This window comes from Promicromonospora soli, assembly GCF_014653785.1.
In the GTDB taxonomy this organism is placed as follows: domain Bacteria; phylum Actinomycetota; class Actinomycetes; order Actinomycetales; family Cellulomonadaceae; genus Promicromonospora; species Promicromonospora soli.
The window spans coordinates 400,797-446,041 of sequence record NZ_BNAS01000006.1 but is presented as its reverse complement, the minus strand read 5'-3'; the positions used below and the strand labels follow the sequence as shown (position 1 = coordinate 446,041).

The window sequence follows — 45,245 nt, the reverse complement described above, 5'->3', positions numbered from 1 at the left end:
GCAGTTCCGCGTCGTGGATACCGACGGCGGGTACGTGAAGCTCATCAACCGCAGCAGCGGCAAGGCTCTGGACCTGTGGGGCTGGTCGACCGCCGACGGCGCTCGTATCTCCCAGTACACCGACAGCGGCGGTGCCAACCAGCAGTGGCAGCTGACCAAGGTCGCCGGAGCCACCGCCGACGTACTGTCCCAGGTACACACCGCTGGCCGGGTCAAGGCCAGTGGCGACTCCGTCCAGTACAGCTGGCCCGGCATCCACTTCGAGGGCCGGTTCCGGGGCACCGGGGTGGGGATCGTGCTCAACGACTCGGCCGCCGACTACGACGTCCAGGTCGACGGCGCGACCGTCGCCACCCTCGTGACGCCGGGCCAGACCACCCGGTGGGTAAACGGCCTGAGCGACGCCGAGCACACCGTACGCCTCGTGAAGCGCAACGAGAGCCCGGGGAGCACCAGCGCGTTCGGCGGGTTCGTCGCAGCCCCGGGCGGTGCAATCCTGACGAAGCCGACGGCCCGCAGCCGGCAGATCGAGTTCATCGGCGACTCGCTGACCGTCGGCTACGGCAACACCTCCACCTCCCGGGAGTGCACCTGGGACCAGGTCAACCGGACCACCAACACCGACCTCAGCTACGGCGCGCTCACCGCCCGCGGCCTGTCCGCCGACTACCAGGTCAACGCGTACTCCGGCAGGGGGATGGTGCGCAACTACAACGGCAGCGACCCGGGCACCAGCTACCGCACCTACTACGACCGGGCGCTGCTGAACGTGGCCGGGGACGTATGGGACCCCGGCACCTGGCGGCCGCAGCTCGTCGTGGTCTACCTCGGCACCAATGACTTCTCGACAGCCCTCAACCCGGGCGAGCCGTGGACGACCCCGGACAGCCTCGCCGCCGCCTACCGCACCGCCTACAGCGAGTTCGTGCAGAAGCTGCGGACCCGCTACGGCACCGGCACGACCATCGTGGCAGTGGGCGCCGGCGAGTTCGCGGACGACGTGCAGCAGGTGGTGCAGGAGCGCACCGGCGCTGGCGACAGCCGGGTCCGCTACTGGTCCGTCGACAGCGCGGGCCTGGACTTCCTCGGCTGCGACTGGCACTACTCGACCCGCGACCACCAGGTCATCGCGGGCCGGTTCCGCACGTTCGTCGACAGCCTGGCGCTGGGCTGGTAGGCGGCGGACCGCGAGCGGCTCCCATCCTCCACGGCTGGGAGCCGCTCGTCCTGTTCAGCCCTAAGTGGGCGCGTCTTACTGCCGTCCTGACCGTTGGGAAGGCGCCCTCTGTGGGCTGAGCCGAGACGCTGGTGCCTCGAACGCATGTTCGACTAGTCTGTTGTTATGTCAGTGCCCGGCGCCACGATCCTGCACGCCGACCTCGACGCGTTCTACGCGTCGGTCGAGCAGCTGCTGGATCCCGCCTTGCGCGGGCGGCCGATCGCCGTAGGCGGCGGGCCCAACGGGGGCGTCGTGCTTGCGGCCTCCTACGAGGCCAAGGTCCACGGGGTGCAGGGCGGGATGCCCGGCTGGCGGGCATCCCGGCTCTGCCCTGAGCTCGTTTTCGTCCGAGGTCACTTCCGGGAGTACCAACGGCTGGGCGATGCCGTGATGGCCGTGCTGGCGGACATCACGCCGACGGTCGAGCGGATCTCGATCGACGAGGCGTTCCTCGACGTGTCCGGCGCGACGCACCTGTTCGGCCCGCCCGCGGCGATCGGTGCGCGGATCCGCGAGCGCGTCCGTGCCGAGGTGGGGCTCCCGATCTCGGTCGGCGCCGCGCGGACCAAGCACCTCGCGAAGATCGCCTCCCAGGTGGCGAAGCCGGACGGCCTGGTCGTCGTCGCCCCCGGCGCCGAGCGGGCCTTCCTCGACCCGCTGCCCGTCGGCCTGATCTGGGGCGTGGGCCCGGTGAACGAGCAGCGCCTCGCGGACCTCGGCATCCGGACGATCGGTGAGCTGGCACGGACCCCGTCGTCGGCGGTCGAGCACATCCTCGGGCACGCCGTCGGTCACAAGCTGAAGTCGATGGCGCAGGACGAGGACCCCCGCCGGGTGGTCACCACCCGCCGTGCACGCTCCGTCGGAGCACAGTCGGCCCTGAGCCGGCGCCGCCCCGAGCCCGACGACGTCCGGGCGGTCCTGGCGCACCTGTCCGACAGGGTGTCGCGGCGGCTGCGCGCCAAGGGGCGCGCGGGCCGCACCGTGACGGTCGCGGTGCGTTTCGCGGGCATGCGGCGGGCGACGCGGTCCCTCACGCTGCCGGTGCCCGTAGCGGCCACGCTCACGCTCACCGAGGTCGCCGAGCGGCTGGCCTGGTCCGCGATCGAGGACGCCGCACCGTGCGAGATCACGCTGCTCGGCGTCTCCGTCTCGAACCTCGCGGACCAACGCGCGATCCAGCTCGAGCTCGACCTCGAGCCGCCGGACCCGTGGCGTCCCGGCTCCGCGCAGGGGGCGGCACGGCGCGCCGTCGACGAGTCGATGGACGCGATCCGGACGCGGTTCGGTGGGGACGCCGTCGGCTACCTCCCTGTCGTGCTGCGACGTGGCGGCGCCGTGCCCGACGAGTTCCGCGAGCTCGCCGAGCACGATCTGTGAGCCCGGGTCTCAGCCGGGACCGAAGTCCCGCAGGGCGGGCAGCGCCCGCTCGAGCATGGCGGTCGTGGCGGTCAGGCTGATCCGGAAGTGGCCGGGGCTGTCGAACACCGTCCCGGGCAGCACGAACACGCCACGCTCGGCGAGCGCGGCGACGAAGGTGACGGCGTCGCCGCCCGGCGCGGCGCCCCACAGGTAGAACGTGCCCTCGGGAACGATGAGCGCGTACCCCGCCTCGCCGAGCGCCTGCACCATGCGGTCCCGGCGCTTCCCGAGCTCGACCAGGTCGATCGAGACCGACTCGAGGGCCGGTACCGCGTACTGCATGAGGGCATCGGGGAAGCCCCAGCCCAGCCCCATCTGCAGCGGGAGCAGGGCGGCGCGCAGGTCCGCGCGCTCCGCCTGGGGGATCAGGGGCGAGAGCGCGAGATAGCCGAGGCGCTGTCCGGGAGCGAGCAGGATCTTCCCGTAGCTGTAGTCGATCAGGGTCCACGGGTAGCAGGCGGCAGGGCTCGTGAAGGCGATGCCGTCGAAGCGGATGCGCCGGTACGGCTCGTCGGACAGCAGCCAGATCCGCCGGCCGCCCTGCTCCGACGCCGCCTCGAGCGCCGTCGCGAGGTCGACGAGCCGGTCCCTGGTGTAGACGCGGCCGGTGGGGTTCGCGGGGGAGTTCACGACGACGATGCGGGTACGTGGCGTGATCGCCCGGACGATGGCCTCGACGTCCAGGTCGAAGGTGTCCGCGGCGAGCGGCGCCCGGACCGGGACCAGGTTGGCCGCGCGCAGCATCGGGGCGTAGAACCAGCCCGGCTCGGGGATCACCACCTCGTCGCCGGCGTCGGCGACCAGCCGGAACGCGAGCGCTATGGCACCGAACGCACCCTGGGTCATGGCGACGTCGTCCGGCTCGACGGGCAGGCCGAGCTCGACCTGCAGGCCGGCGGCGATCGTCTCCCGGGCCGGGGCAAGGCTGGTCTTGTAGGCGAACCAGTCCTCGGCGCGGGGTTCGAGGTTCGCGCGCAGGGCATCTACGAGCCCGGGCAGCGGCATCTCGTGCGGGTCGCCGAACGTCAGGTCGACGACGTCGGGCTGCCCGTCCATCGCGCGCAACGAGAGGAAGAAGGACGTGACGGGCTCGATCGCTTCGCGTGCCGCTCGTGCTCGCTCCGACAGCTCCATGCCGCAGCTCCTCTCGCGAGATACCGGCCGCCCCCGGGACGCTCTCCATGATGCTCCCGAACCGGGAGACGCAACACTGCGCCCCGACAACGCGATCTCCTCACCGCTCAGGCGGTTACTCGAGTCGCGGTCGTCGGCCGGCCTGCTGGCCAGAGCCTGTCGGTTCGGCGACGCCGTCGGCGGCGGGGTTGCCGTAGGTGACCACCCTGCCGCGGCCCGCGTTCTTGGCCTGGTACACGGCGACGTCGGCTTCGTGCAGGACGGCGTCGGCATCGGTGGAGGAGTCCAGGTTGAAGGTGATTCCGACGCTGGCCCCGACGCGAGCCACCTCGCTGTCCGAAACCGGGATGGGGTGCGCGATGGCGCGAATGATCCGCCGGGCAGCCGCCACGCCCGAGGCCTCGCTGTCGACGGTCTCCAGGACGACGACGAACTCGTCCCCGCCGAGCCGGGCGGCGGTGTCTCCGGCTCGGATCTCGGCTCGAAGCAGTTCCGCCACCGACCGCAGGACCGTGTCGCCGGCCCGATGGCCGTGGGTGTCGTTGACGGCCTTGAAGCCGTCGAGGTCGATGAACATCACCGCGAGCAGGTCACCGGTGCGCCGCGTCCGGTGGAGGGCGCCGTGCAGAAGCTCCATCACCTGCGCCCGGTTCGGCAGGCCGGTCAGCGGATCACGCGTGGCCTGGAACGCCAGCTGCTCCTGGGCTTCCGTGAGGGCGCGCACCTGGGCCGAGATCAGCAGCCCGATTCCTACCGCGGTCGGCAGCAGGATCGCAGTGGTGCTGAGCAGCCGCGCATCTGCTCCCGAAGCCACTAGGGGGGCAGCGTAGGCGGCGGCCGCCAACGGTGTGCACCAGGCGATGACCCTCGGTCCATGATGTAGCCCCAGCCAGGCGAAGAACAGCACGAAGAAAGGTCCCGTACCTGCGGCGAATCCGCCGAACGCCCACGTGGACAAACCCATGAACGTGAAGGCCGGCAAGGCCAGTACCGCCGTCCGACGCGTTTCCCACGACGCCCAGGGCAAGGCGAGAACCACGCTCGCGGTGAAGAGATCCGCGACTGCCAAGAAGATCAGCAGCGCCGCTCGACCCGGGCTGGTCGGAACTGCCGCCAGCGCGAGCACGCCCGACAGCGCGAACAGTCCCGCCGCTTGAGCCGCCGCATAACCACATCGACGCAGAACGCGCGCCCGAAGTCCGCCCCCCATCGTGTCAGGGTAAGTGGAAATCGCGATCGGCACAGATCAAGCGGAGTGCAATAGCCCGATGTAGGGCTGCAGGGTCTATTCGACGCACAGTGGAGGGTCCGCTATGTCGCTAATACCGGCTCTGAGCATGCTGTTAGTGCACGGCTCAACTAACTTTGGTCACAACCGCAAACAGGGGGCACTCATGCGTAGATTCAGTCGGAAGACAGTTGTCATTGCAGCGGGGATCTTCGTACTCATCGTGGGGGCCGGGGTTGCCTACGCCTACTGGACCAACACGGGGTCCGGCACGGGCGAGGCGACGACCGGTACGAACGACAGCGTGGTCATCAACCAGACGAGCACTGTCACCGGGCTCGCACCAGGTGTGCCCGCTCAGGTGCTCAGCGGCAACTTCGACAATCCCAATGACAGCCCGGTCTTCGTCACCGAGGTCACGGCCACTGTTACCGGAACCGACCAGGACGGCTGCGACGCGACTGACTACACGATCGGTGGCTCCGCCCCGGTCAACGCGCAGGTGCCGGCCGGTGGCGGTGTCGGCTCATGGTCTGGATTGACGATCCAGTTCAACAACAAGGCGGGCGCGAACCAGGACGCCTGCAAGAACGCGGTCGTGGCCATCGCCTACGCTGCTAACTGACCGGAGCAGCAAGCTGCCCCGGGAGCCAAGATGAGTGACGTTGTGCGCGCACGCCTCGTGCTGGCGTGCGTCCTGCTCTTGGTCGGCGTGGCCGTGGTCGTCGTGGTGCGCCTGGTTGCCGGCGACGGCGAGGACCTCGGTGGTGCGACGACCGGGGCGGGGGCCGGTGGTGCGGAGCTGGCAGACCCGTCCGGGTCGTTCACCATCGCCGGAAACGCCACCGAGCCGATCTCGCCCGGGGTCATGGTCCCCTTCGATCTGGAGCTCACCAACCCGCACGGAGCCACCCTTTCCGTTACTGACCTCTCCGTGAGCGTTCGTGAAGTCAGCGCCCCGAATGCGGACGCCGTCCATCCCTGCGAAGTCGGCGACTTCGCGGTGACCCAGTCCGCGGGCGACATCGAAGTCACGGTCGAGGCAGGTGCCACGCGCGCTTTGAGCAGCACCGGCTTGGCCCGGACCGAGTGGCCGCAGGTGGGCATGGTCGACCGGCCGACCAATCAGGACGGCTGCAAGGGCGCGACCCTGGTGCTGGCCTACACCGCATCCGGAACCCTGGACCGCTGATGGCTGTGCACCGGCGCGCACCCGGGCGAGCACTCCGGATCGGCTCCCTGCTCGTGGCCCTCGCCGTCGCTGTCGCCATCGGTGGGGTGGCCAGCGCGTTCTGGAGCTTCGGCAGCGGCACCGGCGCCGGGACCACGGGGAGCACGACGCCCGTGACGCTGAGTCCGGGGATGCCGGCCGCTGCCCTGTACCCGGACGGGCAGACCGACGTGGTGCTGACCGTGGCCAACCCGAACCCGTCCGACGTGGTCATCAGTTCCCTCGGGCTGGACGAGGGTCAGGGCGAGGCTGGGTTTGCCGTCGACGTCGGCCACTCCGGATGTGCGGTCTCGGCGCTGAGCTACACGCCGCAGACCAATGGCGGTTCCGGCTGGACGGTTCCCGCCAGGGTCGGGGCTGTGGACGGCGCACTGTCGATCACCCTGCCGGCCGCGCTGGCGATGAGCCCGGACGCTGCGGACGCGTGCCAGGGCGCGAACATCACGGTCTACCTGGAGGCCGGGCCATGATCCCCGCCCGGCGGACCGCACTGGAGATCCTGATCGGGACCGCCCTGGTCTTCAGCCTCCTGGTCGGGGTGGCCTGGGCGTTCTGGACCACCGGTTCGGCCCCGGGGGGCAATGGCGCCGCCGGCGCAGTAACAGTCAGCCAGGGCTCGACCCCTTCGGCGAGTGCCACCGGGCGGACGATCACCGTCGACTGGGCGGCAACCACCCTGTCGAACGGCGAACCGGTGAACGGCTACGTCCTCACCCGCTACGACGCGGACACCCTGACCCCGCAGACCATCGGGTCCGGCTGCGAGGGGACGGTCACCACCACGACCTGTGTCGAGAACGGCGTTCCCGCGGGGCAGTGGCGCTACTCCGTGACCCCGGTGATCGGCACCAGCTGGCGCGGCGAGGAGAGCGTCAGAAGCAGCCCGGTCGCGGTGGCCGCGCCGGCGCTGACGCTGTCGTCGACCACGGTCAGGCCCGGCACGTCGGTCACCGGCACGGCGGCCGGGTTCCTCACCGGCGAGACTCTCGGCTACCGCCTGGACAGCCCGACCGGGGCCGAGCTGACGGGCAGCCTCGCCGGAAACCCCACCCCGGCGCAGGTCCCGGCCAGCGGTGGCGGGTCGGTCGCGGTCACGGTGCCGGCGGACACCGGCGACGGCACCCACACCATCCACGCCGTGGCCTCTCCCAGCGGTGACGCGGCGGAAACTCAGATCGTCGTCGACGGCACCGCACCCCCGGCACCTGTGCTGACCCAGGCGCCACCTGCGGTCAGCGGGGACGCCGTGTCCTTCGCCTTCACCGAGGCCGAGGCCGAGGCGACGGTCGAGTGCCGCCTCGACGCGGCAGCGTTCGAGCCGTGCGCGAGCTTCGCGGACTACGCCGGGCTCTCCGCCGGCTCGCACACCTTCCAGGCCCGCGCGACCGACACGGTCGGCAACACCAGTACAACCACCTCCCACACGTGGACCGTCAACCTCAATGTGCCCACCGTTACCACCGGCTTCCCGACGATGTCCGCTTACTACAACGACGCCGGCTTCACAGCCGGCTGCGGCACAGCCGCGTCCGGTGACGTGTGCGGCACCGCGGAGGACGACGTCGCCGTCACAGCGGTCACCGTGAGCCTGCGCCAGCTGGGCACCGGTCAGTACTGGACCGGTCTCGGCTTCACCACAGGCACCGAGACCTGGCTGTCCGCCACCGGGACCGAGTCGTGGACCTACGCCATCGCGGCGGCCTCGCTGCCGGAAGGCGACTACACCCTGCGCGCACGCGCGAGCGATGGCACCAACCTGGGCTACGACGCGCGTACGTTCACCATCGACCGGACGGAGCCGGAGGCGCCCACCCTGACCGGTGAGCCCCCGAATACCAGCGGGCCGTCGGCCACCATCGAGTTCACAGACGCCGCCGCATTCACCGCCACCGCCGCGTCCACCGCCGCCGCCGTACCGACGGCCCGCTTCGAGTGCCGGCTGGACGCCGGCGCGTGGACCACCTGCTCGAGCCCGCTGACGTACGACAACCTCTCGCACGGCGCCCACACCGTGGACGTGCGCGCCGTCGACAGGGCGGGCAACACGAGCGACGTCGCCTCGACGACGTGGACTGTCGACGCGACGGCGCCGACCGCAGCCATGACCTTCCCGACCGCCACCCGCCTGAACCACGCGGGCTGGGCGGCCGGCTGCGGGACTCCGGACGGAGACATCTGCGGTACCGCGAGCGACGTCGGCAGCGGGCTTGCCGGGGTCGCCGTCAGCATCCGACGGGCCAGCACCAACAGCTACTGGGACGGCACCGCGTTCGCGGCCCCGACCGAGACCTGGCAGACCACCACCGGGACCGGGTCCTGGACTTATCCGTTCGCCGGCACAGATTTCCCCGCTGACGGCACCTACACCGTGCGCTGGCGTGCCACAGACGCCGTCGGCAACGTCACCACCGGTGGGGTCGACGTGACCCTGGACGCCGTCGCGCCGCCTGCGCCAGAGATCGTGCAAGCCCCGCCTGACCCGGCAGGCTCCTCGGCGAGGTTCGACTTCACCGTGGCCGAGGCGGGGACCCTCGACGAGTGCCGGCTGGACGCCGGTCCTTGGGCCGCCTGCACCGGCCCGGTCGACTACAGCGGCCTGGCAGGCGGTTTGCACACCTTCGCGGTCCGGGCCACCGACATCGCGGGCAACGTCAGTACGGCTGCCTCCTACACGTGGACCGTCGAAGCCGGCCGGCCGAGCATCAACTTCGGGTTCCCGAGCGGCGGCCGGGCCTACAACGACACCACGTACGACGCCGGCTGCGACACCCCGGCCGGCGACGTGTGTGGAACCGCCTCGGACGACGAAGGCGCCGTGGTCGGCGTGGACGTGAGCATCCGGCGGGTCGGCACGTCGACGTATTGGAACGGCACCGACTTCGCCAGCGGCACCGAGGTGTTCCTCCCGGCCACCGGCACCTCCTCCTGGTCCTACGCGATGTCCGGCGAGTCGTTCCCCGACGACGGCACCTACAGGCTGCGCGCACGTGTGACCGACGACGTCGGGCTCACCGCGTTCGACACGGTGACCATCACGATCGACCGCAAACCGCCCGCAGCACCTGCCATCACCTCCGGGCCGACCGGGACGAGCGGAACCAACGCGGAGTTCTCCTTCACCGGCGAGGACGACGTCGACTTCGAGTGCCGCCTCGACGCGGGCTCCTGGGCGTCCTGCAACAGCCCGACGTCCCACGCGTCACTCGCCGACGGCTCGCACACCTTCGAGGTGCGTGCGGTCGACGACGCAGGCAACGCCGGCCCGCCGGCCACACGGACCTGGACGGTCGACGCGACGGCTCCCGCCATCGACACGACGTTCCCCACCGCCGGCGGCACGTACAACAACGCCACCTACGCCGCGGGCTGTGCGGTCGGAGCCGGCGACCTCTGCGGCACCGCCTCGGACCTTGCCGGCGACGTCGCCTCGGTCGAGGTCAGCCTCCAGCGCGACAGCACCGGCCTCTACCTGAGCGGCGGCGACTTCGGCTCGACCAGCCAGGAATGGATCACCGCGACCGGCACCACGTCCTGGGACCATGCCCTCACCGCGACCACCTTCCCTGCCGACGACACCTACACCCTGACCGTCCGAGCGACCGACACCTTCGGCAACAACACCACCACCACCACGACCTTCACCATCGACCGCACAAAGCCCACCGCGACCGGCGTCACCACCACCAATGCGGGCACGGCCGGCAGGCTCGACCAGGGCGACACCTTCACGCTCACCTACTCCGAATCTGTCGACTCCGGCTCGATCATTCCCGGCTGGAACGGCACCACCACCCAGAACGTCGTGGTCCGGGCAACCGGAACGGGCGGCGCAAAGGACAAGCTGGCCATCTACAACGCCACCAACACCACCGCCCTGCCCCTCGGCAACCTGAACCTCAAGAGGAGCGACTACGTCAGCGCTGCGACCACGTTCGGTCTCACCGGAACCCCCACGACGCTCACCGTGAGCGGAACCAGCCTCACCATCACCCTCGGCACACCCAGCCGCACCACCACCATCGCGGCCGCCCCAGCCGACATCACCTGGACACCCGGCACCGGCGCCACCGACCTCGCCGGCAACTCCGCCGCGACGACCAGCTACACCGAGACCGACGGCGACAGCGACTTCTGATGCACAGCGCAGCGCCCGTGGGTCGAGGCCTGTCGGTCGAGCAGGGTTTTCGCAGGAGAGCCCCTAGTCTGTGACGGATGAGTCCGGACATGGTCGATTACGCCCCATTGCGGGCGACCCCCACCGCCACCGATTCGGCCGCGGTGCTCGAAGCGGCTCGCCGCGGTGACTTCGGCCCGGAGACCGCGCGGCACGTCGGCGGCGCCGGGCGGGCAAGCACCGCGATTGGCTGGCTCGTGGGCGGGTTCCTGACCCTCCTCGTGCTGATCGCCATCGTTGTGCAGCTCGTGGAGGGCGACCCCGACGCGCTGGTTGTGGGCGGGTTCTTCATCGCAGGGACGGTGCTCCTGGGGGTTTTGGTCAAGGTGCTCGTGGCCCTGAGCGAGCGCCGCAGCGTTGGGCGGCTGGTCCGCTTGGTCACGTTCGCCCGGGCCAACGACCTACCGGTCGAACCGGAGGCGCAGGTGCGGCTGCTGCCGGGCTCGATCTTCGTCTCCTTGCCTCACGCCCGCACGATGCACCGGGTGCAATGGCCGGCCGGTGGCCTGTCCTTCGAACTGGCCACCCACACGCGCTGGCAGGGTCAGGGGACGATCCAGGTGCGTTTTCTTGCCGCCCAGCTGGACGTGGAGCCTCCGCGGCTCACCTTCCACCACGGCCGGACGGGTGGGGTACGGCCCGCCGACATCCTTGGCACCGACGCCTTCAAGGACGAGAAGTACGCGCTGGTCGCGCGAACCCACGACCACGCAGGTGCCCGAGCGTTCATGACCGACGAGCTGGTCGCGCTGCTGACCGATCGTGGTCGGCCGGTAAGCGTCGAGGTCGCCGACGGCTGGTTCCTCGCCTACTTCAAGCACTACGACGAGCTCGACGAGCGAGCGTGGCAGCAGGCGTTCTCGGTGGCGGAGGCGGTAGTGCGTGCCCGCGATGCGTACAGGGCGTGGGAGGAGTCGCGCCCATCCGGCAAGTGAGAGGCGACCGGTCGGTCAGGCCGGTGCGTCGGGTAGCGCTGCGCCGTAGAGCCGGCTCCCGGCCGCACCCTTGACTACCTACGCAGCGGGTGACAAACTCCGCAAATGGTGACGCAAACATCGGTGTGAGCGTCCGAGCATCAGCACGCATGACGCTTCTCCACCTGCTTGATCTGAGTCCGCAACGATGCGTGAGGAACAGATACCCATGAGCATTCGACGTGCCGGTCGACGGTCGGCGACGGTCGCCCCGATCTTTCTGTCCGTCGCCCTCGCGGCAGGTGTGGTCCCGCCCGCCGCCGCTGACGTGCCGACCATCCCCGATCCGATCGACTACGAGGCCTATCCGGCCGTGTCCGACCCGGGTTCCTCGTCGGGCAGCTACTTCCAGCCCCACTGGTACGACACCGAGGGGCGGCACATCCAGGCGCACGGCGGTCAGGTCGTCACCAGCACCTCAGAGGAGCTCGGCGTCGAAGCGGGCGACACCACCGCCGTCGACCAGAACGGCACGACCGTCTACTACTGGTACGGCGAAGACCGGTCCAACGGCTACTACGAGAGCCCTGGCGTCTCGCTGTACTCCTCGACCGACACCTACAACTGGACGAACGAGGGCGTGGTGATGCGGTCGGTCACATCGCGCGAGGAGCTGGAGTCGGAGTACTTCGACGCGCTCTACGACACAGTGGCCGACGACGGCACGCCGCGCACCGAGCGCATCGACGAGCTCTTCTACTACCTCAACGTCCGGGCTACGACCGACTCGGGCGAGGCACAGCTCAACTCGATCTTCGAGCGGCCGAAGGTGCTCTACAACGAGGACACCGAGAAATGGGTGATGTGGTGGCACTCCGACGGGAGCATCACACCCGGGGGCAGCAACTACGCCCGGTCGCTGGCGGCGGTCGCCGTCGCCGACTCGCCGACCGGGCCCTTCGAGCTCCGGGGCGCATACCGCCTCTACAACGAGCCGACTTACCAGACCGCGTGCAACATGCCCAGCGCCACGCCGGGCCAGGCCCGCGACATGACGGTCTTCCAGGACACCGACGGCACCGCGTACGTCGTGTACTCCTCGGAGGAGAACCGCAGCCTCTACATCGCGCGGCTCAACGACCAGTACACGAACGTCGAGAAGACGACCACCCAGGACGAGGTCGGCATCCAGTACTCGGCCGACGGGCGGTATCCGCGCATCTGGGCCGACGGCACCAAGCGCGCTCCCGTCGCGGGTGAGGACTACAGCATCGTGCGCCGGTGCGGTGTCCTTGAGGCGCCGGCGGTCTTCGTGCACGACGGCAAGTACTACACGGTCGCGTCCGGCGCGACGGGCTGGTCGCCCAACCCGGAGACCTACTACACCGCCGACTCGATGCTCGGCACCTGGATCCGCGGGGTCGACCCGGACGACGAGTACGAGAACGTCGCCTACAACAGGATTCCGGAGGGCGGCGACGGCCTGCTGTCGGTCGGCGACTCGCGCAAGACGAGCTTTGGGTCGCAGTCCACGAACGTCCTCCCGCTCGACCCGGGCAGCGGCAAGTTCGTCTACATGGGCGACCGCTGGAACGCCGGCGCCGCGGACTCGACGTACGTCTGGCTGCCGATCACGATCGGCGAGGGCGGGCGCCTCGAGATGCGCAACCCCGCCGCCGAAGACGCTCGCTGGGCGGACGGCTGGACCGACGAGTACTGGGACGACAAGGGCGCGGGCCAGTACATCTGGGAAGTCACCGATGACCGGCTCCCCGCGACAGTACGCACCAACGACGACCTGTCGGAGGTGCTGCCCGACACCGTCGAGGTCACGGCGAACGACGTCGCCACGGACGTCCCCGTGACGTGGAGCCCGACCGTGATCCGGTCGGCGGGTCCGCAGACGATCACGGGCACGCTCGCCGCCGACGACGACTTCACCGCCGGCCGGACGTTCCAGCGCACCGTCGACGTCGTCGCGCACGGCGTGCACAACCTCGCACCCGATGCCACCGTCACGGCGTCGTTCCGGCAGGAGCTCGCCGCGAGCACCGTCGACGGAAGCCTCGGTAAGGGCTGGGACGACTGGGCCGCCGGGGGCAACTACCCGCGTAACAGCACGCTCGAATACGCGTGGTCCGAGCTGCGCGCGCCGCAGGAGGTCGTTGTCCACCTGTACAAGGACGGCACGACCGCGACGTGGCCGTCGCGGATCGCTGTCGAGTACCAGGACACCAACGGCGACTGGCAGACGACAGACGTCGCGGCTGACGTCGCGCAGGACGCCTCAGGACCCGCGCCCGTTGTCCGTCTGGACACGTCGTCCGTCCCGCCTACTACCGCCGTCCGCCTGCGGCTGACCACCGAGACCGTCACGTGGCAGGCGGTCGCAGAGGTCGAGATCCTCGGGCTCGCGCCGACGTCGGCCACCGACCTTGCGACCCTGACCGTTGACGGCGAGCCCGTCGACGGCTTCGACCCGGCGGACTGGGACCACACGGTCGTCACGACCGGCACCGAGCCCGTCGTCACGGGAACCGCGAGCGACCCGGCCGCGACGGTCTCGGTCGACCCTGCCACCGCCGAGCGCCCGTGGGCGTACGTCACCGTGACCGCGAACGAGGGCGGCGACGCGGTCGCCGAGCGGGTCTACCTCGTGCGCGTCCTGCATCCCGGCAGCGACGCGCGGCTGACGGGCGTCACCGTCGACGGCGTCGCCGTCCCCGGCTTCGACCCCGACACCTTCGGGTACCAGGTCACCTCCGGACCGTGGGGCCTTGTCCCGCAGGTGACCGCCGACCCGGTCCAGGACGACGCCACCGTCGCGGTCGCCGCCGACCAGGCGTCCGCGCGCGTGACCGTCACCGCGCCGGACGGGCGCACGACACGGACGTACACACTCCGGTTCACCGCCACCGGGTGCGCCGACGACGCGGTGAGCGTGCCGTGGCACTCGGCGGCGCTGGGGACCCGGCCGGCGTCCTTCTGCGAGGGGGAAGGGGCCTCGTTCCGCATCAGCGACTCGGACGCGGGCCTGTGGACCAGCAATGACAACCTCAGCGTCGTCTACCAGCCCGACCGGCTCCCGGTCGGCGGGTCGATCCAGACCTATGTTGCGGACCTGGACAGCGGGGGCAGCTCGGACCCGCGCGCCGGACTCGTCGTCCGTAACGACCTGTCGGTCTCCGGCAAGGGCAGCGCTGACGGGTACGTCGACCTCGTGACGAGCCCTTCGGGCGCGTACCTGCAGTGGGACGCGAACGGCAACGGCTGGCTCGACAGCGAGGGCAGCAAGGCCGCGCTCGCGACGGCGCCCGTCTACCTCCGCCTCGAACGCACCTCCGAGACCACGATGACGGGCTACTACCGCACGTCGCCGGAGCACCCGTGGACGCAGGTCGGGACAGCGCCGCTGACCACCCCGGACGCTCGGCTGGACGCCGGCGTCACCGCGACCGCGAACAACTCCTCGGCGACGTCGACGGGGACCTTCCTCCGCACGCGGTTCTGGGACGAGCCCGACGCGGCGAGCTGATCCTCGAGACAGCGGTCCGCGCTTCGGGCGCCGCGTAACCCGGCGTGGGGCGGGTGTGGTGGCCAGGTCCGCCGCACCCGCCCGAGCTCACGCGGAGGTCGATGTCACCGGGCGAGGCGAAGGGCAAGGTCCTCGAGACAGGAGCGGATGGCGTCGACACTGTCAGGCGGGTCGGCGGCGAGGCACTGGATCGCGCCAAGTCCGTGAAGGGGAAGCTCTCCAGCAGTGCGCTCGCCAGCAGGCTCTCCAGCACCATCGCCGAACGTGCCCCGCACAGGCGGGGTGACTGACGATCGCGGCCCCTGAGGCCGGTGCGTCGGGTAGCGCCGCGCCGTAGAGCCGGTTCATGCGCTCGGTGTGGGGGAGGCAGACCAGGGTCGTGAGGTCGGCAAGCTCGGGGTCGACACCCTGTAGCCGGTCCGTGCCGGTGGTCAGGTACCAGGCCGACATGATCTCCGCGACCGTCGGCTGCGTTCCGAACTGCAGGATGTCGATGGGTCTTCGTCGTTGATCAGGTCGTCGATCCACCCGCGGCTGACGGTCACAAGGTGGCGGTTCGCCGTGTCGTCGTCGGGCCAGGACGCCAAGGCCGCGGCGAGATCACCGGTCACGGCCGCGAACGTCGCGAACGCCAGGGCGATGTCGTGGTGCGGTTCACGGGTCGTGACGAGGTCCTCCCACCACGCCTCGATGAGCTCGCGGATGGCGTCGGCCTGCGACGTCGGCCATTCGCGCCAGTTACTGCGCGCCAGGCAGTGCTGCTCGGGCCAGTACGTGTGGAGTGTGCCGTCGGCCAGCCTTCGAGCCATCTGGGGCAGGATCCTGCGCACCATGGCCGCGTGGTCGGTGAACAGGCTCGGTGTCCGGTACGCCAGCGAGTCCAGCAGGTCCGGGGCAAGAAGCGTTCCCGGGATGGTGAGCTCGGGGAGCCCTTCGTCGCGATCGCCGTAGCAGTGCGTGCACGGGTTGTCCGCAGCGCAGGTGAAGCCGTCGAACGTGTGGTCGACGGCGTCCAGCGCAGCCTGCAGACGGGGTGTCACACCGCGCATCCTGCCAGCCCCGCGATGCCGACGAGGCCACGGTGCGGACAACACAGAAGGCCCACGACGTGGAGGTCGGGGGCTTTCTGTGTCGCTGTCTCAACGAGTGTCCGGAGCGGGACCTGCCAGACCGGGAGCGGAACCGGGCGGCGAACTCGATTGCGCGCCGCCAGTCGTCGCCGCTCACGAGCGCCTCGACGGCGCCGGTCAGCTTCTCGTGCAGGGCGTCTCGGGGAGTTCCTGCTTGACCCATTGCTCATACGAACCTCCGAAGTTTGTGTGCTGGTGCCACACAACCTCGGTTCGGAAGGGATCATCGCGCTTTTGTCACATGACTGCGTCAAGCGCGACCTCGGTCACTGCGGCGCTTCTACCACGTCCCGCAGCTGGGCTCGTCGACCCCGGCTCACCGCTGCCCGGAGGCCGCTCGGAGTAGCCGCTGTCGTGGATCGACGGGACCTTCATCGTCGGCGGAGGGACCTTCGCCCCTGCTTCACGCATGCCGTTCGGAGGGATGTTGGAACCGGCGCCGCTCACCGCGGATGTCGGCCTCGCACCACCTTTCGAACGGAGCTGTCATGAAAGCCGCAGTCGTCACCGACTTCACCTCCCCGCTGCAGGTCATGGACGTGCCTGTCCCCGAGCCAGGGCCTGGCGAGGTGCTGGTCCGGATCGAGACCAGCGGCCTGTGCCACACCGACATCCACGCCGCCCGCGGTGACTGGCGGGTCAAGCCGACCCCGCCGTTCATTCCTAGTCGCGCGTAGCCGCACGTGGTGCGTACCGGCGAGGTGTGTGCTGCGGCATCAAGCAGTACCCCAGCCGCATGAGCATCTGCGGTGAGGATAGTGGTTTCAGCGACTGCTAAAGTCATGGAGTGGATACGCAGCCCCTGTACGCGATCAAGGCAGAGCTGTTCAAGGCCCTGGCCCATCCGGTCCGCATCCGGGTGCTGGAAGTGATCGCGGCCGACCCGCGCCTGGCCGCGCCGGTCTCTCGCCTGCTGGATGTCACGGGTGCTGAACCCTCCGCGCTGTCCCAGCACCTGGCGGTTCTTAAGCGCGCGGGTGTCGTTGACTCGACGCGCTCGGGCAACGCCGTGGTGTACCGGCTGACCGAGCCCTTGGTCGCCGACCTGCTCGTCGTCGCGCGTGCCTTCCTGCTGCGGCGCCTGGCCGGCAAGGACGCCGATGACGGCTTGCTCGCCATCGCGCACCATTTGCCGGCCCTGCCCGGGGCCAGCGCTCGGGGCGTGCTCAAAGCAGCCCTGGCTGAGAGGGCCCCGATCGAGAAGGCGGTGAAGCAGTGACTGTCCGGGAGGCGCTGGTCAGGCTGGACGTGCGCGATCTGCTGCCCAGGCCCGACGACTACGAGCTGCGCCCCCGGACGTTCGGTGCGGACCTGCTCGCCGGGTTGACTGTCGGCGTGGTCGCCCTGCCGCTGGCACTTGCGTTCGGCGTCAGCTCGGGCGTCGGCGCGGCTGCGGGCCTGGTGACCGCCGTTATCGCGGGACTGCTCGCGGCGGTGTTCGGCGGTTCACGGTTCCAGGTCTCCGGCCCGACTGGTGCCATGGCGGTCGTCCTGGCGCCCATCGTCGCCGCGTACGGGCTGCCGTCGGTCGCCCTGGTTACCGTGCTCGGCGGGCTGATCGTCCTGGCAGCCGGGCTGCTGCGGCTCGGGCGGGTGGTCACGTTCATCCCTTGGCCGGTCGTGGAGGGCTTCACGCTCGGGATCGCCGCAATCATCTTCCTGCAACAGGTCCCGGCCGCACTTGGGAAGGACGCGGCCGTCGGTGGCAACACCCTGGTCACCGCGGTACACGCGGTCGCCGACGCGGCCGGTGCCCTGGACGCCCTGGCCCTGGACGCGACCACGCTGTGGTCGCTGGCGGTCGTGGCGCTGGTCGCCGCCCTCATGCTCGTCCTGCCCCGTCTGCACACCGCGATCCCCGCCTCGCTCGTCGCCGTCGTGCTCGCTACCGTGCTCGCCGAGACTACGGGGGCGCCAATTGCCCGGATCGGGGCACTGCCCGACACCCTGCCCGTACCGGTGCTGCCCGGCCTCAGCGCCACCGCGCTCGGGGACCTGCTGGGCGCGGCCGTCGCGATCGCGGCACTGGCCGCCATCGAGTCCTTGCTGTCCGCGCGGGTGGCCGCATCGATGGCACCCGGTGGGTCCGTCTACCACCCCGACCGCGAGCTCGTCGGCCAAGGTCTGGCATCGGTCGCCTCCGGCCTGTTCGGTGGCATGCCCGCTACCGGCGCGATCGCGCGCACCGCGGTCAACGTGCGCTCGGGCGCCCGCACCCGCCTGGCCGCCGTCATCCACGCGCTGGTCATCCTCGCCGTGATCTACCTTGCCACCGGCCCGGTGGGGCGCATCCCGCTTGCCGCACTGGCCGGCGTGCTCATGGTGACCGCGTTCCGGATGATCGGCGCCGGCACGATCCGCGCGGTGCTGCGCTCGACCCGGTCCGATGCCGTCACGTTCGTCGTCACGGCCGTGATCACCGTGGCGTTCGACCTCATCGAGGCGGTACAGATCGGGCTGGTTGTCGCGGCGTTCTTCGCGCTACGGCGCCTGGCCCGCGCCTCGTCCGTGCACCGCGAGCCGCTACCCGGCGTCGCGTACGAGGGCGACGAGAACATCGCGCTGTTCCGGCTGGACGGCGCCATGTTCTTCGGGGCGTCAGACCGGATCCTGACCGAGGTGACCGACGCCTCGGTCCGCGAGGACGTCCTGGTCGTCATACTGCGCCTGTCCCAATTGGGCATGGTCGACGCCACTGGAGCACGAGCCCTGGCCGAGCTGGTCACGTCGCTCGAGCAGCGTGGCATCACGGTCCTGGTCAAGGGTGTGCAACCGCGGCACCGCAAGCTGATGACCACCGTCGGTGTGCTGGACGAGCTCCGCCACGAGAGCCACCTGTTCACAGCACTGGACGACGCCGTCGCCCACGCCCGCTCCCACACGCAACGCGCGGAAGAAGGCACCGACGTCCCACAGTCCGACGGACGACGCTGACCAGCAGGCGCCCACTCGTCTGTGTCAGAAGGCTGCACTGCTACTCCAGCGGTAGGTCGCGATCTGAAGCGTGCAGTTGACGGCAGCCGTCCGCCGGAGGGTGGTGGTTAACGGCAGCTGCGGCGCATGCGGATGCCGGAATGTGCGTTCCCACCCTGAGGGCAAGACTGAACGCGTGGACCACGGGAGGTGGCACGACCATGGAATCCCAGAGTTACTGGACGACCGCGCGTCGGATGTGGCTGTGGCCGGTGGCGATCCTGGTCGGCTTCCCGATCGGGGGGTATATCGCCGACCTGGTCGTGGACGGAGTCGATTCCGTGGGAGCGGCACTCGCCGAGGGGCTCATCGCGGGCGCGATCATCGGAGCGGCCCAGTGGTTCGTCTTGCGGAGATGGATCTCGTGGCTCTGGATCCCTGCGACGTGTGCGGGATTGGCCCTGGGTCTGACCGCGGGTGCAGCTCTTGTCGACTACGGGATCGATCGGGGCGACATCGTGCTCATGGCAGCCGTGACCGGCGTTGGTGTGGGGGTGCTACAGGCGCTGGTCCTCGCGCGAGACGCGATTCCCGGCGCGCCGTGGTGGGCGGTCGCGAACCCGCCTGCCTGGGCGCTTGGCTGGTTCACCACCTCGTACGTGATCACGAGAAACATCGATGAGCGGTTCCCGGTCTTCGGCGCGGGCGGAGCAGTCGTCTTCGGCCTGCTGACCTGGCTGCTCCTTGCGGCCTTGTTTCATGGGGCGTTCGAAGCTGGGGGAGCGACGGGTCAGGCCGCCCAGTGAGTACAGCACGCGTTGCCGGCGCTCTTCTCATAGGCCTGCCCCTAGCGTTCAATCTTTGCTTCTTCTTGCTCGCGCGAAGCTTCGACTACCCGGACATTCTGCGACGCCCTACTTCGGAGGTGCTCGCCCGTTTCCGCGCAGGTGGTGCCCATCTCCTGCTGCTGTGGTGGGCCTTCTCGCTGACCGCAGTGCTGCTCGTGCCCTTGGCTGTCCTGCTTGCGGCCGCTCTGGTCGACGCCAACCGCGCCGTGGTGGTGGTCGCTGCGACGACCGGCGTGTTGGCAGGGGTCGTCCAGTTCCTAGGACTGATCCGCTGGCCCTTTCTGGTGCCCTGTCTCGCACGCGCCGATGCTGATGCAAGCCCGGCTCGTCGCGAAGCCATCGACATCGTGTTCCAGTCGTTCAACCGCTATCTCGGAGTCGCCGTCGGCGAGCACCTCGGCTACCTCTTTACGGGCGGCTGGAGCGTCTTGTCCGGAGTCGCTCTGATTCAAGCCACGAACACGCCGGGGTGGCTCGGCGTTGCCGGGATCGTCGTAGGCGGCCTATTGATGATGTGTTCTTTTGAGTTCGTCGGCGCCTTCGAGCAGGAGGGCTGGAAGCTGGCCGCGACGTTGACCCCCATCGCATATGTCGCTTGGTCCATCTGGCTAGTCGCCGTCGGAGTTGCACTGATCTCGTAGTAGTCGCCAACTGGCTCAATGGGCCCACTGCGCAAATCCGCTAACCGGGGGATCATGTTGACCCGACCCCGGTGGCGGTTCCGTTGTGGGCAGCTTCGTGTCGGGAAGGATCGGTTCCTGGCAGAGCAGCGTCGACTCGGGTACGAGTCGAAGAGGGCCGCGGCTGTTTGGCCGTGGCCCTCTTCGTATGCCCAGAAGTCCCGGATTCCTACAGGCCGGCCGGGCAGTCGCCGTGGTCTTGTTGCGCGCCGTAGGACGCCAGGTCGCCGAACCTGTGGAAGCCGTACTCCTCGAGCACCTCCGGACTCGTTGCAAGAAACGCGACGACGTCGTGTCCCCAGGCGGTCCCGGCAGAGTCGTGCTCGCTCGCGATGGACTGCGCGACGCAGCTTGGTGCTGCCACTGCGGGGGCTGCAGTGGCCAGGACTCCCACCAGCGCCACGGCACCGGACAGCAGGACGAGTCGAGTCGTGGAACGGATCAGCATGGTGTCTCTCCTCCTCTTTCACGCGGGCGCTGCGGTGGGGAGCGCGCCGATCTGGGACATGATCGTGAAGAGGTCGCAGTACTGCGTGATCTCGACGATCTTGCCGTCGCGGACCCGCATCAGGTCCCATTCGGCGAACTTGACGCGGCGGCCGCTGGCGGGGACGCCGGCGAAGTCGGCCTGATGTGTGGCGGTGTAGGTCAGCCATACGCTGACCAGGTCGTCCTCCTGCACCAGGTAGCGCAGCTCGGGCGTGAGGTCAGGGAATGGAACCAGGAAGCTGGCGAGCGAGGCCTTCAGCTCCGCCAGGTCTGATCCAGCGCCCGCGTGGCCCTTGAGGTCGGGTGCGACCACCTCGTCGAGGTCCTCGGGTCTTCCAGCGATCTCGTAGAAGCGTCGTACGACGGCCTTCTCGGCGGTTTCCATGTCTCCTCCTCGGTCTTCCGGCTGGTTTGAGTCCAGCGTGCGCCCCGGAAGTACGCCGAGCATCGGGAGGATTCCCTATCCGCTTACCCATCGAGCGGGGTCCGCCGGTCTTTGGCGAGGTCAGGATGACGTGCGTCCGCCGGCGGCGGGCAGGTTGAGCAGGGCGAACGCCACCGCTTCGGTGCGGCTGCGGACCCCCAGCTTGGTGAGGATGCTGCTCACGTGGTGGCCTGCCGTCTTGGTGCTGATGAACAGTCGCTGGCCGATCTCGGCGTTGGACATCCCCTCGGCCACCAACCCGAGCACTTCCATCTCCCGGTTGCTGAGCAGCCCGGCGGTGCGGGGACCGGTTCTGCCCTTCGCGCCGAGCTCGCGGAGGAATGCCGCGGCCCGGTCGGCCTCGGCCGTCGCCCCCATCCGGTCCAAGGCGTGCAGGGCGCTGCGTGCTTCGGTGATCGCGAGGCCGCGGTCGCGCCCCGCGAGCGAACGAGCCAGGTCCAGCCGTGCCCGACAGGCCGGCAGCGGCGCCCCGGCCTTCGCGAACCCCTGTGCCGCCGAGCGGAGCAGGCTCGTCGCATCGGCACGGCCGGTGGCGAGAGCGACTTTTCCGGCGGCGTGGTCGCGCTGTGCCCGGTGCAGAGCGGTGCCCGTCACATCGGCCAGCTCCGCGACGCTGCGTGCGGACGCCTCGGCAAATGGCAGGTCGCCTGCGGACAGCGCCGCGTCGACGAGCTTGGCGTGGAGCCGGAGCGTGAGGACCGGCGTGTTCGTCAGCGCGTGGATCGCGCCGGCGAGCCGTTCGGCGGCGCGCTGCGGACGGTCGAGAGCAAGGTCCAGGTCCGCCGCTGAGGCTGCGCACTCGATGTCGTCCTCGAAGTCGGCAAGCAGCACTTCCGCTTCCTGGAGTCGCCCTTGCAGGACGCGGAGCTCCACCAGATCGGCGACCGGGTGCAGGCAGCGAGGCCGGAGACCGGTCGCGGCGAGCTGAGTCACAGCCTGACCGAGCTGTTCCTCCGCGGCGTCCAGCCTGCCCGTCACCAGGTACACGCCGCCGCAACAGCCGGTGCAGAACGCCGAGATCAGATCGGTGGCCCGCGTGGTTCCGAAGGGGAGCAGGGGGCCCAAGGTGTATGACGCCCGGAAGTCGACCAGAAATGTGGCCCACGGCTCTACCACTCCAGGATCTCCCAGCAGACCGCCGACCTCGAGCAGGGTGCACAGCGCCTCACCGACGTACTGCACGTCATGGCCTTCGCCGGACGTCGCCGCGACCATGGCCTGCCGCAGATCTGACAACCCCTCGTCTACCGCTCCTGCGCTGACGGTGCAGGCGGCCCGGCGCATCAGTGCGACGATCTCGAGGTCAGCATCACCCTGATCGCGGGCAACCACCACGGCGCGGTCCGCCAGCCGAGCGGACGGTAAGTCCAGGGGGCCCGCTTCCGACTCGGCCAGCAGCAGCCAGCCGGCGAGGCCACGCGGATCGTCGAGGCTGCTGACCAGCGACCGGGCCCGGGACAGCCACCCGTCGCCCATCTCCTTGGACCGGTAGAGGTTGTGGTGCTCGCGGGCAAGCCAGATCGCCACCGCCGCGGCCTCGGCGTCGCGACCCTCGTGGCGGAACCGGGCGAACGCGCGTCCGCGCAGTTCCAGGGCGCCGGCCGGATCGTTCAACCACCACAGCGCGCGTCCCAGGCCGTCGAGTGCATCCGCAGTCTCCTTGGCGCGCCACGCAAGGTCGAACTTGTCCCACGCGGCGGCCCAGTCGCCCCGGTCCAGGGCGTCCGTGCCTGCCGTCAACAGGTCGCCGTCCTCCATGCTCTCGATCATGACACCGAGCGGGTACCGGGGGACCGGTGGCGCTGGGCGCTGGGCGGTCGAGCTCCTGGGCGCCCGCAGCGCTCGACCATATGCACCGCGGGCGCGGCGTGACCAACTACGCGCGATGGCGTCCACCGCCGAGGGGAATCAACCGAAATCTTCTCCGGACGACCTGTCCCGCGCCGCCCAGTCGCCCGCCCGGACGGTGGGGCCGGGTACGGAGAACCGAGTGCGGCCGTCGGCCCGCCTCCTGTCTATCCGGTCGGGAGCGATGTGCCGCTCGGCGAACTCGGGCAGGATGCCCTCCGCTCGGCGTCGTCGTATCCGGCGCCGGCGAAGGTCACGGCGTACCCGCCCGAGAGCGCGCATCACGGGACTTTCGAAGGGTTCCCGCGTGCCTTGGTGCCGGTCTCGAAGAGCCGGGCCTCGTCGGGGTGGAGCTGGGCCTGAACCAGGAACGACCTGTTCCGGTTGCGCCACAGGCCTTGGCCGAGACCGAGGGTGGGCAGGAGCGTGGTCTCGGTGCCGGTCAGGCCGAGAGCCCGTGCGGTGGTACCGAGTTGGTCGGTCTCCTGCCGGTCGATGACCCGGGTCTCGGCGTTGGCCAGCAGGGCGGCGGCCAGAGAGCGTTGCGCGGTGCCGGCGTCGCCGACGTTGTCCAGGTCCGACAGGCGGTGGAAGATGAGCATGTTCGCGATGCCGTAGTACCGGGCCAGCCGCCAGTGCGCATCCATCCGGCGCAGCAAGGCAGGGTGGGCCACATCAGCCGCCAGGCCTCGTCGTAGACGACCCATCGCTGGCCGCCGTCGGGGTCGGTCAGGACGCCTTCCATCCAGGCCGAGGCACACGTCATCAGCACGCTCAGGGCGCTGCAGTTCTCCGCAACCCGGGACAGGTCCAGGGACAGCATCGGCAGCGACGGGTCGAAAGTGACTGTGGACCGGCCGGCTGATCGCGGAGCAGACCCGAGCGGAGAAGGTACAGGCGCGGGAGCAGGGGACACTGGAGTTCATGCGCGGCCCGGTCGGGGCGCGCATCATGGATCGCATCGGGCAGCGGCAGCACGTTGTCGGCGGGTTCGTCACCAACGTGCCGGGTCCGGCGGGAGCGCCGCGCCTCGCGGGCGCTCCCGTGGTCGCGATCTGGCCGGTTGCGGTGCTCGCCGCGAACGTCCGGCTGGGCGTCGCGGCGGTCTCGTATGCCGGCCGGCTCTCCTGCAGCGTCCACTTCGACGCGGCGAACGTGCCCGGTGCCGTCTTTGTGCGCGCCATGAGCGAGGAACTGACGCGCCTCAGCAAGTGACAGGCGTGCACGTACTGCTCGCTCCCGGATGCCCCGCAGCATCCGCGCCGTCATGAGCCAGGCGACCGGCTGCACGGGTCCACTATGAGGGCCGACCACCATCGCGTGTATGCCAGGGCCGCACGCGATTGGGCGCGCCGATCGTCGCCGCCCTGGTGGCCACCGCAGGGCGACGGTACGACGTCGTCCCAGGCCAGCGGGGCAGTGGACTCGTCCGTGCGTGTGCCCCAGGTCTGCATCAGGCGCCGAGCGAGCGTGGCCCAGGCGTGGGACCGGGTTCCGTCGCGCCTCGCGGGCGGCCGGCGAGCTGCCTGCTCCCGGCGATGCGCCCCTTGGCCGGGCGCTGAGGCTCGATGCTGGATAGATTGAAAGCGAAGGCACAGGCGCGGATCTCTTTGGAGGGCCGGCCTCGCCCTGTCGGAAGGCGGTGGCACATGAGCTTCACGCATCACGAGTTCTGGACTCTGATCCATGGAATGGTCCTTGGCGCCGTGTTTCTCCTCGGCTTCGCAGGCGGGCTCGAGGGGTTGTGGAGCCTGCGCCCGCACCTGATGACACCTGAGGGCATCCGAGGCAGGGCACTTCGGCTGAAGATCGGCGTGACGGCCATGGCGGTGGCGGCCTGGGGAACCGTCCTGACCGGCACGTGGATCGTCTACCCCTGGTATCGGGAGGACGTGCCCGACAGCCCGCGGTCCGTACTTCTCGCCGATCCTGCGACGGCCCAGTGGCATCACTTCGGTATGGAGTGGAAGGAACACGTGGCCTGGCTGAGCCCCATCCTGGCGACCACCGTCGCGTTCATCGTCCTCTACTACGGGGCGGGCCTCATCCGCCACGAGCGGCTTCGCAAGACCACTCTCGCGCTCTTCGTGCTGGCGTTCGCCTTTGCCGCGGTCGCCGGGCTCTTCGGGGCGTTGATCACCAAGACCGCTCCACTGCTGTAGGAGAAAGCCATGGCCCCGAACACGAATCCTGCAGCACCCGTCCCGGAACTCGGTGAAGCCGCCGACAGACCGGAAGGCCCGGTCGCCGCCGCGATCCTGGCTGCAGGGGTCGGCGCGTTCGCGCTCGGCGTCCTGACCACGCTGGCCGAGGCGAGCGAGCCGATCAAGGAGTTCCTCAACCTGTACGACCCGGTCGGACCACTCTCGGGCAAGACCACCGGCGCGGTCATCATCTGGCTCGTCGCGTGGGCGGTCCTGCACCTGATCTACCGCAACAAGCCCGTCGAGTCACGCCTGGCTCTGACCGTGTCCCTGGTCCTGATCGGCCTCGGGGTGATCGGGACGTTCCCTGTCTTCTTCCAGGCGTTCGCCCCGGCGGAGTAAGCGCCTCCTGGAGCGGATCTCGTCGGCCGCGTCGCGGTTTGAGTGCGCCTATCTGCCGGTGAGGACCTGTAGGCGCTTGCGGTACTCGTCCTCGTCGATCTCGCCACGGGCGAAGCGCTCGCCCAGAACGTGCTCGGGGTCCGTCGTCACTGGCGGTGGCGGTTGCCCAGGACCGCCACGGAGGTAGCGCACCAGGAGCGCGATGCCTCCGATCAGCAGACCCCAGAAGACCACCATGTTGAGTGCCATCAGGACGTAGCCCCAGGTGCCCATACCGTTGCCCCAGTACATCATCGTGATCTCCTCCTCTTTCGACTGTATGTTCGACGGCTGCCCGGCCCGCCAGACCGGCTGGCTAAGCCAGGCCGCTTTCTGGCCCGGAGCGTCCCGGACGCGTCCTCAGGCGGCGGGAAGATCGTGCGTGTGCACCACAAGGACGGGGCACGGCGCGGCCCGGAGCACGGCGTCGGGCACGCTACGCAGCACGCGGCCCATGGCTGGCTGGTGCCTGCGTCCGCCGACGATCAGGAGGTCGTCCGGGGACAGGTCGTGGAGCAGCGCTGAGGCCGGGTCCGCGCGGCGGATCACCATTGTGCAGGTGACCCGCGGGTGTTTCTCGGACCACCTGGCCACTCGGTCGGCAAGGTCTTCCTTGGTTCCCTGGTGCCACGAAGTGGCTACCGGGTCCATCTCGGGCAGTGCCGAGGAGAACGGGTTGGTGTCCGCCACGTGCAGCACTTCAAGACTGCAGCCGCGTACGTCGGCCTCGGCGAACGCGGCACCCAGGACATCCGGTTCCTCGTCGCGTCCCACACCGACCCGGATCCGGCGGGGGTCTCCGGTTGTCGCCCCGGCAGGTACCACGGCGACTGCTCCCGGAGACGACGCCGCCAGCGCCGAGGAGGTGGAACCGAGCAGCACTCGGTCCAGCGCGCCCAGGCCGCGGCGCCCCACCACCACGAGGTCGCAGGTCTTGGACCGCTGGCTCAACACGAGTGCGGCGGCCCCCGGCAGGACGATCAGCTCCACGTCCCGGCCGCCCGGGCGCCGGGAGCCGAGCCGGGTGCGTGCTGCCCGGACGGCACGGTGGGCTTCCTGCTGCGCGTCCATGATGGAGTCCGCGTAGCCACGGATGGTCTCGGCCGGCACGGTGTAGGTCGCCACAACCGTCAGGCGGGCCTCGTGCAGGTCTGCGGCGTGCGCCGCCCAGTCCAGTGCCGCCAGGCTCTCGTCCGAACCGTCGACACCGACGACGATGCCCTTGTACCAGTTGATGTTCATGATTGCCCTCCTCCGTTTCCCTACCAGGACACCAGTGAGCGGGGTCATCCAGGCAGGGGCAGGCGGCCCCAGTCAGGGGGACCAAGGTCCCGCCGGGTAGTCGGTACCCATGCGCGCTAACGTGGCCCCGGGGAGGCACCGATGGACCCGACGGCTAGCGCGCGCGACCGCACTGACCTGCTGCTCGACGCAGTCATCACGGTCAGCCGCGGCCTGGACCTGGAGACGGTGCTGCACCACATCGTCGAGACCGCGGTCGAGCTCGTGGACGCCCGGTACGGCGCCCTCGGCGTGCTGGGCGACGACGGCCGGATAGCCCGGTTTCTCACGGTCGGCCTGTCGGAGGACCAGATCGCAGCGATCGGCCCGTACCCCACCGGTCACGGCGTGCTGGGCGAGCTGATTCGTCACCCCGTGCCGCTGCGTCTGCACGACTTGTCCGCCCACCCCGTCTCGGTCGGCTTCCCGGCACACCACCCACCCATGCGCACCTTCGTCGGCATGCCGCTGCGGGTGCACGGCTCGCCGTTCGGCAACCTCTACCTCACGGACAAGCGCGACGGTGGCGACTTCACCGCCGACGATCAGCAGGTACTGCAGGCCCTGGCGTCGGCGGCAAGCGTGGCTATGGAGAACGCCCGGCTGTACGACGTCGCACAGCTGCGCGAACGGTGGGCCCGCGCCAACGACCGGATCTCGCGTCAGGTCCTGGCCGGGTCGTCGCCGCACGACGTCCTAAGGCTCATCGGCAGTCAGGCACGAGAGGTGGCCAACGCGGACCTGACGGCCGTCTCCGTGCCGGACCCGGACACCGGTCGCCTGGTGCTGCAGACCGCATCCGGGCTGGGCACAGAGGACCAGGTCGGATCAGTCCTGTCTACCGACGGGACGTTCGCCGCACTCACGTTCCGCACCGGGGTACCGATGGTCACGGACGACGCCACGACCGACGAGCGCGCCGAGTTCGCGCTGGACCTGCCGGTCGAGCTCGGCCCGCTGGCAGTCTGGCCGCTCGGCGAGCAGGGCCGCGCCCGTGGTGTCCTGGCTGCTGCCCGCACCCGAGGCCGCGAGCCGTTCTCGTCGGTCGTGGTCGAGGCTCTCGGCGCTTTCGCCGCGCAGGCCGCCGTCGCCCTGGAGCTGGCGGAGGGGCGCGCCGACGCCGAGCGCCTCGTCCTGCTCCGCGACCGCGAGCGCATCGCCCGAGACCTGCACGACCTGGCCATCCAGCGGCTCTACGCGACCGGCCTGTCGCTGCAGCGTCTGGCGCGCACCGCACCACCGGAGCTGGCGGAACAGCTGGCCACGGCGGTCGACGAGGTCGACGAGACCATCTCCCTCGTGCGCACCACGATCTACCGGCTGCAGCCTGGCGACCGGCCCGGTGGCGCTGGTGCTCGGCGGATCGGCCTGCGCTCGCGTGTGATCACGGAGGTCGACGCCGCTGCTGTGCCGCTCGGGTTCGGGGTGCCGCTGCGATTCGAGGGCGCTGTAGACGCTCTGGTGCCGCCGGACGTCGCTGACCACGTCGTCGCCGTTGTGCGCGAGGCGCTGTCCAACGTCGCCCGGCACGCGTCCGCGTCCCGGGCGGAGGTCCGGCTGGCCGTGGCGGACGACCTGGTGCTCGTCGTGAGCGACGACGGCACGGGCGTACCACCGGGTGCGCCGCGCAGCGGCCTGCGCAACCTCGCCCGACGTGCGCACGAGCTGGGCGGCAGCCTCGACGTCGGACCAGCGAGCCCGGACGCCGACCGGAGCGGGACCCGCCTGGTGTGGCGGGTGCCGCTCCCCACAGACAGCACTCCGGGGGACTGACCTCGGGCGGGCCCGCGTACGCCGCCGCTCACGTGCGGCGGTGCTCGTCCTGCTCCAGCCGCGCGGCGAGGACCGCGGCCTGCGCCCGACGCTCGAGCCCGAGCTTGGCGAAGATGCGGGAGACGTAGTTCTTGACCGTCTTCTCGGCTAGGAAGAGCTCGGCGCCGATCTGTCGGTTTGTCAGGCCGTGCCCGATCAGTGCGAGGATCCGTCGTTCCTGGTCGGTCAGGTCGACGAGGGGGTCAGGCTCGTGGTGGGCGTCGGCGCGGAGCCGTTCCATGACCCGGGCCGCGGCCCCGGGGTCCAGCATCGACCCGCCTGCCGCGACGGTCAGCACGGCTTGGACGAGGTCGGTGCCGCGTACCTGCTTGAGCACGTAGCCGGCGGCTCCGGCAAGGATCGCGTCGTAGAGCGCTTCGTCGTCGGAGAACGAGGTGAGCATGAGGCAGGCGAGGGTGGGCATCTGGGACCGTAGCTCGCGGCAGACGGTGACGCCGTCGCCGTCGGGCAGTCGCACGTCCAGCACCACGACGTCGGGTGCGAGCGCCGGGACCCGGGCGAGCGCCTCTCGTGCCGTACCTGCCTCACCGACGACGCTCACTCCCGGCTCGGACTCCAGCAGGTCGGCGACGCCTCGCCGGACGACCTCGTGGTCGTCGACGAGAAAAACGCGCACGTCCATGCCCCCTACCGTAGTTGTGATGCCCGTCCGGGTCATTCCCTGGACGGGCACCACAAGGGACGTCGTCATCGCAGCACGGGGAACCGCTGCACCAGCGGAAGCCGTGCCCACCAGTTGCCGAGCCCGGCGGTGTCGCCGGCCAGGAACGCGGCCAGCCCGACGAGCAGGACGGCGTTGACCAGGTGGTAGTCGACGAAGGGGTTGTTCTCCAGCGGCAGCGACGCCAGCCACATGAGCAGCATGAGCAGCGCGCCGGCGCCAGCGGCGATCCGCATGCCGATGCCCAGTGCGAGCGCCAGGCCGATGCCGAGCAGGCCGAGCATGAACAGCCAGTCGACAACGGCGTTGCCGGCCAGCGCGCCGAAGAATCCGGCGAACGGGCCTTCGACGCCGCTGAGGTAGCCCTCGGTCGGGGAGCCGCCGTTGATCCAGGCGCGGTCGGTCGGCGTGGCCAGGCCCCAGCCGAGGAGCTTGTCGCCGAACGCCCAGAGAAGCTCGAAGGCGAGCAGCAGCCGGACACCCGCGAAGGAGTAGCGGGCGACGCCATCGCCGGTGACATGAGTGGCCGCGGCGGCGTCACGCTCACGCGCGACCTGTCCGTGCGCCCACTGTGCGGAGTGGTGGCTGATGGAGCTCATGGTGTTCCTCCTGTTGGGTACGCCGGACCTGTTCCGGCGTCTGTGACCACGATCCCTCCGGTGCACTGCCGCCCGGCAGGGTCGCCGGCCCCGTGTCCAGGGGACCTTGGTCCCAAGCCTGGTTGCGGCGGTCGCTGGTGACGGTTCACCAGGTGGAGTCGCCGCGGATCATGGCGTCGGCCCCGCCGTCGATGAAGATGACCTGGCCGCACAGGTGCGAGTTCTTCTCACTGACGAGCCAGGTCAGGAGGTATGCCGGGACCTCGGGCCGCATGAAGCCGTTCAGCGGCATCGGCACCATGGCGGAGATGGCTGCGCGCTGGATCTCCGTGCCGATCATGCCCGCGACCATGGGCGTCTCGACAACCCCGGGCGCGATGGCGTTGAGTGGGATGCCCGCGCCGGCCCACTCCTTCCCGGTGGCCGCTCGGCGCAGCCACCGGCACAGCGCCACCTTGCTGCTGGCGTAGATCAACCCGCCCTGCTCCGCCTCGACGAGCTTGGCAGCGCGGTCCAGTGCCGTGGGTTCGTCACCGGCCAGGCACAGGTCCACCAGCTCGGCGTCCGACGGCATGATGATGGCCATCGACGCAGTGGCGACAGCGCGCGGGGCGTGCGAGCCGGCGAGCAGCGGCAGCAGCCCGTCGAGCGTGGCCACCGTGCCGAAGAAGTTCACCGCGACGTCGGCCGGGGTCTGGTGCGCCAGGCCAGCGTTGGCGACGACGCCGTCGATGTGGTGCCGCCGCGCCCGCAAGTGCTCGATCATCTCGGCCCTGCCATCCGGCGTGCCGAGGTCGGCCTCGATCTCGGCGTCGTGGAGATCCACTCCGATGACGCGGTCGCCTCGCTGTTCGAGGAGCCGCAAGGTGGCACGGCCGATGCCCGAGGCCGAGCCGGTGACGACGATGGTGCGCATGATGGTTCCTCCGTGCCTGGTGTCGTGCCGATCCTGGCGGGTTGTCGGGCATTTCTCACGCTAGGCAGCGGGGCTCCCTCACGCCCTGTGCCGTCGGTCCTGAGGCCTTGGGTCGTTGGTCCCTGTTGCACGGATCGGTGCGCGCGGAACGCTGGGAGCATGCTCGCCTTCCGACGGCGGGAACCGATCGACAGGAGCATTGCCATGGCCCATACCTGGAACGTCGCCATCCGCCTCTTCGACGCGGATGACATCGAGCGCGACGGCACACTCACCGCCGCGCACGCCGTACTGACTACGTCGAGCGGGACGTCGCTCGAAGGTCATGGGCGTGCCCGGCGCAATCCGGACGACCCGCAGGTCAGGGAGATCGGGGAGGAGCTCGCCGCCGCCCGTGCGCTGCGTGATCTGGCTGACCGGCTGTTGCGGGCGACGTCGGACGACATCGCCGAGATCGAGCACCGCCCGGTCCATCTGCACCCGTGACCGTTGCAGGGCACAGCAGGGAACGGCACCGTGACATCGTCACGGTGCCGTTCGGTGCTGCAGGCAGGGCTCAGTTCTTCAGGATCGTCCCTGACCGTTCGACCACCAGCGGTGCCGTGGCCGGCTCACCGGTCAAGGGGACGACCTCGACAGGGGCGCCGGAGGTCCCGACGACTTCCCGCGGTATCGGGCCGAGACGTACCAGGTGCCGCAGGTCCCGGTGGTGCCGGGCGGTCATCAGGACGTCGGCGTCCGCCGCGGCGTCGACCAGGACGCGGGCCGGCCACCCATGGACGAACGACGTCTTCACCTCGACGTCCGGATAGACGGCGGACCAGTCGTGCACGAGCGCTTCCAGCATCCGGCCCTCGGAGGTGCGCCGGTCGCCAGGGTGCGCCTCCACCCGGACCGGGTCGGCGGGTTCCGGGGCAGCGCATGCGTGCACCACCCGCAGGACCGCGTGTCGTGCGGACGCCGCCGAGAACGCGTGCGCGAGCAGCTCGCCGGCGGTGGCGGCCGACTTGATCCCGACGACGATGCGGCCGTGGCCCCTTGCCTGCCAGTCGGCGGGAACGACCACCACGGGAGCGTCGGCGCGCCCGGCCACTTCGGCCGTCACGGAACCGACGGTGGGACCTTCGGCGCTCTGTCGCGCGGCCCGGCCGAGTACCAGGAGGTCGGCGCCTGCGGCCGCCTCGATGAGCTCGTCCGCTCGCGGGCCTCGCCCGAACAGCCAATCGAACTCGAGGTCTGGCGCTGCGGCACAGGCCTGCGACATGGCTGGTTCCATGATCTCGTGGCCGGCACTTCCTCGGTCGTCCAGGACATGGACCATCCGCACCGCGGTTCCCCGGGCGCGGGCCTCGTCGATCGCGTACCGGAGCGCTCCCGTTCCCCGTCCGGTGCCGTCGATGGCGACGACGACAGCCGGAGAGGGCCTCTGCGTGGTGCTCATCGTGATCCGTCCCTCCTCGTGTCGTTTCTTCCGAGACTGCCGGGTTGGGCCGGCACGCGGGAGGGGCAACGGTCACCGATCGACGGGACCTTCGGCCGATGTGCTGTCGGCCGTCGATGGAATGATCGCTGTGTGGCCACTCCGAGGTCTGCCCAGCCGTCGTCCGTCGCCGCGCCCGCTGGTCTGCCCTTCGATCCGTCGGTGCGGGCGGCGGACGACGTCGCCCGCGAGCTCGGCGTCGACCCGTCCGTCGGGCTGAACGAGGCCGAGGCCGCGCGCCGCCTGGCCGCGGACGGCCCGAATCAGCTGCGGTCCAGACCACCTGTGCCGCTCTGGCGCAAGGTCCTGGACCAGTTCCGGGACCCACTGGTGGCCTTGCTGCTGGTGGCTGTAGCCATCTCGGTGACCGTCTGGTGGGTCGAGGGAGCGGAGGGCGTGCCCGTCGACGCTGTGGTGATCGCCGCCATCGTCGTGCTCAACGCGGTGCTCGGCCTGGTTCAGGAGAGCAAGGCGGAGGGCGCCGTCGCGGCGCTCCGCTCCATGACGGAGGCGAGTTCCACCGTGCTGCGCGACGGGCGCCGGGTCACCGCGCGGTCGACCGAGCTCGTGCGCGGTGACGTGCTCATGCTCACCGAGGGCGACGCCGTCGGCGCTGACGCGCGCCTGCTGAGCGCGACGGCGCTGCGCGTCCAGGAGTCCTCGCTGACCGGAGAAAGCGAGGCCGTCCTCAAGGACGCTGCGGTGCTCGCGGCCCCGGCGCCGCTGGGCGACCGGTTCGACATGGTCTACAAGGGCACCGCCGTCGCCCAGGGCGTCGGCCGCGCCGTCGTGGTGGCCACCGGGATGGACACCGAGATGGGGGCCATCGCCGAGCTGCTCGACGCCACCGACGAAGAGGTCACCCCGCTGCAACGAGAGATCTCGCGGGTGAGCAAGGTTCTCGGCCTCACGGTGATCGGCATCGCCGCCGTCGTGATGGTCCTGGCAGCAGTCGTCAACGACGTCCGCACGGCGTCGGACCTCGTCACCGTCTTGCTGCTCGGCGTCTCGCTCGCAGTGGCCGCCGTACCCGAAGGGCTGCCCGCGATCCTGTCGGTGGTCCTGGCCGTCGGAGTCCAGAGCATGGCGCGCCGGAACGCCGTGGTCAAGAAGCTGCACTCCGCGGAGACGCTCGGTTCGGCCTCGGTGATCGCCTCGGACAAGACCGGCACCCTGACGAAGAACGAGATGACCATCCAGCGGGTGTTCACCGCCTCCGGCGAGGTCACCCTCACCGGAGTGGGATATCGGCCCGACGGCGAGGCGCGAACCGGCGGGGACGGTGTCGGCCAGCCGCTCACTGACGAGCAGCTCGTCCGGGAAGTGTCCATGGTGCTGGGCGGCGGCTCGCTGGCCAACGACGCCCAGCTCGTCGAGCGCGACGGTGAGTGGACCGTGCAGGGTGACCCCACCGAGGCCGCCTTCCTTGTGGCCGCGCACAAGCTCACCGGCACCGTGGACCGAGTCGCGGGCTTCGAGCGCCGCGGGGAGGTCCCGTTCACGTCCGAGCGCAAGATGATGTCCGCGCTGGTGGATCCGCCGGGCGACGGCGCCTGGGCGCTGGTCACCAAGGGCGCACCGGACGTGCTCCTGCCTCGCTGCACCGAGATACAGGTCGGCGACCGGACCGTCCCGCTGGACGAGGAGCGCCGGGCGAGGGCGCTCGGTGACGTCGAGCGCCTGTCGCAGCAGGCGTACCGCACGCTCGGCGTCGCCTACCGGCGGGTCGCGGAAGGCCTTGGCGCCCAGGGGCTGGAGGAGCACGAGTCCGACCTGGTCTACCTCGGTGTGGTCGGCATCATCGACCCGCCACGCCCCGAGGTCGCGGCGGCGGTCGCCGAGGCCCGCCGGGCCGGCATCCGCGTCATGATGATCACCGGCGACCACCCGGTCACCGCCACCCGGATCGCCGGCGACCTCGGCATCGTGGAGCCCGGCGCGCGCGCGGTCAGCGGCACGGAGCTCGACGGCCTCGACGCCGAGGGTCTGCGCGAGACCACGCGGACCGTGTCCGTCTACGCCCGCGTCGCGCCGCAGAACAAGCTGCAGATCGTCGACGCCCTCCAGGCCGACGGGCACGTGGTCGCCATGACCGGCGACGGCGTGAACGACGCCCCCGCCCTGAAGACCGCCGACATCGGCGTGGCCATGGGCATTACGGGGACCGAGGTGACCAAGGAGTCGGCCAAGATGATCCTGGGCGACGACAACTTCGCCACCATCGTCGCCGCCGTGCGCCAGGGCCGGATCATCTTCGACAACATCAAGAAGTTCCTGCGCTACCTGCTCTCGTCAAACATGGGCGAGGTCTTCACGGTGCTCCTCGGCGTAGTGCTGGCCGGGGTCGTCGGCCTGGAGGGAGCGGCCGGCGGCGAGGCCGTCGTCGTGCCGCTGCTGGCCACGCAGATCCTGTGGATCAACCTCGTGACCGACTCCGGGCCGGCCCTTGCCATGGGCGTGGACCCGGAGACCGACGACGTCATGGCACGTCCCCCGCGCGGCATCAACGATCGGATCATCGACGCGCGGATGTGGACGGGCGTCCTGACCATCGGGTTCGTCATGGGCGTGGCAACCCTGCTGACCATCGACATCTTCCTGCCGGGCGGGCTGGTCGAGGGAACCGACTCCCTCACGGTGGCCCGCACCGCCGGGTTCACCACGCTTGTCCTCGCGCAGCTGTTCAACGTGCTCAACTCCCGGTCGGAGACCACCAGCGCGTTCCACCGGATGTTCACGGGCCGCTGGCTTTGGGCAGCGATCGGCCTGGGCCTGGTGCTCCAGATCGCCGTCGTGCAGGTGCCTTCCTCCAGGTCGCCTTCGGGACGGCTGGCCTCGACCTCGCGCACTGGGGCGTCGCGGTCGCGATGGCCTCGTCCGTGCTCTGGTTCGACGAGCTCCGCAAGCTGGTCTGGCGCTCACGGCATCCCGGCGGGGTGGCGTAGGTAAACGCTAAGGACCGGACCGACGTCGCGCGTCGTCCATCACTCGTCGTGGTGCGCGGTCGCTTGGTGGGTGGAGCGGCGAGGTGTGTGCATCGGCAACGAGCTGTACCCCAGCCGCATCAGCATCTGTGGTGCTCCCTCGAGTGACAGGACTCGGCGCAGGTCGTGGCGGGTCGTCGGGTTCTCCAGGACGGTGGTCGCGAACGACGCGTGGACGAAGTAGGTGGTAGCGACCAGCAGCACGTGCTCCAGCGCCTGACCCGCGCAGATCCAGTCCCGGGCAGAGTCACCACGTGTCCAGAGCACCGCCGTCGTGGACCGCTCCTCGAACTGTGTACTCCCCGCGCTGGCGAGGAACCGTCGTACCGGCGCCTGGTCGTTGACTGGCTCCGGGCCGAGCAGCTCCTGGGGGATGCCGTCGGAGCGGTCCGCGTCTGTGGTGGTCCAGGCCGCCTCCTCGCCGCGGGCGACCGGGTCCTCCGCGGCGAGGGCCTCTGCCCGGCGCACGAGTCCCATGACCTCCTCACGCACGGGCTCGGAGGGTTGGATCAGGCGCAGTTCCGCGCCCTCGTCACGGGCAGCCTGCTGGATGGCCATCAGGACGTCTGTGAACAGCGGCTGGTCGTCGAACGGGACTCGTGACGTGGCGCGTCGCGCGATCGCCACGGACAGCTCGAGCTCGTCCATGTTGGGCTCTGGGCCTGGCTCGAGCTCGACCTCGGCAACCAGCAGGTCGTCGGACGGGTCGGGCAGCACCTTGACCGCGGCAGTCAGCGACTCGCGGCGAGCGGCTGTCCTGGCGTTGAACAGGAAGGCTCCGCAGCTGATCAGCATCTCGCGGCCGTGCGGGTCGGAGTGGTGAAGCTGCCGCGACGGATCCGCACGGACGGCCACGATGTGGTCCGTGACCTTCACCTGCCAGGGCTGGGTGTTGAACACGCTCGGAGCGCTCGCCCCTGCCCTCAGGATCCTCTCCACCCGTGCGTCGACGACATCCATGACCTTCTCCCTTCAGGTGACCGTCTGCCGGATGTATTGACCGCTCCGCGGCCGGCAATCCCAGTCTCCGTGAGCGGGCAGGCTCTGGGCAGGGACCAACGTCCCGCAGACCCGGGCCGGACGCCCCTGACATCCCATGGCGTCAGCAAAGGAGTGTGGAACTACCAATCACAGGAGGTAATTGCGATGCGCGCGCTCGTGGTCTACGAGTCCATGTTCGGCAACACCGAGGCGGTCGCGCGGGCGATCGGGGAGGGGATCGAGGCGTCGATGCACGCCGACGTCGTCGAGGTGGGGGCGGCGCCCGTCACCGTGCCTGCCGACGTCACGCTGTTGGTGGTCGGCGGGCCGACCCACGCCTTCAGCATGTCGCGCCCAACGACCAGGCGTGATGCCGCCCAGCGGTCCGCAGCCGTCGTCTCACGCGATCGCGGCATCCGCGAGTGGCTCGGCGCTCTTCCAGGAGTCAAGGCTGAGACGGAAGCCACGACGTTCGACACCCGGGTGGCCTCGCGCATCCCGGGCTCCGCAGCGCGCGCGGCGAGCCGCCGGCTGGACCGGCTGGGTTACTCCCTCGTCGCCGCTCCCGCAAGCTTCCGGGTCACCGACATTGCCGGTCCTCTGGTCGACGGCGAGCTTGATCGAGCCCGAGTGTGGGGGAGCGTTCTGGGCGCCGAGACCGCGGCGCGACGGCCCAGCAGACCGATCTCCTGACTCCACAGTGAAAGGGGATGACGACGTGACAACGACGCGCCGCGCCAGGCTGGACCTGGGGGCCATCGACGCCGTCGTCCTCGACACGGACGGCGTCATCACGGACACCGCTCGCATTCATGCGGCAGCCTGGAAGCGAGCGTTCGACGAGCTGCTCCGGGACCAAGGTCCTCGGGCCGGTGTCAGCTTGCCGCCGTTCGACGTCGAAGCCGACTACGTGCGCTTCGTCGACGGCCGGTCGCGAGAAGACGGTGCCCGTGGCTTCCTCGGCTCGCGGGGGATCGCGCTGCCCGAGCTGGGCGAAGACGGGGCGGATACCCTCGAGTCGCTGCTGAACCGGAAGAACCGATACTTCCTTGACGAGGTCCGGGACCACGGGGTCCAGGCGTTCGGGTCCACGCTGGCCTTCCTGCACGAACTGCGGGATCGCGGGACCGCCATCGCGGCCGTGTCGGCGAGCCGCAACTGCGGGCCGGTGCTGCGGGCCGCGGGTGTGGAGGCCCTGGTGGACGTGAGGGTGGACGGTCTCGACGCAGAGCGGCTCGGGCTCGCGGGTAAACCGGACCCGGCATTGTTCCTGGAGGCCGCGAGGCGTCTCGCGGTGCCGCCCGGCCGCTGCGCGCTGATCGAGGACGCCCTGGTCGGCATCGAGGCCGGCCACCGGGGCGGGTTCGGACTGGTGATCGGCGTGGACCGGCACGGCCGGATCAGCGAGGACATGGCGGGCCGAGGAGCCCATGTCGTGGTCGGCGACCTCGCCGACCTCACCGTGGCGGGGAGGCACGATGCAACACGTCACCCTGTCGTATGAGGGCTTCGACCCAGCCGCCGAAGGCCTGAGGGAGGCCCTGTGCACCCTGGGAAACGGCTATGTCGCCACCCGGGGCGCCGCACCGGAGTCGCCGGCCGACGGCGTGCACTACCCGGGCACGTACTTCGCCGGCTGCTACGACCGGCTGACGTCGACGGTGGCAGGCCGCGCGGTCGAGAACGAGGACCTGGTCAACGCACCGAACTGGCTGCCGCTCACCTTCCGTACGCCCGGACAGGACTGGCTGAGCCTTGCCGGGGGAGACGTCCTGGAACACCGGCAGGATCTCGACACACGACGAGGGCTGCTGACCCGGCGAACCCGTTTTCGCGACTCGGTCGGCCGGGTGCTCGCCGTTACCCAACGGCGGCTGGTGTCGATGCACGACCCGCACGTCGCTGCCCTGGAGACGACATTCGTCGCGGAGAACTGGTCGGGGCGGCTCGAGGTCCGCGCAGGCCTCGACGGTCGGGTGTCCAACTCCGGGGTCGCGCGGTACCGGGACCTCGACGGCCGGCATCTCGTCCCCGTCGCGGAGGGCTACGACAGGGACGAGGGCGTCGCCTGGTTACAGGTCCGCACCGCCACGTCGCAGATCCGGATCGCACAGGCGATGACGGTCGTGGTCAATGACCGGTCGAAGCCGGTGACCGCCACGTTCGACCACACTGCCGGCGAGTCGGCCGTGCGGCTGTGGCTGGACATGGCCCAGGGCGTGCCGGTGACGGTCGAGAAGCGGGTAGCGATGTATACCTCGCAGGACCAGGCGATCTCCGAGTCCCTGCACGCCGCCCGGCGGCACGCGGTCCGCATCCCGCCCTTCGACGAGCTGCTGGCGGACCACGTGCGCGCCTGGGAACGCCTCTGGCGGACGAGCGAGGTGGCCGTACCTGGTGACTCGCAGCTGGCGTTGAACCTGTACGTCTTCCATCTGCTGCAGACCCTGTCCGAGCACACGACGCAGCTCGACGTCGGCATGCCTGCACGCGGCCTGCACGGCGAGGCCTATCGGGGGCACATCTTCTGGGACGAGTTGTTCGTGTTCCCGTTCCTGCTCCTGCGCTTGCCCCAGGTGGCTCGGTCGTTGCTCATGTACCGGTGGCGACGGCTGCCACGGGCGCGGCGCGCGGCAGCCGAAGCCGGTTACCGGGGCGCGATGTATCCGTGGCAGAGCGGAAGCGACGGCAGGGACGAGACGCAGCGAATGCATCTCAACCCGGTGTCCGGCCGGTGGCTCGAGGACCACACCGATCTGCAGCGGCACGTGGGGATCGCGGTGGCGCACAACGTCTGGCAGTACTACCAGGCCAGTGGCGATCTCGCGTTCCTGCATGGCTACGGCACCGAGATGCTCGTGGAGATAGCCCGGTTCTGGTGCAGCCTCGCGACCTACGACGCCGCCGCGGACCGGTACGACATTCGGGGCGTGGTCGGACCCGACGAGTACCACGACCGATACCCGGACGCGGACCGCCCCGGGATCGACAACAACGCGTACACGAACGTCATGGTCACCCGGGTGCTCCGGTACGCCCTGGAGGCCCTGGCGCTGCTGCCCGAGCGGGAGCGGAAGGCCCTGCGGTCGCGTCTGAGGCTGACCGAGCACGAGACGGATCTGTTCGACCACGTCAGCCGGCGGATGCGGGTGGTGTTCCACGGCGACGGTGTGATCAGCCAGTTCGAGGGTTACGACCGGCTCGCGGAGCTGGACTGGCCGGCGTACCGGTCGCGTTACGGCGTCGTCCGGCGGCTCGACCGGATCCTGGAGGCGGAGAACGACTCGGTGAACCGCTACCAGGCGTCCAAGCAGGCGGACGTCCTGATGCTCCTGTTCCTCCTCGGCGAGCGAGGCGTGCTCGACGCTCTGGCAGCGCTCGGCTACCAGCTCGACCGCGCCGCGCTGGACCGCACGGTGGACTACTACCTGGCGCGCACGAGCCACGGATCGACCCTGAGCGCGGTCGTGCACGCCTGGGTGCTTGCCAGCCGGGACCGCAGCGCCTCGTGGCGGTTCTTCCGTGAGGCGCTCGACAGCGACATCGGCGACGTCCAGGGTGGAACGACCGCCGAGGGGATACACCTCGGCGCGATGGCCGGAGCCGTCGACCTGGTCCAGCGCTGCTACACGGGGCTGGACGTCACCGGTGGCGTGCTCCGGCTGGAGCCACTGCTGCCCGACGAGCTCGACGCCCTGGAGCTCCGGCTCCGCTACCGGGACCACTGGGGCATCACCGTGCGCTGTGCCCACGACGGTGTCTCCGTCGGCATGGAGCGCTCGCGGCAGCTGCCGATCACCGTGGCCCTCGACGGCCAGCAACGGGCGCTGGCGCCGGGCGAGATCTGGGAGGTTCGCTGGAGAGACGAGAGCAGAGACCGCAGACCCCCTGCCGGCGAAGGTCCCGTGGACCCGTGACGGTCGACCCTGCCAGGGACGTCGTCGTGCCCGGCAGGCTCGAGGGAGCGACTCAACAACGGCGCAGAGGATGCGCCGGTCGAGGTCATTCCCTTGAAGCGCGAACCGAGCACGGCACAGCGCGTGCTGGAGAGCTCGGGAGAGATCCTGAAGAACTGACGCGGACAGCCCTGTCCCGGCTCAGCCCACCGGGTACACGATGCGAGTCTGCCAGTGGCTGGGATCCGCTCCGCTCTCAGGTCCGACGAGATACTCCTCCCACATCACTGTCGGCGGCGTCATCCCGTTCTCCTCGAACCAGGCAGTGAGCTCCTCGTAGGTGTCCGACAGGCCGTCGTAGGACCCTTCGTGGATCACCTCGACCGTTGCGCCCCCAGGGAGCATCGCGACGACGACGTCGTCCGACGGTGCGGCCCCTGTGGGGACCGGGAACCCGGCCGTCACCTCGAACGTCCCCTCGCTCATGCCCTCGTAAAGGGCCACGGGCGGCCCTGCCGGGTCCACACCCCGCGCTTCGAGAGCTTCGCCGGCTGCCGTCATGGCACGGGGGAAGAAATCTCTGAGTTCTTCCATCCGCACCGATTCGTGCAGGCCCACTATCTCCTGCGCTACCCGCTCTCCCCGAACGATCTCCATGCCGTCCCCTGATCATTGATGCCTGGACGCCAGGGAGGCCGGCGCTATCAGGACCGGCTCATGGCGTTGGGGTGAGCGCATCCCGGCCTTCCAGAACTCGAACAATGCGGGATCGGACCACTCGAGAGTGTGAGCTGCGGACCCGAGCTGGAGCGGGTCAGCCACCGAGCGCCGCGAACGCCTCGTACACCATGAACGCCGGCCAGAAGATGCCCTGGACAACCGCCCACACGAATTCCCAGAACCCGTCAGCCTGCTGCCAGAAATAGACCCACGCCCCGAAGATGCCAAGCCCGTAGATCGCGCCGCCGCCTGCGGCGGCACCCGCGTTCCGATCTCCCATCGCGCACCTCCCTCCCCAGGCTATGTCCGCAGGGCGGCGGCCGACACCTGACCGGCTGTCGGTTCCTCCTGGACCATCAGGACGACCGCCTTCTCCTGAACGCCGGCCTCTAAACCAGGCCGGCGCGAACAGTGGCGCCGCAACCGGGAGTCGTTCGCCGGACGGGGCCTCCCGGTCAGGCGACCAGATGACGACGTGCGTGCACGACCACGACCGGGCACGGCGCACCGCGCACCACGGCTTCGGGCACGCTGCGCAGCAGGCGACCGGTGACAGCCGAATGGCTCCGTCCGCCGACCACCAGCATGTCGTACCGGGTCAGGCCGTGGAGCAGGTTTGCGACCGGGTCCCCGCGGCGGATCACTACCGTGTAGGTGACCTGGGGGTACTTGTCAGACCACCGGCCAAGCCGGTCGGCCAGGTCCGCCGCTGCGGCCTCGTGCCACGACGCTGCCACGGGGTCCATGTCGAGCAGCGCGGACGAGATCGGGTCTGTCCCCGTGACGTGCACCACCTCGAGGGGGCACCCGCGCGCGTCCGCCTCCGCGAATGCTGTACCCAGGGCGTCCGGGTCGTCGACGGACCCTGCTCCTACCCTGATCCGGCGGGGATCGTCGGTCGCTGCGCCGGCTGGCACCACCGCGACCGTACCGGGCGCGGCCGCCGCCAGTGCTGAGGACGTGGACCCGAGCAGTGCACGGTCGAACGCGCCGCGGCCGCGGCGCCCCACCACGACGATGTTTTCGTTGTTCGACAGCTCGGCAAGGACGCGGGCGGCGTTCCCCGGCAGGACGAGCACCTCGACGTCCCTGCCTCCCGGGCGCCATCCACCGAGCCGGTCTCGCGCTGCACGGGCCGCGCGGCGTGCCTGCTCCCGTGCGTCCTCGATGAGACTGCTCGTGCCCGGGCCGGCCTCGGGCGGAACGGGGTGCACAGCCACCACCGTCAGACGGGCTCCATGCCGATCGGCGGTCAGGGTCGCCCAGTTCAGCGCCGACAGGCTCTCCTGCGAGCCGTCGACTCCGACGACGATGCCCCGGTACCAGGTGTAGTTCATGATCGTCCTCCTCTGCTCACCATCAGGACACCAGCCGGCCGACTTTGCGTGGCAGAGACGGGCGGCCCCGAACAGTAGGACCAAGGTCCCCCGGACGCGGAGGTCGACGGCGCGGGCGAAGTTCAGGCGGCGCCGAAGGTCCCGTCGAACGGTGACCGTCGACCCTGTCGGCTCGTCGTCGTCAGCGGGCATAGTGTCGGAGCAGGGACGTGACCAGAGCGCATCTGGAGTGACGATGGAGACGGTCGACACGAATACACCGGGCGTCGGGGAACGTGTCGGCCTGTCATCGTCCCAGGCGGCTCATCGCCTCCAGGATCTGGGCCCGAACCTGGTTCCGAAGCCTCGTCCGCCGTCTCCTGTGAGACTGCTCCTGGGGCAGATGGTCCATTTCTTCGCCCTGCTTCTCTGGGCCGCGGCGGTTCTCGCGTGGATCGCCGACATGCCCGAGCTCGCGGTCGCCATCGCCGTGGTGGTGGTCGTCAACGGCGCCTTCGCGTTCCTGCAGGAGTATCGGGCAGACAAGGCCGGCCAGAAGCTGCTCGAGCTGATGCCGGCCCTGGCGATCGTCCTGCGCGACGGGCGCCGTCGACAGGTCCCCGTACGGGACATCGTGGTCGGGGACGTGCTAATCCTGGAGGCCGGCGACGGGGTGGCCGCGGACGGCCGCGTGGTCTCCGTGACCGGGCTCGCAGTCGACGAGTCGGCGCTGACCGGCGAGAGCACCACTACCCATCCATCGCCGGGGGACGACGTCCATGCCGGGACCTACGTGGTCGAGGGTGAGGCGGCCGTCGAGGTCACCGCTACCGGGGCGGCGACGGAGCTGGCGCACATCATGGCTCTCACCCGGACGGCGAGCCGTTCCGCGAGTCCGCTCGCGATCCGGCTACGGCGCGTCGTGCGCATGATCGCAGGGATCGCCATCGCCGTCGGCGTCGCGTTCTTCATCGTCTCCCAGATGCTCGGCATGCCGGCGTCCGACGGGTTCCTCTTCGCCGTCGGCGTCATGGTCGCGCTGGTCCCGGAAGGACTGCTGCCGACCGTAACTCTTTCGCTGGCGCGGGGCGCGCAGCGGATGGCGTCCCGCAACGCGTTGGTCCGTCGCCTCGACTCGGTGGAGACCATGGGCTCCACGACTTTCATCTGCACCGACAAGACCGGCACGCTGACCCGCAACGAGATGTCGGTCGTCGAGGTATGGACGCCCGAGGGAACAGCGTCCGTCGTCGGTCACGGGTACGCGCCCACCGCTCGCATCAACGCCGAGAACGGCGTGGTTCCGGCCCTCCGCGACGTCGCACTGGCGGCCGTGCGGTGCTCGACCGGACGGATGGTCCGCAGTGGCGAGCAGTGGACGGCGCACGGTGACCCGATGGAGGTCGCCCTGCACGTGCTCGCCCTGCGCACCGGTGTCGACATGCCTGCCGAGGAGACAGAGCGGCCGCTGCGCAGGCGCCTGCCGTTCGACTCCCGCCGCCGCCGCATGTCGGTCGTCGCCGGAGATCGGGTCTACGTCAAGGGCGCACCGGACTCGGTCCTCGCGCTCACCTCCGCGGGCGACGACGCTGTCCGTGCCGTGGCCGAAATGGCGGCGCGGGGTCTGCGAGTCCTGGCGATCGCACGCCGCGATGCTGGCGCGGCGGACCAGGACGCGCCCCTGCCCGATGTGGAGAAGGACCTGGAGCTGCTCGGTCTCGTCGGTCTGGAGGACCCGCCCCGCGACGACGTCCACGCCGCGGTGGCCGCGTGCCGCAGCGCGGGCATCAAGCTCGCCATGATCACCGGCGACCACCTCGGCACGGCGACGGCGATCGCCCAAGAGGTGGGGTTGCTGCGGGACGGGCCGGTCCTGGAAGGGTCCGACCTTCCCGCGGACGACGATGCGCTCGGTGAGTTGGTCGACAGGGACGGAGTGGTGATCGCCCGTGTCACGCCCGAGGACAAGTTGCGGATCGCCCGCGCCCTCCATGCCCGGGGGCACGTGGTCGCGATGACGGGTGACGGGGTCAATGACGGGCCGGCGCTACGCGAGGCCGACATCGGTATCGCCATGGGCCGCAGCGGCTCCGACGTTGCCCGCGAGGCCGCGGACGTGGTGCTCCTGGACGACAACTTCGCGACCATCGTCGCCGCCGTCGAGCTGGGCCGTGCGACGTTCGCCAACATCCGCCGGTTCCTGACATATCACCTAACCGACAACGTCGCCGAGCTCACGCCGTTCCTGATCTGGGCACTCAGCGGCGGCAACGTGCCCCTCGCCCTGACCGTGCTGCAGATCCTCGCCCTTGACATCGGCACCGATCTGCTGCCCGCACTCGCCCTCGGTGCGGAGCCACCCAGCCGCAGGACGATGCGGCAGCCGCCGTCCATCGGCGCGCTGATCGACCGCGGTGTGCTGGTGCGGGTCTTCGGCGTCCTCGGTCCGGCCGAGGCGGTCGTCGAGATGGCGGCGTTCTTCGTGGTTCTCGCCCTGGCCGGCTGGACCGTCGGCGCCGAACCGTCCGCGCAGACTCTGGCGGCCGCCTCCGGCGCAGCCTTCGCCGCCGTCGTCCTGGGGCAGCTCGGCAACGCCTTCGCCTGCCGCAGCGAGTATCGCTGGGCCGGGGCGCTCCGGATGACCGGCAACCCGATGCTGCTCTGGGCGGTCGCGATCGAGCTCGTCCTGCTCGCTGTGTTCCTGGCGCCCCCGTTGGCCGGCCTGCTCGGCGGCAGCCCGCCACCCGCCGCGGGCTGGGCGGTGGCGCTCCTCGCGCCGGTGG

Annotated in this window: 38 protein-coding genes and 2 pseudogenes (1 of these 40 only partly in view); 23 read left to right on the top strand and 17 right to left on the bottom strand. The window is 70.1% G+C overall.

Annotated elements, in window-relative coordinates:
* Positions 1-1,177: RICIN domain-containing protein (locus IE250_RS20290; RefSeq protein WP_229872622.1), on the top strand; the 1,177-nt coding region annotated here is incomplete at its 5' end.
* A gap of 165 nt (positions 1,178-1,342) precedes the next feature.
* The gene (gene dinB / locus IE250_RS20285; protein WP_189671089.1) at positions 1,343-2,599 is read left to right on the top strand and encodes a DNA polymerase IV; all 1,257 of its coding nucleotides are present in this window, start codon (positions 1,343-1,345) and stop codon (positions 2,597-2,599) included.
* Positions 2,600-2,608: 9 nt separating this feature from the next.
* Here the strand turns inward: dinB and IE250_RS20280 are convergent, their stop codons facing one another.
* Positions 2,609-3,775 (bottom strand): aminotransferase class I/II-fold pyridoxal phosphate-dependent enzyme, encoded by a 1,167-nt coding sequence (locus IE250_RS20280; protein WP_189671088.1) that lies wholly within the window; start codon positions 3,773-3,775, stop codon positions 2,609-2,611.
* Positions 3,776-3,890: 115 nt separating this feature from the next.
* Positions 3,891-4,985 carry a GGDEF domain-containing protein gene (locus IE250_RS20275; RefSeq protein WP_189671087.1) on the bottom strand — a complete coding sequence of 365 codons (1,095 nt, stop codon included), beginning with the start codon at positions 4,983-4,985 and terminating at the stop codon, positions 3,891-3,893.
* Positions 4,986-5,112: 127 nt separating this feature from the next.
* Between IE250_RS20275 and IE250_RS20270 the strand changes: the two genes are divergently transcribed.
* The 6 genes from IE250_RS20270 (at position 5,113) to IE250_RS20245 (ending at position 14,857) form a co-directional block, all read left to right on the top strand.
* Entirely contained in the window at positions 5,113-5,628 is a 516-nt protein-coding gene (locus IE250_RS20270; protein ID WP_189671086.1) for a hypothetical protein, read from the top strand.
* Between the two features lie 30 nt (positions 5,629-5,658).
* Complete coding sequence (locus IE250_RS20265) at positions 5,659-6,195, top strand: hypothetical protein (protein WP_189671085.1); 537 nt, start codon at positions 5,659-5,661, stop codon at positions 6,193-6,195.
* Complete coding sequence (locus IE250_RS20260) at positions 6,195-6,704, top strand: hypothetical protein (protein WP_189671084.1); 510 nt, start codon at positions 6,195-6,197, stop codon at positions 6,702-6,704. The genes IE250_RS20265 and IE250_RS20260 overlap by 1 nt, the downstream gene beginning before the upstream one ends.
* Complete coding sequence (locus IE250_RS20255; RefSeq protein ID WP_189671083.1) at positions 6,701-10,369, top strand: Ig-like domain repeat protein; 3,669 nt, start codon at positions 6,701-6,703, stop codon at positions 10,367-10,369. The genes IE250_RS20260 and IE250_RS20255 overlap by 4 nt, the downstream gene beginning before the upstream one ends.
* Positions 10,370-10,458: 89 nt before the next feature.
* Entirely contained in the window at positions 10,459-11,343 is an 885-nt protein-coding gene (locus IE250_RS20250; protein ID WP_189671082.1) for a hypothetical protein, read from the top strand.
* A gap of 208 nt (positions 11,344-11,551) precedes the next feature.
* Positions 11,552-14,857: a glycoside hydrolase family 43 protein gene (locus IE250_RS20245; RefSeq protein ID WP_189671081.1), complete on the top strand. Its 3,306-nt coding sequence runs from the start codon at positions 11,552-11,554 to the stop codon at positions 14,855-14,857.
* A gap of 431 nt (positions 14,858-15,288) precedes the next feature.
* Here the strand turns inward: IE250_RS20245 and IE250_RS20240 are convergent, their stop codons facing one another.
* A complete protein-coding gene (locus tag IE250_RS20240) occupies positions 15,289-15,897 on the bottom strand; it encodes a hypothetical protein (protein ID WP_189671080.1) in 609 nt (202 codons plus the stop codon).
* Between the two features lie 578 nt (positions 15,898-16,475).
* On the opposite strand from IE250_RS20240, the pseudogene IE250_RS20235 reads away from it, so the two are divergent.
* The 5 genes and pseudogenes from IE250_RS20235 to IE250_RS20215 form a co-directional block, all read left to right on the top strand.
* Positions 16,476-16,652 (top strand): annotated as a pseudogene (locus IE250_RS20235) (alcohol dehydrogenase catalytic domain-containing protein); the annotation flags it as partial.
* A gap of 122 nt (positions 16,653-16,774) precedes the next feature.
* On the top strand, positions 16,775-17,206 hold the full coding sequence (locus IE250_RS20230) for an ArsR/SmtB family transcription factor (protein WP_189671078.1): 432 nt from the start codon (positions 16,775-16,777) through the stop codon (positions 17,204-17,206).
* The gene (locus IE250_RS20225; protein WP_229872621.1) at positions 17,203-18,921 is read left to right on the top strand and encodes a SulP family inorganic anion transporter; all 1,719 of its coding nucleotides are present in this window, start codon (positions 17,203-17,205) and stop codon (positions 18,919-18,921) included. The genes IE250_RS20230 and IE250_RS20225 overlap by 4 nt, the downstream gene beginning before the upstream one ends.
* A 200-nt stretch (positions 18,922-19,121) precedes the next feature.
* Positions 19,122-19,706 carry a hypothetical protein gene (locus IE250_RS20220; protein ID WP_189671077.1) on the top strand — a complete coding sequence of 195 codons (585 nt, stop codon included), beginning with the start codon at positions 19,122-19,124 and terminating at the stop codon, positions 19,704-19,706.
* Positions 19,703-20,389, top strand: coding sequence for a DUF4386 domain-containing protein (locus tag IE250_RS20215; protein WP_189671076.1), 687 nt, complete (start codon positions 19,703-19,705; stop codon positions 20,387-20,389). Before IE250_RS20220 ends, IE250_RS20215 begins: the two co-directional genes overlap by 4 nt.
* A gap of 208 nt (positions 20,390-20,597) precedes the next feature.
* On the opposite strand, the gene IE250_RS20210 is transcribed toward IE250_RS20215, so the two are convergent.
* The 4 genes and pseudogenes from IE250_RS20210 to IE250_RS20195 form a co-directional block, all read right to left on the bottom strand.
* Positions 20,598-20,876, bottom strand: a complete 279-nt coding sequence (locus IE250_RS20210) for a hypothetical protein (protein WP_189671075.1) — start codon at positions 20,874-20,876, stop codon at positions 20,598-20,600.
* A gap of 18 nt (positions 20,877-20,894) precedes the next feature.
* Complete coding sequence (locus IE250_RS20205) at positions 20,895-21,302, bottom strand: ester cyclase (RefSeq protein WP_189671074.1); 408 nt, start codon at positions 21,300-21,302, stop codon at positions 20,895-20,897.
* Positions 21,303-21,422: 120 nt separating this feature from the next.
* Entirely contained in the window at positions 21,423-23,120 is a 1,698-nt protein-coding gene (locus IE250_RS20200) for a helix-turn-helix domain-containing protein (protein WP_189671073.1), read from the bottom strand.
* A gap of 371 nt (positions 23,121-23,491) precedes the next feature.
* A pseudogene (locus tag IE250_RS20195) lies at positions 23,492-24,069 on the bottom strand (ATP-binding protein); the annotation flags it as partial.
* A gap of 65 nt (positions 24,070-24,134) precedes the next feature.
* Here IE250_RS20195 and IE250_RS20190 point away from each other — a divergent pair.
* The 3 genes from IE250_RS20190 to IE250_RS20180 all read left to right on the top strand — a co-directional run bounded on the left by IE250_RS20190 (position 24,135) and on the right by IE250_RS20180 (position 25,756).
* Entirely contained in the window at positions 24,135-24,425 is a 291-nt protein-coding gene (locus IE250_RS20190) for a WS/DGAT domain-containing protein (protein ID WP_229872620.1), read from the top strand.
* 434 nt (positions 24,426-24,859) lie between these two features.
* Positions 24,860-25,372 (top strand): hypothetical protein, encoded by a 513-nt coding sequence (locus tag IE250_RS20185; RefSeq protein ID WP_189671072.1) that lies wholly within the window; start codon positions 24,860-24,862, stop codon positions 25,370-25,372.
* 9 nt (positions 25,373-25,381) lie between these two features.
* On the top strand, positions 25,382-25,756 hold the full coding sequence (locus tag IE250_RS20180) for a hypothetical protein (protein WP_189671071.1): 375 nt from the start codon (positions 25,382-25,384) through the stop codon (positions 25,754-25,756).
* 48 nt (positions 25,757-25,804) lie between these two features.
* On the opposite strand, the gene IE250_RS20175 is transcribed toward IE250_RS20180, so the two are convergent.
* Both IE250_RS20175 and IE250_RS20170 read right to left on the bottom strand, forming a co-directional pair.
* Positions 25,805-26,050: an SHOCT domain-containing protein gene (locus IE250_RS20175; protein WP_189671070.1), complete on the bottom strand. Its 246-nt coding sequence runs from the start codon at positions 26,048-26,050 to the stop codon at positions 25,805-25,807.
* A gap of 105 nt (positions 26,051-26,155) precedes the next feature.
* Positions 26,156-27,037: a universal stress protein gene (locus tag IE250_RS20170; RefSeq protein ID WP_189671069.1), complete on the bottom strand. Its 882-nt coding sequence runs from the start codon at positions 27,035-27,037 to the stop codon at positions 26,156-26,158.
* Between the two features lie 141 nt (positions 27,038-27,178).
* On the opposite strand from IE250_RS20170, the gene IE250_RS20165 reads away from it, so the two are divergent.
* Positions 27,179-28,849: a sensor histidine kinase gene (locus IE250_RS20165; protein ID WP_189671068.1), complete on the top strand. Its 1,671-nt coding sequence runs from the start codon at positions 27,179-27,181 to the stop codon at positions 28,847-28,849.
* Between the two features lie 28 nt (positions 28,850-28,877).
* Here the strand turns inward: IE250_RS20165 and IE250_RS20160 are convergent, their stop codons facing one another.
* The 3 genes from IE250_RS20160 to IE250_RS20150 all read right to left on the bottom strand — a co-directional run bounded on the left by IE250_RS20160 (position 28,878) and on the right by IE250_RS20150 (position 31,085).
* Entirely contained in the window at positions 28,878-29,531 is a 654-nt protein-coding gene (locus tag IE250_RS20160; RefSeq protein ID WP_189671067.1) for a response regulator transcription factor, read from the bottom strand.
* 65 nt (positions 29,532-29,596) lie between these two features.
* Positions 29,597-30,169, bottom strand: a complete 573-nt coding sequence (locus IE250_RS20155) for a hypothetical protein (protein ID WP_189671066.1) — start codon at positions 30,167-30,169, stop codon at positions 29,597-29,599.
* Between the two features lie 145 nt (positions 30,170-30,314).
* On the bottom strand, positions 30,315-31,085 hold the full coding sequence (locus IE250_RS20150; protein ID WP_189671065.1) for an SDR family oxidoreductase: 771 nt from the start codon (positions 31,083-31,085) through the stop codon (positions 30,315-30,317).
* Positions 31,086-31,244: 159 nt separating this feature from the next.
* Here IE250_RS20150 and IE250_RS20145 point away from each other — a divergent pair, with 159 nt between their 5' ends.
* Positions 31,245-31,571 (top strand): dsRBD fold-containing protein, encoded by a 327-nt coding sequence (locus IE250_RS20145; RefSeq protein ID WP_229872619.1) that lies wholly within the window; start codon positions 31,245-31,247, stop codon positions 31,569-31,571.
* 70 nt (positions 31,572-31,641) lie between these two features.
* Here IE250_RS20145 and IE250_RS20140 read toward each other — a convergent pair whose 3' ends face one another.
* Positions 31,642-32,526: a universal stress protein gene (locus IE250_RS20140; RefSeq protein WP_229872618.1), complete on the bottom strand. Its 885-nt coding sequence runs from the start codon at positions 32,524-32,526 to the stop codon at positions 31,642-31,644.
* Positions 32,527-32,658: 132 nt separating this feature from the next.
* On the opposite strand from IE250_RS20140, the gene IE250_RS20135 reads away from it, so the two are divergent.
* The gene (locus tag IE250_RS20135) at positions 32,659-35,514 is read left to right on the top strand and encodes a cation-translocating P-type ATPase (RefSeq protein ID WP_308434174.1); all 2,856 of its coding nucleotides are present in this window, start codon (positions 32,659-32,661) and stop codon (positions 35,512-35,514) included.
* Positions 35,515-35,549: 35 nt separating this feature from the next.
* Here IE250_RS20135 and IE250_RS20130 read toward each other — a convergent pair whose 3' ends face one another.
* Positions 35,550-36,509, bottom strand: coding sequence for an Acg family FMN-binding oxidoreductase (locus IE250_RS20130; protein WP_189671064.1), 960 nt, complete (start codon positions 36,507-36,509; stop codon positions 35,550-35,552).
* Positions 36,510-36,695: 186 nt separating this feature from the next.
* Between IE250_RS20130 and IE250_RS20125 the strand changes: the two genes are divergently transcribed.
* The 3 genes from IE250_RS20125 to IE250_RS20115 are packed head-to-tail and all read left to right on the top strand — an operon-like array spanning position 36,696 to position 40,447.
* Positions 36,696-37,223, top strand: coding sequence for a flavodoxin family protein (locus IE250_RS20125; RefSeq protein WP_189671063.1), 528 nt, complete (start codon positions 36,696-36,698; stop codon positions 37,221-37,223).
* 25 nt (positions 37,224-37,248) lie between these two features.
* On the top strand, positions 37,249-38,034 hold the full coding sequence (locus IE250_RS20120; RefSeq protein WP_189671062.1) for an HAD family hydrolase: 786 nt from the start codon (positions 37,249-37,251) through the stop codon (positions 38,032-38,034).
* Complete coding sequence (locus IE250_RS20115) at positions 38,009-40,447, top strand: glycoside hydrolase family 65 protein (RefSeq protein WP_189671061.1); 2,439 nt, start codon at positions 38,009-38,011, stop codon at positions 40,445-40,447. Before IE250_RS20120 ends, IE250_RS20115 begins: the two co-directional genes overlap by 26 nt.
* A gap of 180 nt (positions 40,448-40,627) precedes the next feature.
* On the opposite strand, the gene IE250_RS20110 is transcribed toward IE250_RS20115, so the two are convergent.
* The 3 genes from IE250_RS20110 to IE250_RS20100 form a co-directional block, all read right to left on the bottom strand.
* Positions 40,628-41,083, bottom strand: a complete 456-nt coding sequence (locus IE250_RS20110; protein ID WP_189671060.1) for a GyrI-like domain-containing protein — start codon at positions 41,081-41,083, stop codon at positions 40,628-40,630.
* Positions 41,084-41,240: 157 nt separating this feature from the next.
* The gene (locus IE250_RS20105; RefSeq protein ID WP_189671059.1) at positions 41,241-41,426 is read right to left on the bottom strand and encodes a hypothetical protein; all 186 of its coding nucleotides are present in this window, start codon (positions 41,424-41,426) and stop codon (positions 41,241-41,243) included.
* 175 nt (positions 41,427-41,601) lie between these two features.
* A complete protein-coding gene (locus IE250_RS20100; RefSeq protein WP_189671058.1) occupies positions 41,602-42,483 on the bottom strand; it encodes a universal stress protein in 882 nt (293 codons plus the stop codon).
* Positions 42,484-42,718: 235 nt separating this feature from the next.
* Between IE250_RS20100 and IE250_RS20095 the strand changes: the two genes are divergently transcribed.
* Positions 42,719-45,245 carry the 5' portion of a cation-translocating P-type ATPase gene (locus IE250_RS20095; RefSeq protein ID WP_189671057.1) on the top strand. 92 nt of this gene lie beyond the right edge of the window, so 2,527 of the gene's 2,619 nt are visible here — the first part of the coding sequence; it begins with the start codon at positions 42,719-42,721; its stop codon lies beyond the right edge, outside the window.

Coding starts and splice junctions, on each gene's coding strand:
- IE250_RS20245 (WP_189671081.1), top strand. CDS start 11,552: ATGAGCATTCGACGTGCCGGTCGACGGTCGGCGACGGTCGCCCCGATC.
- IE250_RS20190 (WP_229872620.1), top strand. CDS start 24,135: ATGCGCGGCCCGGTCGGGGCGCGCATCATGGATCGCATCGGGCAGCGG.
- IE250_RS20205 (WP_189671074.1), bottom strand. CDS start 21,302: ATGGAAACCGCCGAGAAGGCCGTCGTACGACGCTTCTACGAGATCGCT.
- IE250_RS20110 (WP_189671060.1), bottom strand. CDS start 41,083: ATGGAGATCGTTCGGGGAGAGCGGGTAGCGCAGGAGATAGTGGGCCTG.
- IE250_RS20130 (WP_189671064.1), bottom strand. CDS start 36,509: ATGGATGTCGTCGACGCACGGGTGGAGAGGATCCTGAGGGCAGGGGCG.
- IE250_RS20220 (WP_189671077.1), top strand. CDS start 19,122: ATGGAATCCCAGAGTTACTGGACGACCGCGCGTCGGATGTGGCTGTGG.
- IE250_RS20255 (WP_189671083.1), top strand. CDS start 6,701: ATGATCCCCGCCCGGCGGACCGCACTGGAGATCCTGATCGGGACCGCC.
- IE250_RS20115 (WP_189671061.1), top strand. CDS start 38,009: ATGCAACACGTCACCCTGTCGTATGAGGGCTTCGACCCAGCCGCCGAA.
- dinB (WP_189671089.1), top strand. CDS start 1,343: ATGTCAGTGCCCGGCGCCACGATCCTGCACGCCGACCTCGACGCGTTC.
- IE250_RS20275 (WP_189671087.1), bottom strand. CDS start 4,985: ATGGGGGGCGGACTTCGGGCGCGCGTTCTGCGTCGATGTGGTTATGCG.
- IE250_RS20150 (WP_189671065.1), bottom strand. CDS start 31,085: ATGCGCACCATCGTCGTCACCGGCTCGGCCTCGGGCATCGGCCGTGCC.
- IE250_RS20170 (WP_189671069.1), bottom strand. CDS start 27,037: ATGAACATCAACTGGTACAAGGGCATCGTCGTCGGTGTCGACGGTTCG.
- IE250_RS20125 (WP_189671063.1), top strand. CDS start 36,696: ATGCGCGCGCTCGTGGTCTACGAGTCCATGTTCGGCAACACCGAGGCG.
- IE250_RS20250 (WP_189671082.1), top strand. CDS start 10,459: ATGGTCGATTACGCCCCATTGCGGGCGACCCCCACCGCCACCGATTCG.
- IE250_RS20155 (WP_189671066.1), bottom strand. CDS start 30,169: ATGAGCTCCATCAGCCACCACTCCGCACAGTGGGCGCACGGACAGGTC.
- IE250_RS20270 (WP_189671086.1), top strand. CDS start 5,113: ATGCTGTTAGTGCACGGCTCAACTAACTTTGGTCACAACCGCAAACAG.
- IE250_RS20145 (WP_229872619.1), top strand. CDS start 31,245: ATGCTCGCCTTCCGACGGCGGGAACCGATCGACAGGAGCATTGCCATG.
- IE250_RS20210 (WP_189671075.1), bottom strand. CDS start 20,876: ATGCTGATCCGTTCCACGACTCGACTCGTCCTGCTGTCCGGTGCCGTG.
- IE250_RS20165 (WP_189671068.1), top strand. CDS start 27,179: ATGGACCCGACGGCTAGCGCGCGCGACCGCACTGACCTGCTGCTCGAC.
- IE250_RS20105 (WP_189671059.1), bottom strand. CDS start 41,426: ATGGGAGATCGGAACGCGGGTGCCGCCGCAGGCGGCGGCGCGATCTAC.
- IE250_RS20260 (WP_189671084.1), top strand. CDS start 6,195: ATGGCTGTGCACCGGCGCGCACCCGGGCGAGCACTCCGGATCGGCTCC.
- IE250_RS20280 (WP_189671088.1), bottom strand. CDS start 3,775: ATGGAGCTGTCGGAGCGAGCACGAGCGGCACGCGAAGCGATCGAGCCC.
- IE250_RS20160 (WP_189671067.1), bottom strand. CDS start 29,531: ATGGACGTGCGCGTTTTTCTCGTCGACGACCACGAGGTCGTCCGGCGA.
- IE250_RS20140 (WP_229872618.1), bottom strand. CDS start 32,526: ATGAGCACCACGCAGAGGCCCTCTCCGGCTGTCGTCGTCGCCATCGAC.
- IE250_RS20100 (WP_189671058.1), bottom strand. CDS start 42,483: ATGAACTACACCTGGTACCGGGGCATCGTCGTCGGAGTCGACGGCTCG.
- IE250_RS20200 (WP_189671073.1), bottom strand. CDS start 23,120: ATGGAGGACGGCGACCTGTTGACGGCAGGCACGGACGCCCTGGACCGG.
- IE250_RS20175 (WP_189671070.1), bottom strand. CDS start 26,050: ATGATGTACTGGGGCAACGGTATGGGCACCTGGGGCTACGTCCTGATG.
- IE250_RS20180 (WP_189671071.1), top strand. CDS start 25,382: ATGGCCCCGAACACGAATCCTGCAGCACCCGTCCCGGAACTCGGTGAA.
- IE250_RS20265 (WP_189671085.1), top strand. CDS start 5,659: ATGAGTGACGTTGTGCGCGCACGCCTCGTGCTGGCGTGCGTCCTGCTC.
- IE250_RS20185 (WP_189671072.1), top strand. CDS start 24,860: ATGAGCTTCACGCATCACGAGTTCTGGACTCTGATCCATGGAATGGTC.